The organism is Micromonospora sp. NPDC049171, from assembly GCF_040648275.1.
In the GTDB taxonomy this organism is placed as follows: domain Bacteria; phylum Actinomycetota; class Actinomycetes; order Mycobacteriales; family Micromonosporaceae; genus Micromonospora.
The window spans coordinates 171,402-228,458 of the sequence record NZ_JBEZDJ010000012.1 but is presented as its reverse complement, the minus strand read 5'-3'; the positions used below and the strand labels follow the sequence as shown (position 1 = coordinate 228,458).

The window sequence follows — 57,057 nt, the reverse complement described above, 5'->3', positions numbered from 1 at the left end:
CCCGGCTCTGCCGGGACCGCTGCCACTACTGCACGTTCGCCACGGTGCCGCACCGGCTGCCGGCGCCGTTCCTGGATCGCGACGAGGTGCTCGCCATCGCGCGGGCCGGCGCCGCCCAGGGGTGCAAGGAGGCCCTCTTCACGCTCGGTGACCGGCCGGAGGAGCGCTGGCCGGCGGCCCGGAGCTGGTTGGACGAGCGCGGCTACGACTCCACACTGGACTACCTGCGGGCCTGTGCGGTCGCGGTGTTGGAGGAGACCGGGCTGCTGCCGCACCTCAACCCCGGTGTGCTGTCCTGGTCGGAGTTGCAACGGCTCAAGCCGGTCGCGCCGAGCATGGGCATGATGTTGGAGACGACCGCGACGCGGCTCTGGTCGGAGCCGGGCGGCCCGCACTACGGCTCACCGGACAAGGAGCCGGCGGTGCGGCTGCGGGTCCTGGAGGACGCGGGCCGGGTGGGGGTGCCGTTCACCACCGGCATCCTGATCGGCATCGGCGAGACGCCGGCCGAGCGGGTGGACGCGCTCTTCGCGATCCGTCGCGCCCACCGGGAGTACGGGCACCTCCAGGAGGTGATCGTGCAGAACTTCCGCGCCAAGCCGGACACGGCGATGCGTGGCATGCCCGACGCGGAGCTGCACGACCTGGCCGCCACGGTGGCGGTGGCCCGGCTGCTGCTCGGCCCGAAGGCCCGCATCCAGGCCCCGCCGAACCTCATCGCCGGCGAGTACGACCTGCTGCTGCGCGCCGGCATCGACGACTGGGGTGGCGTCTCGCCGCTCACCCCGGACCACGTCAACCCGGAACGCCCGTGGCCGCAGATCGAGGAGCTGGCCCGGCACACCAAGTTGGCCGGGTTCACGCTGCGGGAGCGGCTGACGATCTACCCCGAGTACGTGCGCGCCGGCGACCCGTGGCTCGACCCACGGCTGTTGCCGCACGTGACCGCGTTGGCCGACCCGGCGACGGGCATGGCTGTCGAGTCGGCGCTGCCGCAGGGGCGACCCTGGCAGGAGCCGGAGGAGGTGTTCGGCGGGCGGGTCGACCTGCACGCCACCATCGACACCACCGGCCGCACCGAGGACCGGCGGGGCGACTTCGACAGCGTCTACGGCGACTGGTCCGAGGTTGCCGGCAAGGTCACCCCGGAGGCGACGGCGCGTCGGGCGGGCGTACCCCCGGTGGCGGCCGGCAGTGGCGCGGACCGTGACCTGGCGGCCGGGCTGCGGTTGGCCGCCGACGACCCGGCGGCGCTGCTCGACCCCCGGCACGGTGACGCCGCGCTGGCGCTGTTCGGCGCGGACGGGCCAGCCCTCGACGAGCTGTGCCGGCTCGCCGACGACGTGCGCCGGGACGCGGTCGGCGACGACGTGACCTACGTGGTCAACCGCAACATCAACTTCAGCAACGTCTGTTACGTGGGCTGCCGGTTCTGTGCGTTCGCGCAGCGTGAGCGGGACGCCGACGCGTACCGGCTCTCCGTCGACCAGGTCGCCGACCGGGCCGAGCAGGCGTGGGCGGCCGGTGCCAGCGAGGTGTGCCTGCAGGGCGGCATCGACCCGAAGATGCCGGTCACCGGGTACGCCGACATCGTGCGCGCGATCAAGGCCCGGGTGCCCGACATGCACGTGCACGCGTTCTCGCCCATGGAGATCGTCACCGCCGCCGCGAAGGCCGGGGTGCCGGTGCGTGACTGGTTGCTCCAGCTGCGCGAGGCCGGGCTGGACACCATCCCGGGCACCGCCGCCGAGATCCTCGACGACGACGTGCGCTGGGTGCTGACCAAGGGCAAACTCCCGGCCGCCGCCTGGGTCGACGTGGTCAGCACGGCCCATGAGCTGGGCATCCGGTCCAGCTCCACGATGATGTACGGCCACGTCGACCACCCCGGGCAGTGGCTGGCGCACTACCGGGTGCTGGCCGGTGTGCAGGACCGCACCGGTGGGTTCACCGAGTTCGTGGCGCTGCCGTTCGTGCACACCAATGCTCCGATCTATCTGGCTGGCATCGCCCGGCCCGGGCCGACCTGGCGGGAGAACCGGGTGGTGCACGCCATGTCCCGGCTGCTGCTGCACGGTCGGATCGACAACATCCAGTGCTCCTGGGTGAAGCTCGGCGACGAGGGCACGGTGGCGATGCTCCAGGGTGGATGCAACGACCTGGGCGGCACGCTGATGGAGGAGACCATCTCCCGGATGGCCGGCTCCGACAACGGTTCCGCGCGTACCGAGGAGCAGTTGCGGGCCATCGCGAAGGCTGCTGGTCGTCCGGCGCGCAAGCGGTCGACTGCGTACGGTCACGTTCGACCCTGACGTCGAACCTTTCCCCGCCGCCGGCCGTACCACGCGGTGCCGGCGGCGGTCGCGGCGAGGATCGCCGCCGGTGTCCCCTTCAGGGGCCCGGTGGCGTCGTTGGACGGTGCCGGACCCGTCCGTCCCCCGCGGGCGCGTGCGCGCCGCAGCCGGAAAGGTTGCCCATGACCAGTGATCAGCGGAAGCGGCAGTGGCCGCGACTGACCCGCCGGCAGACGTTGACCGCAGCGGCGAGCGCCACTCTCGGTGCCGCCGCGCTCACCGTGCCGGGCCTGTCAGCCGCGCAGAACGCCCCCGGCGCGGCCGGCCGAGCCGACGAACCGATCGTCGTGCACCTGCGTGACGCCGAATCCGGAACGATGGACGTCTTCGTCGGTGAGGCGCGGATCGAGGTACGTGACCGCGGCCTGGCGGACCGGCTGCGGCGCGCCGCCCGGCGCTGACCCGACATCCCGCACTGCCATCCTGTCCCCGCCCAGTGAGGTTGGTCCGCCATGTCTTCCCACCGTGAGGCCCCGGAGATAGCCAAGGATCCGGTCGCCGACAGCTCCGACCTGTACGCGTTCGTCAGCCCCGACAAGCCCGACACGGTGACGTTGATCGCCAACTACGTGCCGTTGCAGTTGCCCTCCGGGGGCCCGAACTTCTTCGAGTTCGGTGACGACGTCCGTTACGAGATCCATATCGACAACGACGGCGACGGTCGTCCGGATGTCACCTACCGGTTCGAATTCACCACCGAGATCACCAATCCGAACAGCTTTCTCTACAACACCGGCACGATCGAGTCGCTGGACAGCAAGAACTGGAACCGGCGGCAGTTCTACAGCCTGACCCGGGTGGCCGACGGCCGGGAGCACCGGTTGGCACACAAGCTGCCCTGCCCGCCGTGCAACGTCGGCCCGCTGTCCACTCCGAAGTACGCGGACCTCGTCCGGCAGGCGACCTACTCGCTCTCCACCGGGGAACGGGTCTTCGCCGGGCAGCGCGCCGACGGCTTCTTCGTCGACCTGGGGGCGATCTTCGACCTCGGCACGTTGCGGCCGTTCCAGCAGCTGCACGTCGCCGGAAAGAAGATCTTCAAGGCCGAGGGGGAGCCGGTCAACGCCACCGACCGGATGAACGTGCACAGCATCGCCGTGCAGGTGCCACTGAAGCAGGTGCGCCGACGCGCCAGCCGGTACGGCGCCGGCGACCGGGCGTCGGTGCTCGGGGTGTGGACGTCGGCGTCGCGCCGGCAGGTGCGGGTGCTCGGCGACCGGGGTGGTGCGGACACCGCGACCGGCCCGTTCACGCAGGTCTCCCGGCTGGGTAATCCGCTGTTCAACGAGGTCATCGTGCCGATGTCCAAGAAGGACCTGTGGAATTCGCTGCCGCCGTCGGAGGACAAGCGGTTCGCGCGGTTCGTGGAGCAACCGGAGCTGGCCGCGTTGCTGCCGGCGCTCTACCCGGACGTCTTTCCCAACCTGGACAAGCTCACCAAGGCCAAGAAGGCCCGCGCGGATCTGGTGGCGATCCTGCTCACCGGCATACCGGCCGGTTTGATCGACGGCTTCACCAACACCACCGGCGACGTGCAGGCCGACATGCTGCGACTGAACACGGCGATCCCGCCGACGGCCAAGCCGGACCGGTTCGGGGTGCTCGGTGGCGACCTGGCCGGGTTCCCGAACGGGCGGCGGGTCGGCGACGACGTGGTCAGCATCGCGCTGCGGGCGATCGCCGGGGTGACCGTGCCGCTCGTGGACAAGACGTTCCGCCCCGACGCGGCGGCCGCCGCTGTCACTCCCGGCCTGAGCGCCGCCGACGTGACCGCGCCGTTCCTCGGGAACTTCCCCTACCTGGGTACGCCGTACGACGGGTTCAACAACCCGCCGGCGGCCTGAGTGGGGGCGCAGCGGATGCACGAGCACGCGTACGGGCCGTCGGAGACCGGGACCGTCGTCCTCGATCTCGGCGGCGACACCGGCGCCCTGATCGTCTACACCGGCCGGGATCTGCATGGCCGGGAGATCGAGATCAGCCGGGACGATGATCGGCGAGTGCACTCCGCGGTGCGGGAGCGCCGGGTGCGGGACGGCTCGTTCCACAGTGCGGTCTACCCGGATCTGCCCGGCGGAATTTATACCGTCTGGTGGGACGCGAACACGCCCGTCGGCAGAGTTTCTGTCCACGGTGGAGGGATAGCCGAGTTCGTGTGGCCCAGCAGCGGTTTCGGGGTCGCCGGCTGACCCTTCCACACCGCTTTTCACGTCGCGCCCCGTCCACATTGTGGACGGGGCGCACGCGCTGTGCCCAGCTTGACGGGCAGTCTGCGCCGCGCCGCGTTAACCTGTCCCCCACCAAGATCAGCTTGGGGGGGTGCGGGTGTCTGGGGCGGCCCTGGCGACGACCTGCCGGGGGAGCGCCACAGCAGAAAAGTCGGGCAACTCGCCGGAGAGGGCGTTACTCGGCCGGGGTCTGAATCGATAGGGCAGGTTGCGAGGCTGGACGGCCCCAGTGGCCGTCCGGGGGTGTCGGGAGGGCGACTCCATTATCAAGTTTGGCTTGACGGCGCACGCATTACACGCGTGTAATTTGAATGGGGTTGTTCGCACGGAACGCAACAAAACGGGACCGGACGGACAAGCACGCCTTTCGCGTGGGGGGTTGCAGCGGCGATGACGCCGGTGCGCGACAAGGAGGCATTTGATGGACGGCCAGCTTGAGGTGGCCGACCTGCTCGGAAACGCGCCGGAGTGGCAGGAGCGAGCGCTGTGCTCGCAGACCGACCCCGAAGCGTTCTTCCCCGAGAAGGGCGGCTCAACCCGCGAGGCGAAGCGGATCTGCTCGCGGTGTGAGGTCAAGACCGAATGCCTCGAATACGCTCTCGGTCACGACGAGCGATTCGGCATCTGGGGTGGGCTCTCCGAGCGGGAGCGGCGCAAGTTGAAGCGGCGGGCCGCCTGAGCGGTGCGAGGTCGGGGCGGTGGGGGCCGTCCGACTCGCCCGGCACAGGCTGCCCGACCGGGGGTTCGTTCGGCCCGGCTCGTCGAGGGCTGCGGTTCGAGCTGAACTGGTGGTGCGGTGTGGCTGTCGGTTCGGTTTGAGCTGTCGGGGACTGCTCAGGCCAGCTCGTCGGGGTCGACGCCGAGCAGGTTCGCCACCTGTTCGATGATCACGTCATGCACGAGATCGGCGAGGTCCTCACGGTCCATCGCCCGGAACTCCAGAGGCCGTCGGTACAACACGATCCGCGGCGGCACCTCCTGGCGGCCCGGACGACCGGGCAGCAGTCGGGCCAACGGGACCTCGCCGTCCTCCAACACGTCGGAGTCGTAGACGTTCAGGTCCGGTGGCACGTCCTCGACCGCGAACTCGACCCCGGCCAACTCCTTGGCGAACCGACGCTCCAGCGTCTCCACGGTGTCCAGCACCAGGTCGTCGAAGACCTCGGCCTTGGTCCGCGCCAGCGGCACGGTGGCCGGCACCAGCCGCCCGCGCAGGCCGCGACCGTGCCGGTCACGGTGCACGCGCCGGCCAGGGCCGGGGCGGCGGTGTTCCGGGCTCGTCATGAGGCAAAGGGTAGCGCCCGCGCCGGGCTGGTCAGCGGCACCGCCGCTCCCGTGGCGCGGCGCGCCACGGACGGCGAACTGTGATCACCGCTACGGGCGTGTCGCAACGCGAAGCGATGCGCCGGACCCGGTAATGGAGATACCCTGCGCCCGTGAGGTCACCACGGCGCTGCTCCCGTAACGGCTGCCCCCGGCAAGCGGTCGCCACATTGACCTATGTCTACAACGAGTCGACAGCGGTGGTGGGGCCACTGGCGGCGTTCGCCGAGCCGCACACGTACGACCTGTGTGAGCCGCACGCCCGTAGCCTGACGGCACCGCGCGGCTGGGACGTGGTCCGGCACGAGGGTGAGTTCGAGCCACCGCCGCCCACCACGGACGACCTGGTCGCGCTCGCCGAGGCGGTCCGCGAGGCCGCCCGCCCGGCCCCCCGCCCCCCAGACCCCGACCAGAACCACCACGACCACCCCCACCAAACCGGCCGCCGAGGCCACCTCCGAGTAATCCCCCCCAACCACTAACCCCCCCGGCCCTCGGCCCCCCTCCCCCCGCCCCCTCCCTCATGGCCCTGTTGATCATGGGGTTATTGCCATCCCGCCCGGCGTGTCGGCGCTATAACTCCATGATCAACGCGCTGGTGCGGCCGGGTGTGGGGGGCCCGCTGGGGGAGGGGCACTTTGGGGGCGTTTTGGGGGTGCCTGGGGGACGTGTTGACACGTCTGACCGCCACACGCCGGTAGGCCGCAGACATCGCCACTCACCGTCACTAGCATGCGCCGCAGCGTGCATACCTGGCGGGCAGGAGGATCCGGTGGCGAACGAGGCGTTGCGGGTGGCGATGGCCGAGGCGGGGGAGACGGCCGAATCGCTGGCGGAGAAGGTTCGCGTCGACCCCAAGACGGCCGCGCGGTGGCTCGCCGCGGGGCGCATCCCGCACTCCCGTACCCGGGTCGCGGTGGCCCAGGTGCTGCGTCGGGACGCGGCCGACCTCTGGCCGGAGCCGTTCCGGCGCCGTGACCTGCCGTGGTTCCGGCAGTGGGCCGAGCTTGAACAGGACGCCACCGGCATTCGCTGGTATGAGCCGCTGCTCGTGCCGGGCCTGCTCCAGACCGAGGGGTACGCTCGCGCGGTGCTGGGCACCGGCGGGCTGCTCCCACCGTCCGAGGTGGACCTGATCGTCGCGGGCCGCCTCGAACGGCAGGCGGTCCTCGGCCGAGCCGCCCCGCCACAACTCGTGACGGTGATCGACGAGGTGGTGCTACGCCGGCTGGTCGGTGACCGCGCCGTGATGTCCGGGCAGTTGGCCCACCTGGCGGCGGTCGCGGAGTGGGAGCACGTGCAGGTGCGGGTCATCCCGGCGGAGAACCCGTGGCACACCGGTCTGGCCGGCCCCTTCGTGCTGGGTCGCCTGCCCGACGGGACGGAATTGGCGTATCTCGACAACCAGCTCCGCGGTCAGGTCGTGACCGATCCCGTCGATATCGCTAACCTGGGACGCAGGTGGGAGAGCGTTGCCGGTGAGGCGTTACCCCAACGTCAGTCGATCGAGCTGATCAGGGAAGTGGCCACGACATGGACATGACCGACGCCCGTTGGCGCACCGCGACCCGCAGCAGCAACAACGGCGGTGCCTGCGTGGAGGTGGCCGACAACCTGCCCGGTCGGGTGCTGGTGCGCGACAGCAAGGACCGCGACGGTGGCACCCTGACCTTCGCGCCGGCCGCCTGGTCGTCCTTCGTCGACGAGGTCCGTCGGTCCGACCGCTGACGCTGACCGCTGATCCACCGGCCGCTGATCCACTCGGGTTCCTGCAAAGCGCGGTGTCGCAGCGCCCAGGACACCCCGACTTCCGGAAACGCGAGTGGACCAAGCTGAGCGTGGTCGAATCCTGCACGGGCAGTGACGGGCCGGCCCCGATGCTCCTCTCCTGCCGCAGGTTTGTCATCGTGTCAGTCGTCCACGGCGCCGACCCTGAGGAAAACTGATGCGTGTTCCCCTCCGGCCCGTCTCCCGGCGTGGACTACTCAGCGGCACTCTCGGCTCGGCCGCCCTGCTCGCCGCCGGGGGCGGCGCCCTGGGCGGCGGCCTTGCCGGCTGCGGCACCGAGGGCGCGCAGCAGACCGAGGCCGGCTGCGTCAGCGAGGACCGCTCCGGCACCGAGAAGAAGCTGGCGTTCTCCAACTGGCCGCAGTACCTGGACGTGGACGACGCGGACGAGTCCAAGCGACCCAGCCTGGACGAGTTCGGGCGGAAGACCGGCATCCAGGTCACCTACACCGAGGACATCAACGAAAACAACGAGTTCTTCGGCAAGGTGCAGCACCAGCTCGCCGCCTGCCAGAGCACCGACCGGGACATCATCGTGCTGACCGACTGGATGGCGGCCCGGATGAGCCGGCTCGGCTGGATCCAGCAGCTCGACCCCGCGAAGATGCCGAACGTGCGGGCCAACCTGCTGCCGTCGCTGGTCAACCACTCCTTCGACACCGACAGCCGGCTCTCCGTCCCGTGGCAGGCCGGCCTCGCCGGGTTGGCGTACAACGGTGACGTCACCGGGGAACTGCGTACCGTCGACGAGCTGCTGACCCGCCCCGACCTGAAGGGCCGGGTGTCGGCGCTCAGCGAGATGCGCGACACGATGGGCCTGTTGATGCAGTCCAACGGGCACGACCCGGCCAACTTCACCACGGCCCAGTTCGACGACGCGCTCACCAAGCTCAAGAGGGCCGTCGACTCCGGGCAGATCCGCAGGTTCACCGGCAACGACTACGCACCCGACCTGGCCAAGGGCGACATCGCCGCGTGCATCGGCTGGTCCGGGGATGTCATCCAACTCTCCGGCGCGAACGAGAAGGTGCGGTTCGTCGCGCCCGACTCCGGCGTGGTGCTCTACAGCGACAACATGATGGTGCCGATCCGGGCCACCCACAAGGCGAACGCCGAGCAGCTCATCAACTACTACTACGAGCCGGCCGTCGCCGCGAGGCTCGCCGCCTACGTCAACTACATCTGCCCGGTCAAGGGCGCGCAGGCCGAGATGGAGAAGATCGACAGCGAGTTGGCCGTCAACCCGCTGATCTTCCCCGACGACGCGCTGCTGTCGAAGGCCACGACGTTCATGGTCCTGGACACCAAGCAGGAGCAGGAGTACGAGAGTAAGTTCCAGCAGGTCATCGGGGCGTGACGGGGATGGCGCGCGAGGCACCCGGCGGCGATCTGCGCCTGGCCAACCTCACCAAGCGGTTCGGCAGTGTCACCGCCGTCGACGGCGTCAACCTGACCGTCGGGCAGGGCTCGTTCTTCGCGCTGCTCGGCCCGTCCGGCTGCGGCAAGACCACCACGCTGCGGATGATCGCCGGCCTGGAGGAGCCGACAAGCGGCCAGGTGCTGCTCGGAGACGGCGACGTCACCCGGCTGCGACCGTACCGGCGACCGGTCAACACCGTGTTCCAGAGCTACGCCCTCTTTCCGCACCTCACCGTCTTCGAGAACGTGGCCTTCGGGCTGCGTCGACGCGGCCTCCGCTCGGTGGACGGCGAGGTGCACCGGATGCTGTCGCTGGTGCAGCTCGATGGCTACGGCAAGCGCCGACCGGCCCAGCTCTCCGGCGGCCAGCAGCAACGGGTCGCGCTGGCCCGCGCCCTGGTCAACCGGCCGCAGGTGCTGCTGCTCGACGAGCCCCTCGGCGCTCTCGACCTGAAGCTGCGCCGGCAGATGCAGATCGAGCTGAAGCGCATCCAGGCCGAGGTCGGCATCACCTTCGTACACGTCACCCACGACCAGGAGGAGGCCCTGACCATGGCCGACACCGTCGCGGTGCTGAACGCGGGTCGGATCGAGCAGCAGGGCGCGCCGGCCGACCTCTACGAGTTCCCCGCCACCGCGTTCGTGGCGAGCTTCCTCGGCCAGTCCAACCTGCTCGCCGGCGAGGCCACCGGCGCCAGCGGCGGCGACGTCGCGGTGACGGCGCACGGCACGCGCTTCTCGGTGCCCGCCGGCCGGGCACGGTCCGACCGCGGTCCGGTCCACCTGGGGGTACGCCCCGAGAAGCTGACTCTGGTCGGCTCCGCCGACCAGGTGCCCGTGGGGCATCAACACGTCACCGGGGTGGTCAGCGACGCCTCCTACGTGGGGGTCAGCACGCAGTATCTGCTGCGTACCGACTGGGGCGGCGAGCTGACGGTGTTCGTGGCGAACAGCGCGACGTCGACGCCTGTCGCCCTCGGCGGTGCGGCCGTTGCGTACTGGCACCCGCGGCACGCGTTCCTGCTGCCCCGGGGCGCCGCAGACGCCGACCGGCCGTGGCCGGTGCTCGCCGAGCCGGTGAGCGCGTCGCCGTGACCCGCCCGGCTCCCAGCGGCTCGGGGCAGGCAGCGCCGGCGGCTGCGGCACCGGCAGCCCGGTCCGGGAGGCGCCCGCTTCTGCCGTACCTCCTGGCTTTTCCTGCTGTGGCCTGGCTGTTCGTCTTTTTCGGGGTGCCGCTGGCGCAGCTCGCGGCGGCCAGCCTGTACGACCCCGACGGCTCGCTGTCCACCGGCTACGCGATGAGCTGGGCGGTCGGCAACTACCCGGACGTGCTGCGGGCGTACTGGCCGCAGTTTCTGCGCTCGTTCGGCTACGCCGGGCTGGCCCTGGTGCTGGCGCTGCTGCTGGGCTACCCGCTGGCGTACGCGATCGCGCGGAAAGCCGGGCGGTGGAAGAACCTGCTGCTGGTCTGCGTGGTCGCGCCGATGTTCACCAGTTTCCTGGTCCGCACGTTGGCGTGGAAGACGATCCTGTCGGACAACGGCGCGCTCGTCGGCCTGCTGCGCGACGTGCACCTGCTCGCACCGGACGGCCGGCTGCTGGCCACGCCGTTCGCGGTGGTGCTCGGCCTGACGTACAACTTCCTGCCGTTTCTGGTGCTGCCGCTGTACGCGAGCCTGGAGCGGCTCGACCACCGCTTGCTGGAGGCGGCCGGCGACCTGTACGCGAGCGGGGCGCAGACGTTCCGCCAGGTGACCCTGCCGTTGTCCCGGCCCGGCCTGGTCGCCGGCATGCTGCTGTTCTTCATCCCGGCCAGCGGCGACTACATCAACGCCGAACTGCTCGGCACGCCCAACGAGTACATGATCGGCAACGTGATCGACTCGGCGTTCCTGGTCCGGCTGGACTACCCGCAGGGCGCCGCGCTGTCGTTCCTGCTGCTGGCGGCGATCCTCGCGGTGGTCTTCGGTCACCTGCGCGGGGCCGGCACGGGGGAGGTGCCGTGAGGATCACCCGTTGGCTGGTCGACCGCTGGGTGCTGATCGTGGCGCTGCTGGTGCTCGGCTACCTGGCGCTGCCGATCCTGGTGGTGGCCGGGCTGTCCTTCAACCGGCCGTCGAGTCGACTGTCGTACGACTTCAACGAGTTCACCCTGGACAACTGGCGACAGCCCTGCGCCACCTCGGACATGTGTGACGCGGTGCTGCGCAGCGTACGGATCGGTTTCCTCGCCACGGTGATCGCCACCGTGCTGGGCACCCTGCTCGCGTTCGCGCTGGTCCGGCACCGCCCGCGCGGCCGGTCCGGCATCAACATGCTGATCTTCCTGTCGATGGCCACCCCGGAACTGGTGATGGGCACGTCGCTGCTGGCGCTCTTCGTGGCGGCGGGGGTGCCACAGGGCTTCTGGACCATCGTGATCGCACACGTGACGTTCTGCGTGTCGTTCGTGGTGGTCACCGTGAAGGCACGGCTGGCCGGAATGGACCGGCGGCTGGAGGAGGCCGCCATGGACCTCTACGCCAACGAGTGGCAGACCTTCCGGAGGATCACCCTGCCGCTGGTGCTGCCCGGCATCGTGGCCGCCGCGCTGCTGGCCTTCTCGCTGAGTTTCGACGACTTCATCGTCACGAACTTCAACGCCGGCACCACAGTCACGTTCCCGATGTACGTCTGGGGCGCCGCCCAGCGTGGCATCCCCCCACAGGTGAACGTCATCAGCACGGCGATGTTCGCGATCGCGCTGCTGCTGGCCGCCCTCACCTCGCTCCGCTCTCGCCGCCGCTAACCCGGTGCGCTGACGGCATCTCGACACAACCTTCGTCGACCTCGGCCGTCGCCTGTAGGACCCTGCAGATGAGTCCGGTACGTGGAGGTTTGCACCTCCTGATGGCAGGTGCAGCCGCACGATCGGCCCCGTCGGGCCCGACACCAAGGTCGCCGCAGTTGTCGGTTGGTCGCCGGAGGGCCGCCCACCGATCGTCCATGGACAGCGAATGGCGCGGGTGATCGTCACGACGGCGGATATTGCAGCGAGTATTTGAGACGACACTCATCGCCGTGACGATGCAACCACCGCAGAACCCTGGGCCGCACCCGCCGCCGTTCGCCCCGGCGCCCCGACCGGACTGGTTCCGCCGGGCCAGCCCGGGCCGTCGAGTGGCCGTGATCCTCGGCTCGGTAGCCCTCTCGTTCCTGCTGCTCTGCTGCACCGGGAGTGCCATCGTCGGCGCGCTGACCGACGAAACGAAGCGCACCCGTACCGGCACCTCTGCTGAGGAGCCGCAGCAACCCATCGTGGCGGCATCCGCCGAGCCGACCGAGGCGCAGGTCGCGTCGCCGATCGCCGACCCGTCTGCCACGCCTGTCCCGCCCGGTACTGCGACCCCGTCCGGAGTGGCGCGACCGTCTGGTGCGGGACCTTCGTCTGGTGCGGCGCCCTCGTCTGGTGCGGTGCCCTCGCCGGTGGTGCGGGTGAAGACTGTCACCGAGCTGAGCGTGATCAGGCACGGTGCGCAGACCATCAAGGATTCATCGCTGGCCGAGGGCAAGCGGGTGGTCCGCACCAAGGGTGTGGACGGCGTGCGAACGCTGACCTACCAGGTGACCACCACGGACGGGGTTCAGACGGGCCGGAAGTTGGTCAAGTCCACAGTTACGAAGCAGCCGGTAACCGAGGTCGTCGCTGTCGGAACCAAGAAGCCACAGTCGTCGAATTGCGACCCGAACTACAGCGGCTGCGTCCCGATCGCCAGCGACGTCGACTGCGCCGGCGGCAGCGGAAACGGCCCGGCCTACGTCAGCGGGCCCATCCGGGTGGTCGGCAACGACATCTACGACCTGGACCGCGACGGCGACGGCACCGCCTGCGACTAACCCACCCCCGCCCCCGACGCTGAGCGGCGTCGTCCGCCCCTGAGCGGCGTCGATCATGGAGTTGTGGTGGCCGGGAAGCGCAGGTTTGAGGCTTCTGTCCGGCACCACAACTCCATGATCGACCGAGGTGGCGGGCTGGTGCGCATAGCACTTTGGGAGGTACTTCGGGGGTTGTGCACAGGGCCTGTAGTTATCCACAGGTTGCTGGGTTGGGGTCGAGGGTTGGCGACCTGTTGGTGCAGATTCCTGCGGCATGGCAGAGCGTTCGTATCGATACTCGGAGTTACTTTCCGCCGGTCTTAGTCGGGAGCAAGTGCGTAGGCTGGCCGAGCGGTCCCGCCTGCACCGGATGTCTCGCGGCATCTACGCGCCGTCGGCCGATCAGGCTGGACGCCTACCAGCGATCTTCCGACGGCTACCCGCCACTGCCGTCGTCGGCTTCCACACCGGCGCACAACTGCATGGCTTCGGCGACGCTCGCACAACCGACGTGCACGTGCTCGTGCCGGCAGGGGAGAACGTCCCGCGTATCCGGGGCGTCGTCACCCACGAGGCGGTACTGCCGGTGCGCGACCCGGTGCTGCTGGCCGGGGTGCCCTGTGCGCCCGCCTCCAGGTGCGCGGTGGACCTGGCCCGGTCCCTGCACCGGATGGCAGTGATACCGCTGCTGGACCTTTGTCTCCGCGTAGGTGCCTGCCAGCCCGAGGAGCTTCGGGCCGAGGTCGATCGGCACAGGCGTTTGCGTGGAGTCTGTCAGGCGCGTGATCTCGTGCCCCGTGCCGATCCCCGGGCAGAGTGCCGGCAGGAGAGCCAACTCCGGCTGGTACTCATGGACGGCGGCCTGCCGCCGCCGGAGCCGCAGCTTTGGGTCCCAGACAGAAACGGGATACCGCTCTACCGCCTCGACCTTGGTTACCGGCAACACCGCGTCGGTGTCGAGTACGACGGTTCGTCCCACCTGGACCGCGTCCGACTCCGGCACGATCGCTCTCGAATGAACTGGCTCGCCGCCAATGGCTGGCAAATGCGCCACTTCACCGACCTGGACCTCTACCGTCGCCCCGCCCACATCATCAAAACCCTGATCCCGCTCCTAGCCCCCTAGCCAAACCCAACACGAGCGACTCACGCCCCCGTCCCCCTGTCGATCATGCAGTTGTGGTGCCTCTCAAAGGGTGCAATAGGGGGCCCAACGCCCACCACAACTCCATGATCGACGGGGCGGGGGGCGGGGGGCGGGGGGCGGGGGGCGGGGGCGGGACGGGGCGGGGTGTGGGTGGGGGTGTGGTGGAGGTCACGTTGGTTTTGGCGGGGTGGTTTTGGGGGCGGATTGGGTGGAGGGCTTGTGGTGGGGACGAAACCGGCAGGGTCTGGCTTGCGCTGGTTTGCCCGTTGGACATGCGCGTGGAGGATGGCTGCGACGGGTGCTTACAGAACCCTTAACCCCGGCCTGCCACGGTATGCCGGGTAGAGGGGAACTCGGGGGAGCGGACGACGTGCGGGTGCTGGTGGCGGACGACGAGCGGTTGTTGGCGGATACGGTGGCCGAAGGGCTGCGCCGCCTGTCGATGGCCGTCGACGTCTGCTACGACGGCGACGGTGCGCTGGAGCGGATCGGGGTGAACCGGTACGACGTCGCCGTGCTGGACCGGGACATGCCCGGGCACACCGGCGACGAGGTGTGCCGCAGCATCGCCGACTCGCAGGTCGGCACCCGGGTGCTGCTGCTCACCGCGGCGGCCGGCATTCGGGACCGGGTGGAGGGTCTCGGTCTCGGTGCGGACGACTACCTGACCAAGCCGTTCGCCTTCGCCGAGTTGGTGGCCCGGGTGCAGGCGCTGGGTCGACGGTCCACCCCGGCGTTGCCGCCGGTGCTCGCCCGGGACGGCCTGACGCTGGACGTGGGCCGGCACGTGGCGACGCGGGACGGCCGTCCGCTCGCCCTGAGCCCGAAGGAGTTCGCCGTGCTGCACGTGCTGCTGCGGGCCGACGGGAAGGTGGTCAGCGCCGAGGAGTTGCTGGAGCAGGCCTGGGACGAGTTCGCCGACCCGTTCACCAACGCGGTACGGGTCACCGTGATGACCCTGCGCAAGAAGCTCGGCGATCCCGCGGTCATCCACACGGTTCCGAAGGCCGGCTACCGGATCGGCGGTACGCCGTGACCTGGACGCCCCGACGTCGGGTGCTGCTGGTGGGCCTGCTGGCCCTGCTGGCCGGGCCACTGCTGCCGACGCTGGGCAAATGGCTGGCCGGGGTGACCTGGACCTGGGGGCAGCAGTTCTGCGCCGTGCCCGTGCCAGGGCTCAGCGGCGCGTGCGCCGAGGCGCGTTCCGGGGCGTTCGTGTTGCCCCTGGTGGCCGTGCTGGTCGTGAGCGTGGCGGTCCTGGTGGCGCTCTGGTTCGGCGCGGTGTGGTGCCTGCGCCCGGTCCGTGACCTGGCGGGGCCGATCGGGCACCTCGGCCCGCAGAATCTGGGTCACCGGATCCGACCTCGGGGGCGCGACGAGTTGGCCCAGTTGTCCCGGTCGATCGACGAGATGATGGAACGCGTCTCCGCCGGGTACGAGGGGCAGCGACGGTTCGCCGCGAACGCCTCGCACGAGCTGCGTACCCCGCTGGCGGTGCAGCGGACGCTCATCGAGGTCGGCATGGCTCGGGCGTTGTCCGGTGAGCAGTTGGAGCTGTTGACCAGCCAACTGTTGGAGACCAACGAGCGCAACGAGCGGCTGATCGAGGGCCTGCTCGCCCTCAGCGAGAGCGACCAGGGCCTGCGCTCGCGGATACCGCAGCGGCTCGACTCGCTCGTCGCGTCGGTGCTGGCCGGGTACCAGGACCGCGCCCGGGAGGCCGCGGTCACCATCGACACCCATCTCGTACCCCGGGTCGTGGTGGGGGAGCGGGTGCTGTTGGAGCGCCTGGTCAGCAACCTGGTGGAGAACGGGATCAAGTACAACCGGCGGGGTGGCTCGCTGACCGTCGCGGTGAGCGGGGTGCCCGCGCTGTCCGTGGTCAACACCGGTCAGCCCGTGCCGGCCGAGGCGGTGGCCGGTCTCTTCGAGCCGTTCCGCCGGCTCGCCCGGGATCGCACCTCGCACGGCGGCGGCGCGGGCCTCGGTCTGGCCATCGCCCGCTCGATCACCCAGGCGCACGACGGGATCATCGCGGCCCGGCCCGCCGAGCACGGGGGCCTACGCGTCGACGTCCAACTACCCAATGTGACCTAGCACCGCACCGTCGTCTACCGGGTCCGCGTACCGCTGGACCCGGCCCGTGGTGTGCCCGAAAGGAAGAACCGATGTCACACACCGTTGCCCAGACCCGGGCCGATGTGCGGGAGGCCGCCCGCTGGCTCGCCGGCCGCGTGGTCCGGACACCCGTGCTGCGGTCCCCGGTGATCGACGAACTGGCCGGGGCGCGAGTCCTGTTCAAGGCGGAGAACCTCCAGGACGGCGGCTCGTACAAGATGCGTGGCGCGCTGCGGGCGGTCGGTCGGCTCGTCGCGGCCGGTCACACCGGGGTGATCGCGCAGAGCACCGGCAACCACGCGGTGGCGGTGGCGTTGGCGGCCCGGCGGCACGGGATCGCGGCGACGGTGGTGCTGCCGGTCGACGCGGCACCGACGAAGGTCGACCGGGCCCGCGCGGCGGGGGCGCGGGTGGTGTTCGCCGGCACCAGCGTGCCGGAGCGGGTGGCGGTGGCCAACGGGCTCAGCGACGAGAGCGGTCACCCCGTGGTCGACGCGTACGACCACCCGGACGTCATCGCCGGGCAGGGCACCGCCAGCCTCGAACTGATCGAGGAGGCCGAGCGCGCCGGCACACCGCTGGACACGCTCGTCGTACCGGTGGGTGGGGGTGGTGGGGTCGCGGGCGGCTGCCTGGCCGCCGCCGGCACGAACATCGAGGTGTACGGCGTGGAACCGGTTGGTTGTGACTCGCTCGCCCGCAGCCTGGCGGCCGGTGAGCGTGTCCCGGTCGCGCCGGTGCCGACGATCGCGGACGGGCTGCGGCCGTCCTGCGTGGGTGAGTTGCCGTTCGCGATCGTGCGTAACGTGCTGCGTGGGGTCGTTCGGGTCGACGACGACGAGATCGGGGCGGCGTTCCGGCTGATCCTGACGGAGCTGAAGGTGCTCGCCGAGCCGTCCGGTGCGGCCGGCCTGGCCGGTGCGCTCCGGCTCGCCCGCGAAGCCGGCCGGCAGCGAACGGTCGGGGTGGTGCTGACCGGCGGGAACGTGGAGGCGGCGCTGGTGGCCCGGCTGCTGACGCAACCGGCCGCCGAGGTGGCGGCTGTGGATCAGGTGGCGGCGTGAGCGCGCCGACGCGGATCGGAATCCTGTTCGGTGGGCCGTCGGCGGAGCACGACGTGTCCTGTGCGTCCGCGCTCGGGGTGGCTCGGGCGCTCGGCGGCGGCGGTTACCGCACACTCGCCATCGGCGTCACCCGCAGCGGCGGACTGCGGCTGATGCCCGACGCGTTACTGGCCGAGTTGCGCGACCGGCCGGCCGCCGAGCGGGCCATCGACGACCGCCTGCTGGTGACCGGCCCGGCCGTCGAGCTGCGGGCCGGTCCGCGTCCCGGCGTCGTGCAGGTGTACGCGGGTAACGCGCCCGGCGCGGTGCACGCCGAGCTGGACGTGGTCTTCCCGGTGCTGCACGGCCCGTTCGGCGAGGACGGCGTGGTGCAGGGGCTGCTGGAGTCCCTGAACGTGCCGTACGTCGGGTGCGGCATCCTCGCCTCGGCGGTGGGCATGAACAAGGTGGCGATGAAGCGGGCGCTGCGCGCCGAGGGCATCCCCGTCACCCCGTACGTGGCGTTCGACGCGCACACCTACCGGGCGGCCGACGACCCGGAGAAGCTGGTCCTCGGGCTGCGCCGGCCGCTCTTCGTGAAGCCGGCCAGCATGGGTTCCTCGATCGGCATCTCCCGGGTCGGCGAGGGCGACGACCTGGCCGCCGCCGTGGAGGAGGCGCTTCGCCACGATCAGCTCGTCATGGTCGAGCAGGGGGTCACCGGCCGCGAGCTGGAGTGCGCGGTGCTCGGTGGCTGGCGCCCGGAGGCGTCGGCGGTGGGCGAGGTGCGGGTCGACGGCGGTTGGTTCGACTACCAGCAGAAGTACTTCGGTGCCGCGGATCCGATGATCGTCCCCGCCGTGTTGCCGGACGAGGTCACCGCGCGGGTCCGCGAGCTGTCGCTGCGCGCGTTCGCCGCGATCGGCGGTTGGGGCCTGGCCCGGGTCGACTTCTTCTACGACGAGACGACAGGTGAGCTGTACGTCAACGAGTTGAACACCATGCCCGGTTTCACCGCGCACTCGATGTATCCGAAGGTGTGGGCGGCCGTCGGTGTCGGCTACCGCGAGGTGGTGGATCGTCTCGTCGAGTTGGCCCGTACCCGGCATGCGGAACGCACCGCGATCACCACCGGGACCGTCCGATGATCCTGCTCTCCGATCCCCGGGTGGCGGCGGTGCCCAGCGCCGACGACGGCGACCCCCTGCTGGACCTGCGTGAGCTGCCGGAGCTGCGGCTCGACGGCCGCGCGGCCGACCCCGCCGGGGCGTACGCCCGGCTGCGCGCCGCGGTCGTGGACCGCCTGCTGGCCGCGCAGCGTGCCCTGCCGGCCGGGATGCGCCTGCTGGTGGTCGAGGGTTACCGGCCGTACCAGGCCCAGTTGGCCATCTTCACCGGCTACCGGGACGAGCTGCGCCGACGGCACCCGGACTGGTCCCCGCAGCGGCTGCACCGGGAGACCACCAAGTTCGTCTCGCCGGTCGAGGTGGCCCCGCACAGCACCGGCGGGGCGGTCGACCTGACGCTGTGCACCGACGACGGTGTGGAGTTGGACCTCGGCACGGCCATCGACGCGACCCCGGAGGACAGCGCCGACGCCTGTTTCACCAACGCACCCACGATCGGCGCCACCGCCCGACGGCACCGGCAGATCATGGTGGACGCTCTCGGCGGCGCCGGGATGGTGAACTACCCGACCGAGTGGTGGCACTGGTCGTACGGCGACCGCTACTGGGCGCTGATGACCGGGGCGCCGCACACCCGGTACGGGCCGATGGACCTGGCCGCCGCACGATCGGTGCCCGTACCGGCTGAACGGTAGGCGGTTCCCGTCCGTACCAGGGGGTGCAGGACACCACCGAGGACGGGAGTGACGGCGATGAGGGTGCAGCGCAGGCACGTGCTGGCGGCGAGCGTGGCGGTGCTCGCCGCGGCGGGTGTGGCGGTGGGGACCAACCTCGGTTTCGCCGACACCGCCCCGACCCGGTCGTCGGTCTGCTCCGGCTCGGTCACCTTCTCGGCGGAGGGTGGTGCGCCCGCGGCGACCAGCGACCGCTTCCCGGTGGGTACGCGGCTGCGAGTGACCAACCTGGACAACAACCGGGCTGCCACGGTGACGGTGACCGGCCCGTCGGGCAGTTGTGTGCTGCTCAACGCGGCGGCCATGGAGTTGGTGCGGGAGCCGGGCAAGAACGTGATCCGCCGCAACGTGGTGGAACGGGTGGACGGGGGCGCGCCGCCGGCCGGGCAGCAGACCGCCGGCACGATCCGCCCCGGCGCGGCGTCCCCCGGAGCGTCGGGCCCGGCCCCCCGCTCGGCCTGCTCCGGCTCGATCACCTTCTTCGCCGAGGGTGGCGCGCCGGCGGCCACCAGCGGCCAGTTCCCGGTGGGTACGCGGCTGCGGGTGACCAACCTGGACAACAACCGGGCGACCACGGTGACGGTGACCGGCCCGTCGGGCAGTTGCGTGCTGCTCAACTCGGCGGCGATGGACCAGATCCGTGAGCCCGGCAAGAACCTGGTCCGCCGCAACACGGTCGAGGTGCTGCGCTGACGCTCCCGCCTCAGTCGGACTGCCAGGTGCCGTCCTCGCGGACCCGGGCGGGGGCGCGGCCGAGCAGCAGCGTGGTCAGCGCCGCGTCGATGGTGTCGCCGAGGAACCACTCGCCGGCCTGGTCGAGGGCGAAGACCCGGCCGCGTTCGTCCACCGCCAGGATGCTGTCCTGTTGTTCGGTGCCGATCGGGAAGAGCCGGACGCCGAGCACTGCCCCGAAGTCCGCGAGTGTGTCGGCGGTGTGCGCGATCAGGTGCGGGCGGATGTCGAAACGGGAGATCCACACCTGCTCGCCCCGGCCGCGTCGGGCACCGACCAGGCTGGGAAACGCGGTAAGCGCCTCGACGGCGGCGGGAAAGACCGGGTGCTGGTGGGTCGCCCCCCGCACCGCGGTGACGTCCCGCACGGCCGCGGCGGCCATGATCTGATCGCCGATGTGCGGTCGCCAACCGGCCGCGACCAGCGCGTTGGCGACCTCCGCCGGGAAACGACCCGGATCCGGGTCGGGCTCCGCCGGCGCACGCCAGGTCTCGGTGTACGCCCGGGCGGACTCCGGTAGGACGTTGGCGCGCACCAGGAAGGTGATGCACGAGTCGCAGGGCAACTCCGCGGGGCCGCCCGCGGGATCACCCGGCTCACGGATGCGGAAGATCTCGAACCGGACGCCCTCCAGGAGTGCCGCCGCCTCCGCCCGACCCATCGGCGCGATGCCCTCGGCGGCCCGGCGGTGGTCGTACTCGTGCAGCACGTCGGAGACCACGATCAGCTCGGCGTGGGCTTCGCCCCCGCGGACCAGGTCGCCCGGAGGCAACTGGTCGAGGTAGCTGCGGACCAGCGGATGATGGTTGAGCGGCACATCCGCCTTCGTGCCCTGAGCCGTCCAGATCCGACCTTCGAGGGTCAGGTGTGCGGCGGTGTTCGGTGTGGCGATCCGATTGATCTCCCGGACCAGCAGACTCGACGGGTCGACGGTGCGCGGAGCGGTCGGCCCGGCGGGTCGACTGCGTCGGTACAGGTCCGCGACCACATCGCTCGGCACCCGCGGCCAGGTGGTGACCTTGCCGGTCTGCTTGTCGATGACGGTCGTCGGCAGGTCACCGGGGACCGTGCGCGCCTCGGTGGGCACCACCGACGTGATGACGTAGCCCAGGTCGAACTCGTCGACCATCGCCGTGCACTCGTGGCCGAGGCGCTGCGAGTCGCGGCGGGCCCAGGTGGCCGCGAGTTGCTCTGCCTGTCGTCGGTCGATCACACAACGAAACTACCGGACCACGCGGATCGATGGCGGCCGGTATGGTTTCGCTCTACCGACGGTGACGGGAGGAGCAGCGGTGAGCGATCACGTGGACCGGGGCGCCAATCGCGAGCTACGGGCCCGCTTCGACGACGTGTACGGGCAGTACCAGCAGCTCAGGTCCGGATTGGACAGCCTGCAGACGCGGCTCGCCGAGCTGCGGGTGACCCGACGCTCGGCCGACGGCCAGGTGACGGCCACCGTGGGCGCCCAGGGCCAGCTCATCGACGTCGAGTTGACGCCGGCCGTCTACCGCGAGCGGGACGCCGGGGCGCTCGGCCGGAAGATCACCGAAACGGTCCGCGCCGCCGCGACCGCCGCCGCCGACGCCACCCGCGACCTCGTCGCCGAGACCATGCCGGCCGGCTCCGGGTCGGCGGACTTCCTGCGCACCGGAGACTACGCCGCGCTGCTCGGCCGGGCCGATGCCGTGTTCGGCAGGGGCGCGGGGCAGCCATGACCGACGGGCAGCTCTGGCTCGATCCGTCCCGGGCCCGCCGCGGCGGTGCCGACCTGGCGCTCGCTGGTGAGGCGGTGACGGCCCGTCGAGCCACGGAAGGCGGTGCGATCGAGGCCGCCAGCGGTGCCCGGCCGTGGGGTCGCGACGACATCGGCGCCGCGTTCGAGCGCAACTACCGCGGGTTCGAGCAGACCGTGCTGCGGGCCTGGGCGGGTGTCGGGCACCGGCTCACCGAGCTGGGCGGTGACGTGGTCCACGCCGTCGACGCGAGCGTGCAGACCGACGGGGCGAGCGCGGCCCGGTTCGGTCGGGCCGCCGACAAGCGCTGACGGCCGACGACTGCGATGAGCGTGCTGCCGAGCCCGATTCCGCACCCACTGGACCACGCACCCTGGGACGTGCCGGGCTGGATCTACGAGGCCCTCGACTGGGTCGTCGGTGTGCAGTGGCCGGAGGGTAACGAGCGGGCCGTCTGGGACGTCGCCGACCAGTGGTACGCGGTTGCCGGCGCGCTGTCCGGCCCGTACACCGATGCCGCCGCGGCCGCCGCCGAGGTGCACAGCGGGTACGGCGGTGTCGGCGCGGTCGACGAGGCATTCGAGGCGGCCTGGCGGGGCCTCGCCGAGGGTGTCGACGCCCCGCTGCCCGTGCTGCTCGCGGTCAGCGCCGACCTGGGCCGGCTGGTCGAGGAGTGCGGCTGCGACATCGAGGGCGCCAAACTGGAAGTCTGGATCGAGCTGGGCATCCTGGTCGTCGAGCTGCTCTCGGTGGCGGTGGCGGCGGTGCTCACCGCCGGTGCGGCAACCCCGGCCGCCGGCGCGGCGATCACCGCGACCCGGCTGCTGGTCCAACAGATCTTCAAGCGGCTGATGGGCCAACTGGCCAGCAAGTCCCTCAAACACGGCCTCAAGGAGGCCGGCGAGCGGGCGGCCAAAGATGTCGCGCGCGGTGGTGTGCGCGGGTTCACCAAGCGGGCCGCCCGAGAAGGGCTGGAGGAGGCCGCCGAGGAGGCCGGGGTCACCCTGGCCACCCAGGCGTACCAAAACTCCACCGGGCGGGCACACGGCCTGGACCTGACCGATCTCGGCGCGTCGGCGGTCGGCGGCCTGGCCGGCGGGGCGGTGGCACCGCTGGCCGGCCTGGGCCGGCACGCGACCGGGCGGGTGGCGCGAGTCGGGGAGCACCTTGGACGGGAGATGACCGGCGAGGTGTTCGCCGAGAGCGCGGCCAGCCTGGCCACCGGTCAGGGCCTGACCTCGGTGGAGGATGTGGCACGCGCGGCCGCCTCCGGGGCCACCGGTTCGGCGACCGGTCAGACCGACCACGCGTTACGCGCCCGGCTCGACGCGCAGGCCAACGCCCTCGCCGGTCCTTTGCCCCATCCCTTGGCTGCCGATCCTTCGCTCCCTCCCTTGGCGTCGGTTCCCGGCGATCCGCCGGCCTCGGGGGCGTTGGCGTCGGTCGAGGCTTCGGCGGGTACGGCCTATTCGGCAGGGGGTGTGGCCGGAGCAGGTTCGACCGCGCCGACCGCGAGTGCGGCGGGTCCGAGTGGCGTGGTCTCGGCCGCGGGTGTTGCGGCGCAGGCGACGCCTTTCGTCGCCACGTCGCCGCCGGACCACGTGGTGCCGCAAGATGCCGATCTGCCGGGCGTCTCCGCGGCGCAGGCGACGGCACTGCCATCCGCCACCGCCTCCGACGGGCACGTGCCGTCACCACCGCCGACCGGCGCAGTGTCCGACGTGGACGCCGTCGAGCGGTCGTCGCAGCCGATACCGTCGACGGACGGACCCCTCCTGAGAGAGGCCGGCGCCACACCAGCGATCGCGGCCGATCCGACGCTGCCACCAGCGGTCGCCGATCCGAGGCCGTCGCCGGTGGGGGCTGGCGGGGGTTCGTCGGCGGTCGCTCCGGGACTCTCGCCGGTGGTCGCGCCCGGAGTTTCGTCGGCGGTCGCGCCGGGCTCTTCGTCCGTGGTTGCTCCCGGGGTCTCGTCGGCGGTCGCGCCGGGGTTTTCGTCCGTGGCCACTTCGGGGCTCTCGACCGTGGCCGTCCCTTCGGCCGGGACCTTCGGGCCAGCCACCGGCGTTGCGCCGGGTCATCTCGGCAACTCACCGCACGCCGCCACCTCCGGCCCGGCCGCCTGGTCTCCGTCGACCGGCACGGCGACGCCGGTGACCAGTCTCGGCACGGCAATGCCGGCGACCGTTCCCGGCACGGCGACGTCGGCGACCAGCCCCGGCCCGTCAGTGCCGGTCACCTCCACCACCCGGGAGGTGGGGCGACCGCACGGCCCGGTGCGGCAGGTGCGCCCACCCGACCATCCGGCCCGGGGCAGGGCGTCGATCCCCGTCGACGTCGTGGCGTTCGGCGATCCGGTGGCAACCACGACCGACACCATCGACTGGTACGCCGCGCAGTGGGCCGCCGAGGCGGAAGCCGCCGAGCGGCGCCGCTACCAGGGGCACTACGAATCGCAACGGACCGGCTTCGAGCGCAACCGCCGGCAGGCCGAGGCCGCCCGACTGCGCGCCCGGGCCGCCGAGCACGATCGGCGGGCCATCGAGTACGCCACCTACGCCCGACAACTGCACCAGGCCGGGCGCCGGCAGTGGGCCGACGGTTGGCAGCAGGCGGCGAACGACGAGACACGCGCGTACGCCCAGTGGCGTGACCTGGCCGACGCGGTGCTGGCCGGCACCACGGCGCCGGCGGTCGTGGACATCGGCGACACCACATTCGAGTACGCCAACCGGGACGTCGGCGCGCTGGCGCTCGGCGCGGTGGAGACCTCCGGTCCGTCCCGGCTCACCGGCGACGACGTACCCCCGCCGATCGACGACTCCCGGCCGTACGGGCGGCCAGGAGGACTGCGGCCACCGCTCGCCCTGCACCAGGTCGACGTCGAACGGCAGATGCCCCGCGAGCCGGACGGCACCGTCATCCGCACCGCCGATCCCCGCCGGGGCGGCTGGTTCCGGCTGCTGAACGACGGAGGTCCCGCGGCCGACGCCACCCGAGGCATCAACTGCCTGGACTGCACGCTGTCGATGTTCGAAACCTGGGTACACGGGCGGCCACGGGTGTCGGCGCCGCGTACCTTCGACGGCTACCTGGACGGGGACATCCGCCGCCCGATCCGAGGCGAGGCCGGCGGCCCGGGCCGGGTGGAGGACGTGACCGGAGGACGCTTCCAGCAACTCCTCGCCCCGCCGTCCGGTCAACGCCCGTACGCCGAGCAGGAGCGGGAGGCCGCCGACCGGGGCTACCGCAACCTGCACGACCAACTGCTGCTGGGCGGCCACGGCAGTTACGCGTTCCTCGTCACCGAGTGGCCACACGGCGGTTCGCACGCGTGGGTGGCGCTCAACCAAAACGGCACGGTGCTCTACGTGGACCCGCAGAACGGCGTGGTCCGGGACCGGCCGTTGTACCCCGACGTGGTCGGCATCGACGCGCTGGTGCTGAGCGGAGACGGCCGACCAATGCCGCTCGGCGGGCTGCCCCGCGGCCGGTTCAGCGAACGGCCCGACCTGCCGGACCACCCTTCGGTGGACGACGACGGCGGCCACGGTGACCCCTACATCAACCGGATGTACCTGCTGCTGGACGGCCCGGGCTCGGCGAGCGCGGGCGACGGCGCGGCGAATTCTGGCAATTCTAGTCAACCAACTTCCAATCTCGCCCAGCTCACGACCTCGGAGTTGGTGGCGCTGACAGACCTTCGCGAACGCGCCCTGGGTGCCGCTGACCGGGTCGAGGATGCTTTGACTCAAATCGGGCAACGCGTGACCGACACGCTTGGCCTGAGTCATCCGATTCGACTGCGGGACCGCGATTTTCGGGTAAAAGGGCTTGAATCGTTGGCACGGAAGTACCTTGACGAGGGGCGCGTCGCCCAGGTTGACGTCTCTGAGTTCGTACTGAGCGTCAATGACGTATTGAGATTCTGCTTTGAGATACCGTCTGCCGAGCACTACACCCAGGCCGTGGATGTGGTTCTGGCAGACCTGGTTGGAGTCGGGTTCTCAGTGCCGACCTCAACTTGTAAGAACTTTTGGCGCGAGGGTAATAGATTTTACGGCTTGAACTGTACCCTTCGTTTGCCCGACGGGATGCTGGTCGAGTTGCAGCTGCACACCCCGGCATCGCGGGAGGCCTGGCCGGCTACTCACGAAGAGTATGAGGTGGTGCGGCGGCCGTCGAACCGCGCCGAACGACGATTCGAGGCGTTGCTGCGGATGCTTGCCGCGAACCGCGAACGTGGCCTCCCCGATGCCCTGCCAGGCGGGCTTGATATTCGTTTCCCTGCCAAGGATGCCACTTTTGCCAAATGGATTAGTCAGAATATTGACGTTTGGCGCAAGTATGATGCGTGGCTGACCCAGCGCGGGACGAGCCTCCCGCAGGTTGTGCATGACTTTGGGTTAGGGTCTCGGGACTTCCCCGTAGCGCCGGATGTTGCAGAAGAGTTGGAGCGGGAGATTGTTGAGTTATTACGTAATCTACCGGACTGATGAGGAGGAAAGGCCGGTTGGCATCTTCGTCATGGATGCGGGGCCCGGTCACGCCGTTCTTTGGGATCATCGCGCTCGGGCCTGGGTCTATGACCCGGAACTCGTTGTGCGCTTTCTCGATGACTACCGTAATGCGGACCGCTATAAGAACGTCAGCCGCGCCGCGGTTGAGTTAGTGGCCGAGGCTGTCACCGGGGACGGGAAGTTGCCTGACGAGAGTTCATTTCGTGCGATGTTCAGGGATGGGCAGCAACAGTGACCCCTGAGAATGGCTGCGCATCCAGGAGGTCCGGCAGACACTGCCGCACGCCCCGCGGCATCTCGGGAGCAGTCTGGCGGCCCTGGCCGCAGACGACGGTGATCGGGGAGCTGCCCGCGCCTTGCTCGACGAGGCCGGCTGAGCTCGCGACCGGCATCGGCGCGCACGGGGTCACCCGGTGGATCGAGGAGGCCCGCGACGGGTTGGGCCTGCTTTGACGGTGGATCGCCGCCGGGCGCTGGGTTCCCGGCCTGACGGTGGGTCATCGCTGTGGCGCGAAGCTGGGGAGTCGGCCGGGCCGAATAGCATCGACGGATGGCGAGTTCCGACACGAGAAGCGGCAAGTTCAATGTCTGGGCATGGCTGGTTGGCATCCTGTTTGGCCTGGCGATCGGCATCCCCTCGTTCGGCTCGACGGGCGGCGTCGCCTTCGGTGTGGCTCTCGGCATCGTCTCCGCGATCGTCTTCGGCGCGGCCCGAGGGCGAACCGCCGGCGACCCTGTCCAGGGTGCACCGGACGGCAGTGCCAGCGGGGACGGCGCTGATGGCCCCGGCCCAGCGTGATCGACTCGGGTTTGGTGAAGTCGGGGCATCCGGGGCCATGGGATAGCCCGACTTTCATGAAATCGAGTGGATCATGGTGCGCGGCGACCTCGGGGCCGGGCGAGGTGGCAGGGCCGGGCGAGGTGGCAGGGCCGGGCGGCGTGGCGGGGCTTGGCGGGGTGGCGGGGCCGGGCGGCGTGGCGGGGCTTGGCGGGGTGGCGGAGGCGGCCATGGGGCCGGGCGAGGTGGTGGGGCCGGGCAGTGTGGCGGAGGCGGTGGCCGTACAGGAGGAGTTGCGGCCGTTGGTCGACCTGGTCGGGCCGGGGCCGAGCGCGCCGGAGACGGTGGCCGGCCTGGACGTCGCGTACTCCTTGGGTGGTGACCTTCTGGCGGCGGCCGTGACGGTGTTGGATGCCCGGACGTTGGCCGTGGTGGACTCGGCGGTCAGTGTGGGGCGGCCGGCGTTCGGCTATGTGCCGGGGTTGTTCGCCTTCCGTGAGTTACCCGCGTTGCTCGCCGCCCTGGACCGCCTGGCCACGGTCCCCGACCTGCTGGTGTGCGACGGGCACGGGCTGGCGCATCCGCGTCGGTTCGGGCTGGCCTGCCACCTCGGTGTGGTCACCGGGTTGCCCGCGATCGGGGTGGGGAAGACCGCGCTGGTCGGGACGTGGGAGCCGCCGGCCACCGGGCGGGGTGCCTGGTCGCCGCTGCGCGACGGCGGTGATGTCGTCGGCCGGGTGCTACGGACCCAGGACGGGGTGAAGCCGGTCTTCGTCAGCGTCGGGCATCGGATGAGTCTGGAGAACGCGACCGCGCAGGTGCTTGCGCTGGCCCCGCGATTCCGGCTGCCGGAGAGCACCCGCACCGCCGACCGACTCTGCCGCGATGCCCTCTCCCGAGCAGAACACCCGGACTGACGGCCGGCGTGCGCCCGGACTGCCGCGCCGCTGGCGCCCGGACTGCTGCCGCGAGCGCCCGGACTGCCGCGCCGGGGATGATCGACTCGGGTTTGGTGATGTCGGGGCATCCGAGGCCGCCGGATAGCGCGACTTCAATGAAACCGAGTGGATCTCGGCGGGTGAGGAGGTGCTGACGTCGGCTTGCACACCTGTCGAGAACCGCGCCAGGAGCAGGTCGGCGGGTCGGGTCGCAAACCGTAACGCGGCACACATCCGGGCCGCTCTATGACCGGCGGGGTGGGTGGGCCGGTAGTAGCCTGACCCGCGGACCCCACCCGGGGAGAACGGCGAGGTGATCATGACGGTGCGTCGACGCGCGGCACGGCTCGCGGCGGTCTGCGGTCTGGTGGGCGGCCTGGTGATGCTCGGCGCGTCGCCGGCGCTGGCCGACGAGGACTCGGTCCGGGTGGGTGCGGCCAGCAGCTTCGCCGCTGGCGGTTCCGCGCAGGCGGTGAACGTGGCGGTGCGCAAGCGCACCGATGGTTGCGTCCTGCTGCGTACCGTGCTGTTTCTCAACCTTGAGGAGCTCCAGCCGCACCAGTTGAAGGTCGAGGTCAACGCGGGCGGGAGTTGGACCCCGGTGGCCGTCACCGGCGGCGGCGGTGCCGTGGGCACCGCGCAGACGTCACCGTCGAAGCCGACCCTGTGCAAGGGCAAGGGCATCACGGTGCGGTACCGGGTGACGTTCGGTGCCGGTGCCCCGGGTGGCCGGCTCGCCGTTACCGGCGTGGGTGTCAACGCGGCCGGTCAGGAGATCGGCCGGGGCAGCGACGCGGCGAGGGTGACCGGCGCGCGGGTCACCCCGTCGCCGACGCCGTCGAAGAAGGCGACGCCCACCCCGAGCCCGACCGACGTCGCGACAGTCGACGACGCGGCGACTCCGGCGGCGCTGGGGGCCGCGTCCACCGCGCCGGACACCTCGGCTGCCGCGGCGTCATCCGGCATGTCGCCGGTAATGATCTTCGGCATCGTCATGGTGGCGATCGGGTTGCTGCTCATCGTGCTGCTGTTCCGTCGCTCGCGCCAGGACCGCAAACCGTCCGACGAGGCGCCCGGCACGCTGCCGGGCAACCCCGGCGGCACCACCTACCGGGCCGCCGGTGGGCCGCCGGCCGCGCCCGGTCGCCCCGGCCAGGTGTACGGCCAGCAGCCGCCCGCCACCGGTTGGGGTGCCGTGCCGTCCCCGCGCCCCGCCGCCGGCGGGGTCTACGGGGCCCGGCCAGCGGCTGCCGGCGCGCCCCCGGAGGCGACGCAGCCGATGCCGGGAGCACCCGAAACCCGGCAGTTGCCCGGGAATCCGCCTCCCGACGATGGCGGTCACACCGTGATCATGCCCCGGCTCCCCGGCTGAGCGGGGCTCGACCCGGACCCTCCGTTACGCTCAGGCTCGGTGTCTACCTGCGGCCAAGGAGTGGAACACGTGTCTGATCTGTCCCAGATTGTGAAGGCGTACGACGTCCGAGGGACGGTGCCGGACCAGTGGGACGAACGGGCCGCCGAGGCGCTGGGCGCCGCGTTCACCCAACTCCTCAACTCCACCGAGGAGCCGGGCGACGCGGTCGTCGTCGGCTACGACATGCGAGCCACCTCGCCCGGACTGGCCGCCGCGTTCGCCGCCGGCGTGCGGGCCGAGGGGCGCTCGGTGATCGAGATCGGGCTCGCCTCCACCGACCTGCTCTACTTCGCCTCCGGCTCGCTCGACCTGCCGGGGGCGATGTTCACCGCCAGCCACAACCCCGCCCAATACAACGGCATCAAGATGTGCCGTTCCGGTGCCCGGCCGATCGGCCAGGAGAGCGGTCTGGCGGAGATCCGGGAGCGGGCCCAGGCTCTGCTGGACTCGGGCGACGCCCGCCCGGCCGGTGCGCCGGCCCGGCCGGCCGAGCGGCGTGACCTGCTCCCCGACTATGCCGGCTACCTGCGTAAGCTCGTCGACCTCTCGGGCATCCGGCCGTTGAAGGTCGTCGTCGACGCCGGCAACGGGATGGGCGGCTTCACCGTGCCCACCGTGCTGGGCGACGCCGCCCTGTCGCCGCTGCCGCTGGAGATCGTGCCGCTCTACTTCGAGTTGGACGGCACCTTCCCCAATCACGAGGCCAACCCACTGGACCCGGCTAACCTGGTCGACCTCCAGCGCGCGGTGGTGGAGCACGGGGCCGACATCGGGTTGGCCTTCGACGGCGATGCCGACCGGTGCTTCGTGGTGGACGAGCGTGGCGAGCCGGTCTCGCCGTCGGCGATCACCGCCCTCGTCGCCGCACGGGAGCTGGCCAAGCACCCCGGTTCCACAGTGATCCACGGTCTGATCACCTCCAGCGCGGTCGCGGAGATCATCCGTGAGCACGGTGGGAAGCCGGTCGTCGCCCGGGTCGGGCACTCCTTCATCAAGGCGGAGATGGCCCGGACCAACGCCGTCTTCGGCGGTGAGCACTCCGCGCACTACTACTTCCGGGACTTCTGGTTCGCCGACACCGGCATGCTCGCGGCGATGCACACCCTGGCGGCGCTGGGCGAGCAGTCGCTGCCACTGTCCGTGCTGGCCGGCGAGTACGAGCGCTACATCGCCTCCGGCGAGATCAACTCGACGGTGGCCGACCAGGCGGCGGCGGTGGCCGAGGTGCGGGCCGCGTACCCCGACGCGGTGGCCGACGAGATGGACGGGCTCACCCTGCGATTCCCCGACGGCGCCTGGTTCAACCTGCGCGCCTCCAACACGGAGCCGCTGCTGCGGCTCAACGTCGAGGCGCCTACCCAGGATCGGATGGTCTCGCTCCGGGACGACGTGCTCGGCCGCGTTCGCCGATAAGATCGCCTGCGCCGGTCGGCACCGCCGCCGGTCCAGCCGCACACCCGGTCGGCACCGCCGCCGGTCAAGCCGCACACGTGGAAGGAGCCGTGCCATGGCCCTGGATCCGCAGTTGCTCGAGATTCTCGCCTGTCCGGACACGCACCACGCCCCGCTCACCTACGACGCCGAGGCGCAGACGCTTACCTGCACGGAGTGTGGACGGATCTTCGAGGTCCGCGACGACGTGCCGGTGCTGCTGCTGGACGAGGCGCGCGGCGGCCCGGGGCAGTCGTCATGATCGACGGTACGGCCGGGGTCAGCGGTCGTCGCGACGCCGACGAGGCTCTGCTCGACAACCCGGAGGCGCTGGCCGAGCGCGACCCGGGCGGCATGCTCCGGCACACGGCGTCGGCCGGTGCGCAGGTTCGCGAGAGCGCGGCTCTGGCTGCCGAGGCGAACCTGGCGGTGCTCGCCGACGACGGGCGCCCCCGAGCCGTCGTGATCGCCGGCATCGGCACCGCGGGGCGTACCGGGGATGTACTGGCCACGGTCGCCGGGCCGCGCTGCCCGGTCCCGATCATCGGGCACCGCAGCGCCGGGGTGCCCGGTTGGGTGGGCGCGGCGGACGTGGTGATCGCGGTGAGCGCGTCCGGTCGTAGCCCGGAGGCGCTCGGTGCCGCCGAGGCGGCGCACCGGCGCGGTGCCCGGCTGGTCGCCGTGGGTGCCCCCGACTCGCAGTTGCAGTCGATCGCCGAGCAGGCCCGGGCGCCGTTCATCCCGGTGCCCCGCCGTGCCCCGGCCCGCGCCAGCCTCTGGGCGCTCACCGTGCCGGTCCTGCTCGCGGCCCGTTCCCTCGGGCTCGTGAAGGTCAACGAGGCGGACCTGGCGGAGACCGCGGCCCGGCTCGACGCGGACGCGGACCGCTGCCGTTCCGCTGCGGAGTCGTTCGTCAATCCGGCGAAGTCACTGGCCCTGGGCCTGGCCGGCTCGATCCCGATCGTCTGGGGCTCGTCCCCGCTGGCCACCGTGGCCGCCCGCCGGTTCGGTGACACCCTGTCGGCCAACGCCCGCTACCCGGTGGTCACCGGTGCGCTCGGGGAGGCCGGTCGGGGCCGGGTCGGGCTGCTCGACGGCGTCTTCGGCGGCCTGGCCGAGGGCGAGCGGGACATCTTCGCCGATCCGGCGGAGGAGGACGGCGAGGGCACCCGGCTGCGGCTCGTGCTGCTGCGCGACGGCGGGCTCAACGCCGAGGACGACACCGACGAGCCGCTCGCCGTCGAGGAGCGCCGCGCGGATGCGGTGCAGACCCTCGCCGAGCGTCGTGGTGTGCGGTGCGACGTGGTGACCGCCGAGGGTGGCTCCGCGTTGGAGCGGTTGGCCTCGCTGATCGCGGTCCCGGATTTCGCCTCGATCTACCTTGCCCTGGCCCATGGGCTGGACCCGATGGCCGTTCCGGCCATCACCGAGATGAAGGAGCTGTCGAACCAGTGAACGACCGTAGGGGGCGGCGCGGCATGCGCGGACCGGTCAGCTTCGTGACGCGAAGCGGAGCGGCGGCGTGAACGAGCGCAGCGAGCGAACCAGGTGGCTCAGCAGCGGGTTGTCTCAGGTCAGCGCGAAGCGAAGCGGAGCGGTGGCATGAGCGCGAACGGTGGGACGAAGGCGATTGTCGCCGCCCTGCTGGCCAACGTCGGCATCGCCGTCACCAAGTTCATCGCGTTCCTGCTCTCCGGGTCGTCGTCGATGCTGGCCGAGGCGGTCCACTCGGTCGCCGACTCCGGCAACCAGGGCCTGCTGCTGCTCGGCGGCAAGCGGGCGAAGCGGGCGGCCACCCCGGAACACCCGTTCGGGTATGGCCGGGAGCGCTACATCTACGCGTTCATCGTGTCCATCGTGCTGTTCAGCATCGGTGGCCTGTTCGCGCTGTACGAGGCGTACCACAAGTGGCACGACGGGGGCGCCATCGAGTCCTGGCACTGGCTGCCGGTGGTCGTGCTGGTGTCGGCGATCATCATGGAGTCGTTCTCCTTTCGGACCGCCATCAAGGAGTCCAACCACATCCGGGGCAACCAGTCCTGGGTGCGGTTCATCCGCCGCGCCAAGGCGCCGGAGCTGCCGGTCGTGCTCCTGGAGGACTTCGGCGCGCTCGTCGGTCTGGTGTTCGCCCTGTTCGGCGTCAGCATGACGCTGATCACCGGCAACGGTGTGTGGGACGCCGCCGGCACCGCGATGATCGGCATCCTGCTGGTCGTCATCGCCGTGGTGCTGGCCATCGAGACGAAGAGCCTGCTGCTCGGTGAGGGCGCCGAGGCGTCCGAGCTGGCCGCCATCGAGCGAGCCGTCACCGATGGCCCCGAGGTGGAGCGGATCATCCACATGAAGACGCTCTACCTGGGGCCGGAAGAGCTGATGGTGGCCGCGAAGATCGCCGTTCCGCGGTGCGAGAGCGCTCACGACCTGGCCCGCGGCATCAACGCCGTGGAGGCGCGGATCCGCGCCGCGGTGCCGATCGCCCGGGTGATCTACCTGGAGCCGGACGTCTACAGCGCCGCCGCGGCCGAGGCCGGCACCGGTGCGGCCGCCGACACCGCCGTGCCGCAGGACGCGTCGGGCGAGGCGGCCGGGCGGCCCGGGGGCTGACGGGTGGAGCCACTGTACGGACCGATCCGCGACTACGCCTGGGGCTCCCGCTCGGCCATCGCCCTCCTTCAGGGCCGGGTGGTGCCCAGCGCCGGCCCGGAGGCGGAGCTGTGGTTGGGCGCCCACCCGGGTGCCCCGGCCAGTGTGGACCGCGCCGGCCTGCGGGTGAGCCTCTGCGACCTGGTGCGGGACGAGCCGGGGCAGTGGCTCGGCCAGCGGGTGTCGGAGCGGTTCGGCAGCCGACTGCCGTTCCTGCTCAAGGTGCTCGCCGCCGACGCCCCGTTGAGCCTGCAGGCACACCCCAACGCCGAGCAGGCGCGGGCCGGCTACGCGGCGGAGGCGGGGCTTCCCGAGGGGCGGCGCAGCTACTCCGACCCGCACCACAAGCCGGAGTTGCTTGTCGCGCTGACCCCGTTCGAGGCACTGTGCGGTTTCCGGGAGCCGGCGGAGTCGGCCGAGGCGCTCGCCGCGTTCGGCGTACCGGAGTTGGCGCCGGTGGTCGCCGCGTTGCGCGCCGGGCCGGTGGGGCTGCGGACGGCGGTGCGGACGCTGCTCGACTGGCCGGTCTCGGAACGCGACGGGTTGCTGGGTTCGGTGGTGGCCGCGTCCGCCGACGGTCCGGACGCGGAGTTGGCCCGCCGGCTGACCAAGGCGTACCCGGCGGACCCGGGCGTGCTGGTGGCGTTGCTGCTGCACCACGTGCGGCTGGTGCCGGGGGAGGCGATCTGGATGCCCGCCGGCAACCTGCACGCCTACCTGAGCGGCTGTGGTGTGGAGATCATGGCGGCCAGCGACAACGTGCTGCGTGGTGGGCTGACCCCGAAGCGGGTGGACGTCGACGAGCTGATGCGGGTGCTGCGCTTCGAGGTGCTGCACGATCCGGTGCGGGCCGCGCGGCCGGTCGGCCCGGGTGTGGACTGGTGGCCCGTGCCGGTGGACGATTTCGCGTTGCACCGGGTGCGGGTCGGCGCGGCGGTGCCCTCGGCCACGCTGCCGTTGCCCGGCCCTCGGGTGGTGCTCTGTGCCGGTGGGTCGATCACCGTGGACGACGGTGCCGGCGCGTTGACGTTGGCGTCCGGCGAGGCGGCGATCGGCACGGCGGCCGGTGAGCCGCTGCGGATCAGTGGCGCCGGCGAGGCGTACGTGGCGACGTCCGGACTGCGGTGATCCCGCACGGACCGTGGACGACACAAGTCCGACTTTTCCCGGAATAGCTTGACGGAGCGGTGTCCGAGTGTGACTCTATGAGTACGCAGCGTTATCGCGACGACGGTCCGAGAACGTGCGGGGAACCAAACCGGGGGGATGCACGGGGCGGGCGGGGCATGGGCGGGAAAGTCCGTTCAGCACCGACCGCCCCGTGCGCTGTCTGCGGACCGTCCCCCTATGGCGGTCGACGGCGCGCGTAAGGTGGAAGGTCGGCGCAGACATCGTTCGACAGGAGCTTTCATGACCAGCACCCTCCCGGCGTCCCCCAGCGGCACGCCGTCCGAGGCCCGGCCGAGCACCCTCGCCGAAGGCGACTTCAAGGTGGCGGATCTGTCGCTCGCCGAGTTCGGGCGTAAGGAGATCCAGCTCGCCGAGCACGAGATGCCCGGCCTGATGGCGATTCGCCGAGAGTTCGCCGAGGCGCAGCCGCTGGCCGGCGCGCGGATCACCGGCTCGCTGCACATGACCATTCAGACCGCCGTCCTGATCGAGACGCTGGTCGCCCTCGGCGCACAGGTGCGCTGGGCGTCCTGCAACATCTTCTCCACCCAGGACCACGCCGCCGCGGCGATCGTCGTCGGCCCGAACGGCACCCCCGAGGCCCCGGCCGGCGTCCCGGTGTACGCGTGGAAGGGCGAGACCCTCCCGGAATACTGGTGGTGCACCGAGCAGGTGCTCGCCTGGCCGGACGGGCAGGGCCCGAACATGATCCTCGACGACGGTGGCGACGCCACCCTGCTCGTGCACAAGGGCGCCGAGTTCGAGAAGGCCGGTGCGGTCCCGCCGGTCGAGTCCGCCGACTCCGAGGAGTACGCGGTCATCCTCGAGGTGCTGCACCGCTCGCTCGGCGAGGACAGCCAGCGCTGGACCCGGATCGCCGCCGGCATCAAGGGCGTGACCGAGGAGACCACCACCGGCGTGCACCGCCTCTACGAGATGCACCGGGCGGGCACCCTGCTCTTCCCGGCCATCAACGTCAACGACTCGGTGACCAAGAGCAAGTTCGACAACAAGTACGGCTGCCGGCACTCGCTCATCGACGGCATCAACCGGGCCACCGACGTGCTGATCGGCGGCAAGATGGCCGTCGTGATGGGCTACGGCGACGTGGGCAAGGGCTGCGCCGAGTCGCTGCGCGGCCAGGGCGCCCGGGTCGTGGTGACCGAGGTGGACCCGATCTGCGCGTTGCAGGCCGCGATGGACGGCTACCAGGTCGCCACCCTGGACGACGTGGTCGAGCAGGCGGACATCTTCATCACCGCCACCGGCTGCTTCGACGTCATCACGAACGAGCACATGGCCCGGATGAAGCACCAGGCCATCGTCGGCAACATCGGCCACTTCGACAACGAGATCGACATGGCCGGTCTGGCCAAGCGTTCCGACGTCGAGCGGGTCAACATCAAGCCGCAGGTCGACCTGTGGCGCTTCGCCGACGGGCACGCCATCATCGTGCTGTCCGAGGGTCGCCTGCTCAACCTGGGCAACGCGACCGGGCACCCGAGCTTCGTGATGTCGAACTCGTTCGCCAACCAGACGATCGCCCAGATCGAGCTGTTCACCAAGACCGAGGAATACCCGATCGGCGTCTACGTGCTGCCCAAGCACCTGGACGAGAAGGTGGCCCGGCTGCACCTGGGCGCGCTCGGCGCCAAGCTGAGCACGCTGACCAAGGAGCAGGCCGCGTACCTGGGCGTCTCCACCGAGGGCCCGTTCAAGCCGGATCACTACCGCTACTGATCGACGCTCCGCACCGGACCGGGTCGGCTGTTCGCAGCCGGCCCGGTTCGTCGTTTCCGCCCGGCTCGGCGGGCTGCGCCCCGGCTCGGCGGGCTCAGCCTGACCGTCGGTCGCGGCGGGTGGGGCGGAACCACGTCCAGACGCACCAGGCCAGCCAGCCGAGCGACACGATGGTGGCCAGCGCCCGCATGCGCAGCGCGCTGAGCAGCAGAACCACGGCCAGCACCGCCAGCCACGGCAGGAATCCCCTCACGGCGGGGATCCTTCCACACCCGAGGGGTGGCGTCGGTGCTGCCGGCCGGCCGGGCCTGCGGCGCAGGGGTCGAGTGAGCTTGTCGTGTACGACTTGACGAGCCTCCTGGCCAGGGAGCAAGGTATGCCTGCCCTAAGTTGGTTGAGGCGTACCTGATGAACTCGGAGCCCGGATGTTCGCCACCTATCTGATCGGCCTGCGGGAAGGCCTGGAAGCCACCCTGGTGGTCAGCATCCTGGTCGCCTTCCTGGTGAAGTCGCAGCGCCGGGATCGGCTGCCCCAGGTCTGGGCGGGTGTCGGCCTGGCCGTGGTGCTCTCGGTGCTCTTCGGCTGGCTGATCGAGTACACGTCGACCTCGCTGCTGTCCCGCTCCGAGGACCGGGAGTTGTTCGAGGCGATCACCTCCGTCGCCGCCGTGGTCTTCGTCACCTGGATGATCTTCTGGATGCGCCGGGCGGCCCGGACCATCGCCGGTGAGCTGCGCGGCAAGCTGACCGAGGCGCTGGCCGTCGGCTCGTTCGCGGTCGCCGGGATGGCCTTCCTCGCGGTCGTCCGGGAGGGCCTGGAAACCGCGCTGATCTTCTACTCGGCTGCCCAGGGCGCGGCCGGCGACAGTGGTCCGCTGCTCGCGTTGGTCGGCGGCGTCGTCACCGCCGTGGTGCTCGGCGTGCTGCTCTACGCCAGCGCCCTGCGGATCAACCTCGGCAAGTTCTTCACCTGGACCGGCGCGCTGCTGATCCTGGTCGCCGCCGGCATCCTCAAGTACGGCGTCCACGACTTCCAGGAGGCCGGTGTCCTGCCCGGCCTGAACGACCTGGCCTACGACATCACCGGCACGCTCGACCCGACCACCTGGTACGCGGCCCTGCTCGCCGGCATGTTCAACGTGACGCCCGCACCCACCGTACTGGAGACGATCGCCTGGATCGGGTACGCCGTGCCGGTCCTCCTGCTCTTCCTACGGCCGGCCCGGCGCAAGCCGGCACCTGCCCCGACCACCACCGTCACCGAGCGCGGGGCCGACACCGGCACCGAGGCCGAGGCCGAGGCGGCAACCGCGCCGCAGCGTGCCTGACCCCACGAGGAGAGACAGCTCAGATGCGTACCACCCGATTTTTCGCGCTGGCCGCCGTCGGCGTGCTGGCGACGGCCGGGGTGACCGCCTGCTCCGGCGGCGACAAGGACGACCCGGCCGTGGCCGGCGGCCCGATCGCGGTCAAGGCGACGGACACCGCCTGTGAGGTCGGCACCACCGACCTGGGCGCCGGCACCGCCACCTTCAAGATCACCAACTCCGGTGCGAAGGTGACCGAGTTCTACGTCTACGCCGACGGCGACCGGGTGCTGGGCGAGGTGGAGAACATCGCCCCGGGCCTCAGCCGTGAGCTGCACGTCGAGTTGCCGGCCGGCACGTACCAGACGGCCTGCAAGCCCGGGATGAGCGGCAAGGGCATCCGGGGTGCGCTCAAGGTCAGCGGCTCGGCGCAGCCGCTCACCGCCGACGCCGCGTTGGCCGGCGCGGCCGAGAACTACCAGCGTTACGTCAAGAGTCAGACCGAGGCGCTGCTGGACAAGACCGAGGAGTTCGTGACCGCGGTCAAGGCCGGCGACGTGGCGAAGTCCAAGACGCTCTACCCGGTCGCCCGCACCTACTGGGAGCGGATCGAGCCGGTGGCCGAGATCTTCGGCGACCTCGACCCCAAGATCGATGGCCGCGAGGAGGTCATCGAGGAGGGGATGGAGTTCACCGGCTTCCACCGGATCGAGAAGGACCTCTGGCAGTCCGGCGACATCAGCAAGGACGGCCCCATCGCCGACCGCCTGCTTGTCGACGTCAAGGAGATCGTGACCAAGGCCAACGCCGAGAAGCTCTCCCCGCTCCAGCTCGCCAACGGTGCCAAGGAACTGCTCGACGAGGTGGCCAGCGGCAAGATCACTGGCGAGGAGGACCGCTACTCGCACACCGACCTGTGGGACTTCGCCGCCAACCTCGAAGGTTCCAAGGCCGCCGTGTCCGCCCTGCGCCCGGCCCTGGAGCAGCGCAACCCGGAGCTGGTCAAGCAGTTGGACACCGAGTTCGCCAACGTCGAGACGCTGCTCGGCAAGCACCGCGACGGCGACGGGTGGAAGCTGCACACCGCGCTGAGCAAGGACGAGCTCAAGGAGCTCTCCGACGGGATCAATGCGCTCGCCGAGCCGATCAGCAAGGTCGCCGCGGCCGTCGCCAAGTGACCAGGTAGCAGAAAGAGTTGGTGGGATGAGCGGGAGCAGGTTGACCCGGCGGCGGGCGATCACGCTCGCCGGCGCCGGCGTGGCCGGGATCGCCGGGGTGTCGGCAGGTGCGACGGCGTTGGTCAACGGCTCCCGTGGCCCGGCCGGGGCGAGCGACCACCCGGCCGGGGCGGTGCCGTTCCACGGCGAGCACCAGGCCGGCATTGTCACCCCGGCGCAGGACCGGCTGCATTTCGTCGCCTTCGACGTGATCACCAAGGATCGGGCCCGGCTCGTCGAGTTGCTCGAGGAGTGGACCGCCGCCGCCGCCCGGATGACCGCCGGGCGGGACGCCGGAGTGCTCGGCGCGGTGGGCGGGATGCCGGAGGCCCCACCGGACGACACCGGCGAGGCGCTCGGCCTGCCCCCGTCGCAGCTCACCCTGACGATCGGCTTCGGGCCGACGCTGTTCCGCGACGCCGACGGCCGGGACCGCTTCGGCATCGCCGACCGGCGGCCCGCCGCCCTCGCCGAGCTGCCGAAGTTCCCCGGCGACGCCCTCCAGCCGCAGCTCTCCGGCGGTGACCTCTGCGTGCAGGCGTGTGCCAACGATCCGCAGGTCGCGGTGCACGCGATCCGCAACCTGGCCCGGCTCGGCATGGGTGTGGTGAGCGTCCGCTGGTCGCAGCTCGGCTTCGGGCGTACCTCGTCGACCTCCCGTGACCAGGCCACCGCACGCAACCTGTTCGGGTTCAAGGACGGTACGGCCAACCTCAAGGCCGAGGACACCGAGCTGCTGCGCGACCAGCTGTGGGTGCAGCCGGGCGACGGGCCGGACTGGATGACTGGGGGCTCGTACCTGGTCACCCGCAAGATCCGGATGCTGGTGGAGACCTGGGACCGGACCTCCCTGGCCGAGCAGGAGGAGATCGTCGGCCGGACCAAGGGCAGCGGTGCCCCCCTCGGCCGGACCGACGAGTTCGACGAACCGGACTTCGCCGCGCGCGGCGCGGACGGCAAGCCGGTGATCGCCGAGCACGCGCACGTGACGCTGGCCCACCCGAGCCGGAACAGCGGCGCCCAGTTGCTGCGCCGGGGCTACAACTTCGTCGACGGCTCGGACGGCCTCGGCCGGCTCGACGCGGGCCTCTTCTTCATCGCCTACCAGCGTGACCCGCGTCGCCAGTTCGTCCCGATCCAGACCCAGTTGGCGCGGCACGACGTGATGAACGAGTACCTGCGGCACGTCTCCAGTGGGGTGTTCGCCTGCCCACCCGGGGTACGCGACGGCGGGGACCACTGGGGGCGCGCCCTCTTCGGCTGACCTGGGCCTGGTTCCCAGACTGCGGTGGCGCCGGCTGGCGTCGAAGGGGGATCATGGTGGCAGCCTGGCCCGGGACGTCATCCGTGCACCAGGCACCGCAGCACGTGGCGCCGCCGCCGCGGGTCGCGGTGACAGGTTCTTCGGCGGCGACACGCGTTACCGGCGGACGCCGGTCCCACCGAACTGACTGAGGATGCAATATTAATCCCATGAGAGCCCGCGTACTGGTGGTCGACGACGACCCCGCGCTCGCCGAGATGCTCGGCATCGTCCTGCGCAGCGAAGGCTTCCAGCCCTCGTTCGTGGCGGACGGCGAGCGAGCGTTGGCCGCCTTTCGTGACAGCCGTCCCGACATCGTGCTGCTCGACCTGATGCTGCCTGGTATGAGCGGTATCGACGTCGCTCGGTCGATTCGGGCGGAGTCCGGCGTGCCGATAGTCATGCTGACCGCCAAGAGCGACACCGTGGACGTCGTGCTCGGCCTGGAGTCCGGTGCCGACGACTACGTGGTCAAGCCGTTCAAGCCCAAGGAGCTGGTCGCCCGGATGCGGGCCCGCCTGCGCCGAGGCGAGGACGTCGCTCCCGAGATGCTGACCATCGGGCCACCGGACAACCAGATCACCATCGACGTGCCGGCGCACACCGTGAGCCGCAACGACGAGGAGGTGAAGCTGACTCCGCTGGAGTTCGACCTGCTGGTCGCGCTCGCCCGCAAGCCCCGTCAGGTCTTCACCCGCGAGGTGCTGCTGGAGCAGGTCTGGGGCTACCGGCACGCGGCCGACACCCGCCTGGTCAACGTGCACGTCCAGCGGTTGCGCGCCAAGATCGAGCCGGACCCGGAGCGACCGGAAATCATCCTCACCGTGCGGGGCGTGGGATACAAGGCGGGGACCGGATAGCCTGGTCGCACTGTGTCGACCTCGCCGCCCCCGCACCCCCAGAGCACGGCTGCCCGCCGGCCCAGCGCCGGCGGGGAGCTCTGGCGCGCGGTGAGTGGCCGGGTCGCCCGGGTGGTGGCCCGGGTGCACCAGACCTGGCGCCGTTCACTTCAGGTCCGGGTCGTGACCATCACGCTCGTCGCGTCCAGTCTGCTGGTCGGCGGGTTCGCTTTCCTGATCGCTGACAAGATCAGCACCATCCTGCTCGACAACGCCCGCAGCGACGTCCGGCAGCGGGTGACCAGCGGTGCGAGCTACGCGGCCAAGCAGGTCTCCCTCTACGGTCAGCCGCAGGAGGCGCAGCTCCAGGAGACCATCGACGGCACGGTCAACTACCTGGCCGGCGGTGACCCTCAGCAGACCAGCGGCGTGGTGGTGGCGATCACCGCCGACGGCTACCACAACGACATCCAGACCCGCACCGCGCCATCGGCGAACGTCCAGTCGCTGATCAGCCCGGAGCTGCGGGCCGCGATCGCCGACGGCAAGGTGGCCAGCCAGATCCGCACCGGGCGGCTCACCGGCGAGCCCACCAAATACCTGGTGTACGGCTCACCGGTGCCCACCCGCTTCGGCCAGATCGAGCTCTACTATCTGGTGCCGTTGAGCCGGCAGGACGTCACCGCCGCCGACGCACGGGCCACAGTCGTGGCCACCGGGGTCGCCCTGGTGATCCTGCTGGGGCTGCTCGCGGCGCTGGTCACCCGGTTGGTCGTCAACCCGGTCCGGGTCGCCGCACGGACCGCCCAGCGGCTCTCCGCCGGCCTGCTCGACCAGCGGATGGTGGTCAACGGTGAGGACGACCTCGCTCTGCTCGCCGCCTCCTTCAACCAGATGGCCACCAACCTGCAACGGCAGATCCTGCGTCTGGAGGAGATGTCCCGACTACAGCGCCGGTTCACCTCCGACGTCTCGCACGAGCTGCGTACCCCGCTGACCACGGTACGGATGGCCGCCGACCTGATCTTCGCCGAGCGCGACGAGTTCGACCCCGCGGTGGCCCGCAGCGCCGAGCTGCTGCAGGCCGAGTTGGACCGCTTCGAGGAGTTGCTCACCGACCTGTTGGAGATCAGCCGCTTCGACGCGGGCTTCGCCATGCTGGACTCCGAGCCGACCGACCTGGTGCCGGTGGTGCACCGGGTGGTCGACCGGCTGGCTGGCCTGGCCGAGCGGGTGGGCGTCCCGATCGAGCTCGACCTGCCGGGCACGCCGGTGATCGCCGAGGTCGACCCGCGCCGGGTCGAGCGGGTGTTGCGCAACCTGGTCGGCAACGCCGTCGAACACGGCGAGGCCCGTCCGGTGCTGATCACCCTCGGGGTGGACGACACCGCCGTGGCGATCACCGTCCGCGACCGTGGCGTGGGGCTCAAGGCAGGCGAGGAGAAGTTGGTGTTCAACCGGTTCTGGCGGGCAGACCCGTCCCGGGCTCGGCAGACCGGGGGCACCGGGCTGGGCCTGTCGATCAGCCTGGAGGACGCCCGGCTGCACGGCGGCTGGCTGGAGGCGTGGGGTGCTCCCGGGCAGGGCGCGCAGTTCCGGCTCACGCTGCCGGCCCGTGCCGGTGACCGGCTGACCACCTCGCCGCTGCGGCTGGTGCCGGCCGATGCCGCGCTGCCGTTCGGCGGTCCCCGCGACGGTGGACCGCTGGCCATCGGGCCCGGCACCGGTGGGGCGTTGGCGATCGACCCGGCGCCGACCGGGGACGGGCAGCGGGCGGAGGTGCGCTCATGAGACGACCGGCTCTGGTCGTGGCGTTCGGCGTGGTGGTGCTGCTGGGCGCCGGCTGCGGCATTCCGGCGGCCTCCGACGTGCGGGTGGACGGCAAGGGCGGGGCCGCGACCGAGGCCGGCATGGTCAACGGTCCGGGCAACGAGCCGCCGACCCGAACGGCCAGCGGCAGCGTCAACGAGGCGTTCGTCCGCAACTTCCTGTCCGCCGCCGCGGGTGAGCCGGATCGGGCGTACGAGCGGGTCAAGGCGTACATCGCCCCGGAGCACAAGTCCCGCCTCCAGGACAAGAAGGGCAGCGAGGTCGCGTTGAACGTGGTCCGGCTGCGCGAGGCGGTCTACACCCTCAACAGCGACTCGACCACCACCGTGAAGATCACCGTGCAGCAGATCGGTGTGCTGCGGGCCAACGGCACCCTCGCACCACCGGTGGCGACCGAGACGGAGTACGAGTTCGGTCTCCGCAGCGCGGCGTTCAACGGCGGCGTCAACGACGAGCGTGCCGGGTTGTACGTTCTCGACCCGCCGAACGTGCTGCTGCTCAGCGACGTCGCCCTTCGTCGCTACTACCAGGACGAGTCGATCTACTTCTGGAGTTCGGACCGCACCCGCCTCGTGCCCGACCAGCGCTACCGGCCGCTCGCGGTGCCGGACGAGCGCCGGGTCAACGAGGTGGTCAAGTGGCTGGTCGGCGGCCCCTCCGAATGGCTGCGCCCGGGTGTCGTCGGGCTGCCCGACCGCACCGAGCTGATCAACAACGCCACCGGCGGCAACGGCCGGTGGGAGGTCAACCTGGACATGTCCGGCGACGACCAGAACGGCATCGACCAGTTGATCACGCAGATCGCCTGGTCGTTGGGGGACCTGCCGGGTCAGCTGGAGGTGCGGATCCGCAACAACTCGCTACCCGTCCAGGACCTGAGCGAGCGACGGGACTCCGTCGAGCTCTACCCGAACGCCGAGAGCCCGCAGCGGTTCGGCCTGTACGAGGGCGCCATCCATCCGCTCGACTTCGGCAGCGAACTCAGCGGCGCCGTGCCGCTGGCACCCGAGGCCAACCGCAACATCGTCTCCGCCGACCTGGCGGTGGCCAAGGGGGAGCGGGTCCTCGCCGCGATGGTGGTCAAGGGCAGCAGCGAGGGTCGGCACCGGCTCGCGGTGGGCGCGAGCGCCGCGCCGATCTCCGCCATCAACCGCAGCACGTCCGAATACTCCTCGATGAGCCGTCCGGTCTGGTTGCGTGCCGTCGATGCGCGCCCCGGCCGTGGTCTGGTCGTCGCCGACGGGCAGCTCTACCGGTTCGACGAGTCGGCGCGGATGTATCAGGTGCCGCTCAACCTGCCCGCCGACGTCACCGCGGTGGCCGCCGCCCTGGACGGCCAACGGGTCGCGCTGATCGCCGGTGGCCGGCTCTACGTCGCCGCCGTCAACCCGGATGGCGGGGGCGTCTCCGTCGGCCCGCCCCGGCAGCTGGCCACCTCGCTGACCTCCCTCACCGCTGTCGACTGGGGCAGCGAGGACCAACTGGTGGTGGCGGGGTCCGTCGGTCAGCCGGCGATCTACGAGATCAGCGTCGACGGTGCCCTGGAGACGCCGCTACGTACCGACCTCGGTGCCAAGGTCACCCACCTGACGGCGTACCCGACCAACCGCACCATCCGGGTGCCCAGTGGCGCCTACATGTACGAGGCGAACGGGGTGGCCTACCGCAGCAGCCCCTTCGAACGGATCGAGCCGGACAGCGTGCGGGACATCGCCCCGGTCCCGACCGGCGTGCGCCCGAGCAACCCGTCGGCACCGTTCTTCCTCTACTGAAGCGATGACCGGGCACTGACGCGATGACCGGCTACTGACGCGATGACCGGGCTCTGGGCCGACCTGGCCGACCTGGTGTTGCCCGCCACCTGCGCGGGTTGTCGGGAGCGCCGGCCCGGCCTGCGGCACGGGGTCTGCCCGGCCTGCGTCGCGGCGCTGGGCGCCCTGCGCCCACTGTCGGTCCGCCCGACACCCGCCCCGCCGGGCCTGCCGGCCTGCGTCGCCCTCGGCCCGTACGCCGGTCCGCTGCGCGAGGCTCTGCTGGCGTACAAGGAGCACGGCCGGCACGGCCTGGCCCGCCCGCTCGGCGCGCTGCTCGCCGAGGTTGTCGCCACCGCGGTCGGTGCGGCGCGGCCCGTGGCGCTGGTGCCGGTCCCGGACACGGCGGCGGCGGCCCGGTCCCGCTACGGGGACCACCTGGACCGACTGGCCCGACACTGCGCGGCCCGACTCAACCGGGGCGGCTGGGCGGCGCGGGTGCACCGTCCACTGCGTGCCCTGCCCCGGCCCGACTCGGTCACCCTGGACAGCGCCGGCCGGGCGGCGGCGGCCGAGGCGGCCTTCCGTCCGCGTACCACGGCGGGTTGGGGTCGTGCCGCCGGTCCGGCGCCGGTCGTGGTGCTGCTGGACGACATCGTCACCACCGGCGTGACCCTGGCCGCCGCGACCCGGGTGCTGAGTGCGACCGGATGGGTGCCGAGTGTCGCCGCGGTGCTCGCGGCGACCCAAAAAAGACACCACTTGTAACAGACCGTGTTTCCGTTTCACCCATTGGTGTATGAGCTGCGAAAAATCCTGAGAGTCTTGGCGACTTGGGGTGACTGCCGGGCGAACAGGAGTTAGCGTTTCGCTGTCGGGGGTAGGAGGTCGTTCCAACGCCCTCGGCGGTGAGAGGAGGCGTAGCCGTACCAACCGGTCGACGCCAGCGGGTCCCCCCACGGCGCGCGACCGGGTTACCGGATCGAAGACCGTCCGAACAAGGGAGGTCACGTGGACATCGTGGTCAAGGGCCGAAACGTCGAAGTGCCGGACCATTACCGGGTGCACGTAGCCGAGAAACTCGCAAAGATCGAACGCTACGACCACAAACTGATTCGCGTCGATGTCGAGCTGTTTCACGAGCGCAATCCGCGCCAGGCCGAGCACTGCCAGCGGGTGGAGATCACCTGCGTTTCCCGAGGCCCGGTGATGCGGGCCGAGGCCTGCACGAACGACTTCTACAGCGCACTCGACGCGGCCATCGCGAAGCTCGACACCCGGCTGCGCCGCGCGGCCGACCGCCGCCGCGTACACCGGGGTCGGCACGCCCCGATCTCCGTCGCCGAGGCCACCGCGAATCTGCCCGTCGCGGACCTGGTGGCCACCCCGATGAGCGCGCCGCTCGACGGTGCCCGCGCCGGCACCGCCGTCGCGGAGCGGGTCGAGGAGGAGCACGACGACCAGCCCTGGCACATCGCCCGGGAGAAGGTGCACCCGGCGGAGCCGATGACGATCGACGACGCGCTGTTCGAGATGGAACTTGTCGGCCACGACTTCTACCTGTTCCAGGACAAGGAGTCCGGCCGCCCGAGCGTCGTCTACCGCCGCCACGCGTACGACTACGGCATCATCTCCCTCGCCACCGACCGCTAACCGAGCCACGTCGACCGGGAGTTGTGGCAGGCGAACGCCTGCCACAACTCCGTGGTCCGTCAGCGCGGGTCGGCCGACAGCAGCGCGAAGGTCAGGTCGTCCAGGCGGGCACCAGCCAGGCCGGGCAGCCGCCCGCGCTGCAGGGCCTCGCGCCGGAACCCGACCCGCTCCAACACGCGGTGCGACGCGGTGTTGTCCGGCACCGTGCCGGCGGTCAGCCGGGCGACACCAACCGGCCCGAACGCCCAGTCCACCAGCAGTCGGACCGCCCGGGTCGCGTACCCCCGGCCGCGCCAGTCGGGCAGCAGGGCGTAGCCGACCGACGCCTCGCCGGCGGCCACGTCGGTGTACGACAACCCGCAGCTGCCCACCGGCTCCCCGCTGGCCGCGTCCGTGATCAGGAGTCGGGCGATGTCGCCGGTCAGCCAACCGCTCTCCGCGAGACGACAGCGTCGCTCGATCGCCTCCCGCGTCGGCGGCACGGGCGGCGCCTGGTTCGCCACCACCTCGGGTCGGCTGTGCAGCCGGTACATCAGGTCGGCGTCGTCGGGCGCGAGCCGGCGCAGCGTCACCACCTCGTCGGTGAGCACCCGGCCGGGCAGGTCGGGCAGCAGTCGGATGGTCGGTCGGTGCGGGTCTTCGGCGAGGCGTACCCAGGCCAGCAGGTCGTGCCGACCCCCGTCCTGGCCCGACCCGGCCAACCGGCGCGAACCCTCGTGGCGGAAGCCGGCGGCCAGCGCGACCCGCTGGCTCGGGCCGTTCTCCGGCTCGGTGAGCAGCTCCAGCCGAGCGGTTCCGGTGGCGAACGCGTGCTCGCTCAGCGCGCGGGTGGCCGCGGCGGCCAGTCCGCGCCCACGCGCCGCCGGCCGCAGCCAGTAGCCGATCTCGGCCTGGCCACGCGCGGGCACCGGGTTGTTCAGCCCCACCGCGCCGAGCAGCCGGTCGGTGGCCGGGTCCGCGACGGCGTACGCCGCGCCGCCGCCGGTCCAGGCCGCCGGGGCGCCGACGTCGATCCACCACCTGGCGTCGGTCCGGGTGTACGGCGTGGGCAGGTTCGAGACGAACCGTTGGGTCAGCGGGTCCGCGCAACCGTCGACCACGTCTGCGGCGTCCTCGGCCCGGAAGGGACGCAGCCGCACCCCGTGCGCCTCCACGACCTGCCGGAGCGTCATACGAGGTCCTCGGCGAGCAGCGCGGCCACCCAGGCGTCGACCCGTTCGCCCCGGTGCTGCACCCCACCGCGGGCGGTCCCCTCGAACGTGAAGCCGGCCTTCTCCGCCACCCGGCGCGAGGCGGTGTTGCCCACGTTCGCCTTCCACTCGATCCGGGCCAGGCCCAGCGTGGCGAAGCCCCAGGTGCTGAGCGCGACGAGCGCGGCCGGCAGGTACCCCCGGCCACGGGCCGCCGGGGCGGTCATGAAGCCGACGTCGGCCTGCAGGGCGTCGGTGGGGGAGAGCCGTAGGTCGATCGTGGCGGCGTACCTGTCGTCCGGGTCGGCGACCACGAAGCAGGCGGCCTCACCCCGAGCCCAGGCGTCCTGGCCGTAGACCTGGTAGCCCTGCGCGTCGGATCGCTCGTACGGGTCCGGCACGGTCGTCCAGCGGATGCTCTCCGGATCCCGGCAGGTCCGCACCACGGCGTCCAGGTCGTGCTCCTCCATCGGTCGCAGGCGCAGCTCACCGGCCCCGGCGGTGGCGAACAGGGTGGGCTGCGGGCGGCCGAAGACGGCGGCGCGCCGGGCCGCGAGGGTGCCGTGACCAGCAGGTCCGGTCGCCCCGGGCGCGGGCACCTCGCCGGGTAGCAGCGAGCCGATCCAGCCGTCCGCGCCGGACTGTGTCGCCGGGTTGGCCAGGCGCAGCCGGCCGTCGATCCGGAAACCGGCCCGGAGGGCGACCAGCCGGGAGGCGTGGTTGCCCACCTCGGCCTGCCAGATCAGCCGGCGCAACCCGAGGGTGTCGAAGGACCAGCGGGCCACCGCCCGGGTGGCGCGGACCTGCACGCCCCGGCCGCGCGCCCAGGGGGCGGTCCAGTAACCGACCTCGCCGGTGCCGTCCCGGTCGATGGAGATCAGCCCGCACGAGCCGAGCAGTTCACCGGTCGCCGGGTCGCAGACCGCGAACGGCGCCCCGGTGCCCTCAGCCCAGGCCGCCCTGCTCATCTCGGTGACGAAGCCGAGGGCATGTTCGGGCAGGTACGGGCGCGGCACGGTGGTCCAGCGCTGAATGTCCGGATCCTGGCACGCCTTGTGTACGGCGTCGGCGTCGCTGTCCCGCCAGGGCCGTAACAGCACGCCGTCCTCAGTGATCTCCACGGGCTCCACCCGTGCATCCTGCCGCAGCGTTCGCCGACGGCGTAACCGGATAACGTTTGGGGTGTGCGCAGGACGCGAAGTATGTCGGGTTCGGCGGAGTCGACCACCGCCACCAGTGACCATCGGGCCGATGGAGCGCCTACGATGGTTCGAGACTGTCTAGGGGAGCGTTGATCCGTGTCGATTCTGGAAAAGGTCCTTAACGCGGGCGAGGGCCGCATGGTGCGCCGGCTCAAGGCCATCGCCGCCGCCGTCACCTCGATCGAGGACGACTACGTCAACCTCACCGACGAGGAGCTGGCCGGCATGACCGAGCAGTTCCGGGAGCGGCTCGACGAGGGTGAGACCCTCGACGACCTGCTGCCGGAGGCGTTCGCGGTGGCCCGCGAGGCGGCCGCCCGGGTGCTCGGCCAGCGCCCGTACGACGTCCAGGTGATGGGCGGCGCGGCGCTGCACTTCGGCAACATCGCCGAGATGAAGACCGGTGAGGGCAAGACGCTGACCTCGGTCATGGCCGTCTACCTCAACGCGCTGTCCGGCAAGGGCGTGCACGTGATCACGGTCAACGACTACCTCGCCCAGCGTGACGCGGCGTGGATGGGTCGGGTGCACGAGTTCCTCGGGCTGACCGTCGGCGTGGTGCTGCCCAACCGGCCGGCCACCGAGCACAAGGCCGCCTACGAGTGCGACATCACCTACGGCACCAACAACGAGTTCGGCTTCGACTACCTGCGCGACAACATGGCCTGGTCGAAGGACGAGCTGGTGCAGCGCGGCCACAACTTCGCCGTGGTCGACGAGGTCGACTCCATCCTGATCGACGAGGCCCGCACCCCGCTGATCATCTCCGGCCCGGCCGAGCACTCCGCCCGCTGGTACGGCGAGTTCGCCGGCGTGGTGGCCCGGCTGCAGCCCGGCACCGACGGCGAGGGCGACTACGAGGTCGACCACTCCAAGCGCACCATCGCGGTGACCGAGCGGGGTGTCGCCAAGGTCGAGGACCGGCTCGGCATCGACAACCTGTACGAGTCGGTCAACACTCCGCTGGTCGGCTACCTCAACAACGCCATCAAGGCCAAGGAGCTCTACAAGCGCGACAAGGACTACATCGTCAGCGACGGTGAGGTCCTGATCGTCGACGAGTTCACCGGTCGCATCCTGCACGGCCGTCGTTACAACGAGGGCATGCACCAGGCGATCGAGGCCAAGGAGGGGGTGGAGATCAAGCAGGAGAACCAGACTCTTGCCACCATCACCCTGCAGAACTACTTCCGCCTCTACGAGAAGCTGTCCGGGATGACCGGCACGGCGCAGACCGAGGCGAGCGAGTTCAACAAGGTCTACAAGGTTGGCGTCGTGACGATTCCGACGCACCGCCCGATGGTCCGCGAGGACCGGCCGGACGTCATCTACAAGACGGAGAAGGCCAAGTTCAACGCCGTCATCGAGGACATCGCCGAGCGGCACCAGCTCGGTCAGCCCGTCCTGGTCGGCACCGTCTCGGTGGAAAACTCCGAGATCCTCTCCCAGTTGCTGCGCCGACGGGGCATTCCGCACAACGTGCTGAACGCCAAGTTCCACGCCCGGGAGGCCGAGATCGTCGCCCAGGCCGGGCGTAAGGGCGCGGTCACCGTGGCCACCAACATGGCCGGCCGCGGTACCGACATCCTGCTCGGCGGCAACCCCGAGTTCCTCGCCGCGAACGAGCTGCGCCAGCGCGGTCTCGACCCGCTGGAAAACGAGGAGGAGTACGCCAAGGCGATGGAGGAGGTCCTGCCCACCTGGAAGCAGGCCTGCGACGCCGAGGCGGACGAGGTCTCGGCCGCCGGTGGCCTCTACGTGCTGGGCACCGAGCGGCACGAGTCCCGGCGGATCGACAACCAGCTGCGCGGTCGTGCCGGCCGGCAGGGTGACCCGGGCGAGTCCCGTTTCTACCTGTCCCTGCAGGACGAGCTGATGCGGCGGTTCCGCGCCGGTGCGGTCGAGGCGGTGATGGAGCGCTTCAACATCCCGGAGGACGTGCCCATCGAGTCGAAGATGGTCACCCGGCAGATCAAGAGCGCGCAGGCCCAGATCGAGGGCCAGAACGCCGAGATCCGTAAGAACGTGCTGAAGTACGACGAGGTGCTCAACAAGCAGCGCCAGGTCGTCTACGCCGAGCGGCTCCGGGTGCTCAACGGTGAGGACCTCTCCGACCAGGTCCGCAACATGATCGACGACACCGTCGAGGCGTACGTGCGGGGCGCCACCTCCGAGGGCTACGGCGAAGACTGGGATCTTGAGCAGCTCTGGTCCAGCCTCAAGCAGCTCTACCCGGTCGGCGTGACGATCGAGGAGTTGGAGGAGGAGGCCGGCGGCTCGCGGGCCGGCATGGACGCCGACTTCCTCGTCGCCCGCCTCAAGGACGACGCCAACGCCGCGTACGACCGGCGTGAGGAGCAGATCGGCACCGAGGGCGTGCGTCAGCTGGAGCGGATGGTGCTGCTCCAGGTCATCGACCGCAAGTGGCGCGAGCACCTCTACGAGATGGACTACCTCCAGGAGGGCATCAACCTTCGGGCGTACGCCCAGCGCGACCCGGTGGTGGAATACCAGCGCGAGGGCTTCGACATGTTCGCCACCATGATGGAGGGCATCAAGGAGGAGACTGTCGGCTTCCTCTACAACGTCGACGTCCAGGTGGCCGAGCCGGAGCCGGAGGCGGGCTCGGAAGAGGTCGCGCTGCTCGACAAGCCGGTGGAGATCCGGGCCAAGGGTCTCAACCAGGCACCGCGGCGGCAGGGCCTGCAATACTCCGCGCCCACCATCGACGGCGAGGCCAGCCCCGGCGCCCCCGTCATCGAGCAGGCCGAGCAGCAGGCTCCGGCGCTCGGTGTGGGTCGCCCCGCCCCCGGCGCCCCGGCGGCACCGGGCCGGACCGCCCCGTCCGCCCCGCAGCGTCCGGCCGCCGGTCTCCGCGGCCCGGCGGTGCCGTCGGCCGCCTCCCGCCGGCCGGCAGCCAACCAGGCGGAGGCGAGCAACGGCCCGTCCCGCAACGCGCCGTGCCCGTGTGGCTCGGGCCGCAAGTACAAGCGCTGCCACGGTGCCCCCAACGGCGGCAACTGACCGACTCGACAGCACCTGACCAACGGGTCCCGGCCGTCCAGGCCGGGACCCGTTGGGCGTCTCCCCCGTGACCTCCCGCTATGCGCCGGGTCTGGGCGTGTCTGGAGGTTGCGCCAGGGACCTCGTCCCTTGAGGGCGGGCGGCGCCCCTGGGCGCGTTGGATGTGGTCAGAGGACGTGCAGGGCGGTGCAGAGCCAGCGGCCCCGGCGATGCTCCAGGCGCAGTGCCATTGCCCAGCTCCGACCGCCCGCGCCGGTGAGGACGGCCGCCGCCTCCACTGCGGCCTCCCGTGGCTCGCAGACGCGCAGGCGTAGCAGCCGGACCAGCGGTCGGCCGGTACGGCGGCGGGATGTCCCGGCCCGGCCGGATGCGCGGGCGAGTTCGGTCAGCAGGTCTCCCGCTCGGGCCGGGTCGAGCAGCGCCCGCACCTGGGTCGGCGGACGGTAGCCGTTGACCACCTCCAGGCAGGTGCCGACGAAGCGATGCGCGGCTCGGGTGGTTTCCGGAGCGGTCGACGGCGGCAACGACACGACCGGGTGGGTGGTGGTGGACCTGTTCGGCACCGGGCGCAGGGCTGCTCGCCGCTCCGGCGGCCGAACCGGGCTGGGTCGGGTGGAGGCGAACAGGTCGAGGGCGAGCTGACCGTCGGTCTGCGCCGGCCAGTACGACCCGTCGGTCTCGTCGACGTACGGCGGGTCGAAGGGCGGGACGGGGCGCAGCCGCACGGTTGGTCGGGAAGGACCGGATCGCGCTCCACTCATCATGGCTCCCAGAGACTGCGTTTGCCTTCGTTTGCCTCCGACAACCTCGATTCTGAGCGACAGAACGGCTTCGGTCAATGGCCCGGTGGTAGCCTCCACCCGACGAGGCGCGTGATCCACTCGGGTTTCTTGAAGTCGGGGTATCGGGGGCGCTGGGACCCCGCGTTATCAAGAAACCCGAGTGGATCATGCCCCGGCGAGGGATGGACGAGCGGGCCAGGTCGGGCTTCGCTACTCCGGATCGCGGTCGACAAGCGGGTTGCTCTGCACCCACTCGGCGGTCTCGGAATACTTGCGCGCTATGTACTCCTCCAGGCGCGCGCGCTCGACGCGCCACTGGCCGCGTCCACCGATCTTGATCGCCGGCAGTTCGCCACTGCGCACCATGTGGTAGACCTGCGAGTCCGACACGTTCAGCTCGGTGGCGACGTCGGAGAGCAGCAGGAACCGTGGCTCCACAGGGACTCCCGGGGTTGATGTCGTTTGGCTCAGTTTGCCACCGACAGCCCCGACCGCCCAGCGCCCGGCCCGCCCGACGGCGGGTCGACCGTACGGGACACACCGGGCGGGAACTTCCACCGGCCGGTGTCGGGGTGTATGACGATCACGGCGTGCGGCATGATCTGCGCCCGTGCCGGCGGATGCCGGTGGAGGACGACGCGGGGAGACGACCGGTGACCAACGAGCTTGTCCGGGTGTACGTGCCGGCGACCGTACCCATGGTGGCCCGCCTGCGGGCGGAAGGACTGACCGCCGACCAGGCGCACGCGGTGACCCCGGCGTTGCGCGAGTGGTACGCCGAGGGCGACGAGGAGGAGTTGGAGTACGTCGCGTTCACCCGGGCCGCCCAGGACTCGCTGCACCTGCTCCGGGCCGATCCGACCGCTCCCCGCCGCCGCGTCGTCGTCTCGGTCGACCTCCCGGCGAGCGCGCTCGGGCGGGGCGACGGTGAGTTGGGTTCCAGCACTGTGACGTTGGCCGACGCCGTGCCGGTGGGTGCCGTCGCCGCGCTCCACGTGGACGGCGCGGACGCGGCCGAGGAGGTCGCCGCGGCGGTCCAGGTGGTGGCCGAGGCGGCCGCTGGCGACCCCGACGCGCAGTTCACCGTTGACGGCGCCGAGGACCACGAGCTGGAGTGGTACGACGTGACAGAGCTGGACCTGCTGCTGAACGCGGCCAGCTGAGCCGGCCGCCCGAACGCCGGCCGCCCGAACGCCGGCCGCCCGAACGCCGGCCGGCAGGAGTCAGCCCGGCGTCAGCGGGCCGGATCGGCCTTGGCCGGGTCCGTGTCGAACGCCTCGGCGGGGTCCGGCTCGTCGTCCTGCGGGTCGACCCGTTCCGCGACGGCGGTGTCCGGGCTGCCGGCCGGTGTGTCGTCGTCGGTGTGGGCCGGGCCGAGCGTGCGGCCGAACGCGATCAGGGCGGTAAGCGCCCCCACGAAGAGCACCCAGATGCCGTTGTCCACCCGCGAGGTGCCCAGCGAGGTCTGCGCCACCGCGTCCGCCTCGCTGAGGGCGCTGGCCAGGTCGAGCAGCGACCGGCCACCGATCCGGATGATCACCTCGGCGAGCAGCAGGAGCAGGCCCGGCCCGGCACCGGCGAGCAGGTACGCCGGCCAGCGCAGCGTCGGGGCTGCCGGATCGCGGCGCACCACACGGCGCCGCGCCCAGGTCAGGTAACCGAAGGCGAGTAGCCCGGCGACCAGCCCGGCGACCAGCGACTCGGTGCGGGACACCCACTTGGCCGCGTCGACGAGCGACTGTTGGCTGTCGCCGGCCCCGAAGAGGTCGAACAATGGGTCCCGGGCCTGGCTGAACGCGACCACGAAGACCAGCGTGCCCAGGGCGGCGGTCACCACCGCACCGATGGCCGGTGCGGTCCGCGCGGCGGCCACGGCACCACCGATGATCGCCGCGGCGGCGGTGGTGCCGGCGATCACGTTGGTGGTCGAGGTGTCGAAGTAGGTGAGGTTGATGGCCACCGCGGCGGCCAGCCCGACCAGCATCCCGCCGCCGATGGCCCCGGCGTAGCGCAGGGTGGCCCAGTCGCCGTACCGGCGGGCCAGCAGGTTGCCGCCGGCCAGCGCGACGGCCGCCCCGCACACCAGCGCGGCCGAGATCACACCGGGCAGGGCGAACGCGGAGAGGCTGATCGCGGTCACCCCGGCCGCCGCCGAGGTGATGGCCTCCCGGGTGGACCAGAGCATGGCGGTCAACCACCCCAGGGCCAGCAGCGCGAGCACCGCCGCGCCGGGCGCGGGCAGCGGCCGGCCGCTGGGGGTTGCCGCGTCGGCCGCCGGGTCGTGCGACTCCGCGGCCGGGACGCGGCCGGGCTGCTTGGTCATCGTCTCCCCTTCGAGGCGGCAGGTCACCGACCATTGAGGGTACGCGGCTCGGCTGAGCGCTCCACCGCCGCGGACGGCCGCGACACCTCGTCGCGCTGGCCTGCGCGCAGTACGACGGGCGGCCGGCGCACCGGCCCTGCCGATCGACCTCGGTCGGTAAGGGGAGGAGGGGTGGGCCGGTCCTTGGTGCGGGGCGATGGCGGAGGCAGGCTGTGCTGCCCTTCGTGGGAGAATCGCGGGAGGTCCCGCCGCTGCTCGGCCCCTCCGCGCGGCGTCCGGTGTCCGGCCGCCCGGTCGGTGCCCGCGGGTCCGGTTTCGCCACTGCTGTCGAGATCGCCAGGAGCCTTGATGGATGCCGTGTTCTCCGTTCCCGAGCCGCGCAACGAGCCGGTTCGCAACTACGAGCCGGGCAGCCCCGACCGGGACCGGCTCCAGCGGCGGCTGACCGAGCTCGCCGCCGAGCGCATCGACCTGCCGATGACCATCGGCGGTGACCAGCGGATGGCCGCCGGTGACCCGATCGACGTGGTGCAGCCGCACCGGCACGCGCACGTGCTGGGCGTGACCGCGCACGCCACCCACGACGACGCGCACGCCGCGATCAAGGCGGCCAAGGACGCCGCGCCGATGTGGCGGGCGCTGCCTTTCGAGGAGCGGGCGGCGATCTTCCTGCGTGCCGCCGAGCTGCTCGCCGGCCCGTGGCGCGACACCCTCAACGCCGCCACCATGCTGGGCCAGTCGAAGACCGCGATCCAGGCGGAGATCGACTCGGCGTGCGAGTTCATCGACTTCCTCCGGTTCAACGTGCAGTTCGCCAGGCGTCTGCTGGAGGAGCAGCCGGCGTCCTCGCCCGGCGTCTGGAACCGCTTCGACCACCGCCCGTTGGAGGGCTTCGTCTACGCGGTCACCCCGTTCAACTTCACCGCCATCGCGGGCAACCTGCCGTCGGCGCCGGCCCTGCTGGGCAACACGGTGATCTGGAAGCCGGGCCCGACCCAGCAGTTCGCCGCGCACTTCACCATGCGGCTGTTCGAGGCCGCCGGCCTCCCGCCCGGTGTGATCAACATGGTCACCGGCCGGGGCGAGGAGGTCTCCGACGTGGTGCTCGCCGACCCGGACCTGGCCGGCATCCACTTCACCGGCTCGACGAAGGTCTTCCAGCAGCTGTGGCGGACCGTGGGCGACAACATCGCCCGCTACCGGGGCTACCCGCGGCTGGTCGGCGAGACCGGCGGCAAGGACTTCGTCGTGGCGCACACCAGCGCCGACGTGGACGCGCTGCACACCGCGCTGATCCGTGGCGCGTTCGAATACCAGGGCCAGAAGTGCTCGGCGGCCTCGCGGGCGTACGTGCCGCGTTCGATCTGGGAGGGTGGGCTGCGGGACCGGCTGGCCGCCACCACCGACTCGCTGACCTACGGCGACGTGGCCGACTTCGGCAACTTCGGCGGCGCGGTGATCGACGACAAGGCGTTCGCCCGGCACACCGCCGCGCTGGAGCTGATCGGCGGCGACGACTCCTGTCGGGTGCTGGCCGGTGGCACCGCGGACGACTCGGTCGGCTACTTCGTCCGGCCGACGCTCTTCGAGTGCTCCGACGCGGCCCACGAGACCTTCACCACCGAGTACTTCGGGCCGATCCTGGGCGTGCACGTGTTCGACGACGCCCGGTTCGACGACGTGGTCACGCAGGCCGAGGCGATCGCCCCGTACGCGCTGACCGGCTCGGTGTTCGCCACCGACCGCCGGGTGGTCGACGCGGTGGCCGAGCGCATGCGGTACGCGGCGGGCAACTTCTACATCAACGACAAGCCGACCGGGGCGGTCGTCGGGCAGCAGCCGTTCGGCGGCGCACGGGCCAGCGGCACCAACGACAAGGCGGGCTCCTGGCTCAACCTGGTCCGCTGGGTGTCGCCGCGGACGATCAAGGAGACCTTCGTGCCGCCGACCGACCACACGTACCCCCACATGGGCTGACCTGCGGCGACGACCCGCCGGCGGCGCGCGGTGCCGCCGGCGGGTCGGCCCGGGGCCGTGATCCATCGATAGTCCTCAACGGACAGTCTGTCGCCGACAGTGCACTTAGGAAGTCCTGTTGGGTGGCAAACCGGCAAATCCTGGACGCCGGGTGCGCAAAGTGGCAGCGTAGGGGGCATGGCGGATTCCGGAGTCAACCCTACGGCGGCGGCCCTTCTCGGCCTCCTCCACGAGGGCCCGATGACAGGCGGTCAGTTGATGGCCGCTGCTGAGCGCCGTCTGGCGCCGTACTGGTCCATGACGCGCAGTCAGGTCTACCGCGAGTTGCCGGTGCTGGCCGAGCGGGGTTTCGTGAAGCTCGGGAAGCCCGGGCCGCGGATGAGCCAGCCGTATGCGCTCACCGCAAGTGGGAAACGGACATTTT

General features: G+C 71.3%; 53 protein-coding genes (2 of these 53 running past the window's edge). 45 read left to right on the top strand and 8 right to left on the bottom strand.

The window, feature by feature from the left end; all coding sequences use genetic code 11:
* The 5 genes from AB0B14_RS17665 to AB0B14_RS17645 form a co-directional block, all read left to right on the top strand.
* Positions 1 to 2,312, top strand: partial view of a bifunctional FO biosynthesis protein CofGH gene (locus tag AB0B14_RS17665; RefSeq protein ID WP_357071646.1) — the 3' portion only. It extends 232 nt beyond the left edge of the window; 2,312 of the gene's 2,544 nt are visible here — the last part of the coding sequence; its start codon lies beyond the left edge, outside the window; it ends in the stop codon at positions 2,310 to 2,312.
* A gap of 164 nt (positions 2,313 to 2,476) precedes the next feature.
* Complete coding sequence (locus AB0B14_RS17660) at positions 2,477 to 2,755, top strand: hypothetical protein (RefSeq protein ID WP_357071649.1); 279 nt, start codon at positions 2,477 to 2,479, stop codon at positions 2,753 to 2,755.
* Positions 2,756 to 2,806: 51 nt separating this feature from the next.
* A complete protein-coding gene (locus AB0B14_RS17655) occupies positions 2,807 to 4,198 on the top strand; it encodes a DUF4331 domain-containing protein (protein ID WP_357071652.1) in 1,392 nt (463 codons plus the stop codon).
* A gap of 15 nt (positions 4,199 to 4,213) precedes the next feature.
* Complete coding sequence (locus AB0B14_RS17650; RefSeq protein WP_357071655.1) at positions 4,214 to 4,543, top strand: phospholipase; 330 nt, start codon at positions 4,214 to 4,216, stop codon at positions 4,541 to 4,543.
* A 460-nt stretch (positions 4,544 to 5,003) separates the two neighbouring features.
* Positions 5,004 to 5,261 carry a WhiB family transcriptional regulator gene (locus tag AB0B14_RS17645; RefSeq protein ID WP_007455784.1) on the top strand — a complete coding sequence of 86 codons (258 nt, stop codon included), beginning with the start codon at positions 5,004 to 5,006 and terminating at the stop codon, positions 5,259 to 5,261.
* Between the two features lie 155 nt (positions 5,262 to 5,416).
* On the opposite strand, the gene AB0B14_RS17640 is transcribed toward AB0B14_RS17645, so the two are convergent.
* The gene (locus tag AB0B14_RS17640; RefSeq protein ID WP_110562108.1) at positions 5,417 to 5,866 is read right to left on the bottom strand and encodes a metallopeptidase family protein; all 450 of its coding nucleotides are present in this window, start codon (positions 5,864 to 5,866) and stop codon (positions 5,417 to 5,419) included.
* 152 nt (positions 5,867 to 6,018) lie between these two features.
* On the opposite strand from AB0B14_RS17640, the gene AB0B14_RS17635 reads away from it, so the two are divergent.
* The 15 genes from AB0B14_RS17635 (at position 6,019) to AB0B14_RS17565 (ending at position 19,829) form a co-directional block, all read left to right on the top strand.
* A complete protein-coding gene (locus AB0B14_RS17635) occupies positions 6,019 to 6,387 on the top strand; it encodes a DUF3499 domain-containing protein (RefSeq protein WP_357071658.1) in 369 nt (122 codons plus the stop codon).
* 317 nt (positions 6,388 to 6,704) lie between these two features.
* Positions 6,705 to 7,448, top strand: coding sequence for a Scr1 family TA system antitoxin-like transcriptional regulator (locus AB0B14_RS17630; protein WP_357523014.1), 744 nt, complete (start codon positions 6,705 to 6,707; stop codon positions 7,446 to 7,448).
* Complete coding sequence (locus AB0B14_RS17625; RefSeq protein ID WP_357071667.1) at positions 7,439 to 7,633, top strand: DUF397 domain-containing protein; 195 nt, start codon at positions 7,439 to 7,441, stop codon at positions 7,631 to 7,633. Before AB0B14_RS17630 ends, AB0B14_RS17625 begins: the two co-directional genes overlap by 10 nt.
* 217 nt (positions 7,634 to 7,850) lie before the next feature.
* Complete coding sequence (locus AB0B14_RS17620) at positions 7,851 to 9,050, top strand: spermidine/putrescine ABC transporter substrate-binding protein (RefSeq protein WP_357071670.1); 1,200 nt, start codon at positions 7,851 to 7,853, stop codon at positions 9,048 to 9,050.
* 5 nt (positions 9,051 to 9,055) lie between these two features.
* Positions 9,056 to 10,207 carry an ABC transporter ATP-binding protein gene (locus AB0B14_RS17615; RefSeq protein WP_357523013.1) on the top strand — a complete coding sequence of 384 codons (1,152 nt, stop codon included), beginning with the start codon at positions 9,056 to 9,058 and terminating at the stop codon, positions 10,205 to 10,207.
* A gap of 107 nt (positions 10,208 to 10,314) precedes the next feature.
* Positions 10,315 to 11,118 carry an ABC transporter permease gene (locus AB0B14_RS17610; RefSeq protein WP_357523005.1) on the top strand — a complete coding sequence of 268 codons (804 nt, stop codon included), beginning with the start codon at positions 10,315 to 10,317 and terminating at the stop codon, positions 11,116 to 11,118.
* The gene (locus AB0B14_RS17605) at positions 11,115 to 11,900 is read left to right on the top strand and encodes an ABC transporter permease (RefSeq protein ID WP_357523004.1); all 786 of its coding nucleotides are present in this window, start codon (positions 11,115 to 11,117) and stop codon (positions 11,898 to 11,900) included. Before AB0B14_RS17610 ends, AB0B14_RS17605 begins: the two co-directional genes overlap by 4 nt.
* A 278-nt stretch (positions 11,901 to 12,178) precedes the next feature.
* The gene (locus AB0B14_RS17600) at positions 12,179 to 12,988 is read left to right on the top strand and encodes a G5 domain-containing protein (protein ID WP_357523012.1); all 810 of its coding nucleotides are present in this window, start codon (positions 12,179 to 12,181) and stop codon (positions 12,986 to 12,988) included.
* A gap of 349 nt (positions 12,989 to 13,337) precedes the next feature.
* Entirely contained in the window at positions 13,338 to 14,093 is a 756-nt protein-coding gene (locus AB0B14_RS17595) for a DUF559 domain-containing protein (protein WP_357523003.1), read from the top strand.
* A gap of 391 nt (positions 14,094 to 14,484) precedes the next feature.
* A complete protein-coding gene (locus AB0B14_RS17590) occupies positions 14,485 to 15,150 on the top strand; it encodes a response regulator transcription factor (protein WP_357523002.1) in 666 nt (221 codons plus the stop codon).
* Positions 15,147 to 16,211, top strand: coding sequence for a HAMP domain-containing sensor histidine kinase (locus tag AB0B14_RS17585; protein ID WP_357523001.1), 1,065 nt, complete (start codon positions 15,147 to 15,149; stop codon positions 16,209 to 16,211). Before AB0B14_RS17590 ends, AB0B14_RS17585 begins: the two co-directional genes overlap by 4 nt.
* 71 nt (positions 16,212 to 16,282) lie before the next feature.
* On the top strand, positions 16,283 to 17,296 hold the full coding sequence (locus tag AB0B14_RS17580) for a pyridoxal-phosphate dependent enzyme (protein WP_357523000.1): 1,014 nt from the start codon (positions 16,283 to 16,285) through the stop codon (positions 17,294 to 17,296).
* Positions 17,293 to 18,423 carry a D-alanine--D-alanine ligase family protein gene (locus AB0B14_RS17575; RefSeq protein WP_357071691.1) on the top strand — a complete coding sequence of 377 codons (1,131 nt, stop codon included), beginning with the start codon at positions 17,293 to 17,295 and terminating at the stop codon, positions 18,421 to 18,423. The genes AB0B14_RS17580 and AB0B14_RS17575 overlap by 4 nt, the downstream gene beginning before the upstream one ends.
* Positions 18,420 to 19,097, top strand: a complete 678-nt coding sequence (locus AB0B14_RS17570; protein ID WP_357522999.1) for a M15 family metallopeptidase — start codon at positions 18,420 to 18,422, stop codon at positions 19,095 to 19,097. Before AB0B14_RS17575 ends, AB0B14_RS17570 begins: the two co-directional genes overlap by 4 nt.
* Before the next feature lie 57 nt (positions 19,098 to 19,154).
* Positions 19,155 to 19,829: a hypothetical protein gene (locus tag AB0B14_RS17565; protein ID WP_357522998.1), complete on the top strand. Its 675-nt coding sequence runs from the start codon at positions 19,155 to 19,157 to the stop codon at positions 19,827 to 19,829.
* A gap of 10 nt (positions 19,830 to 19,839) precedes the next feature.
* Here the strand turns inward: AB0B14_RS17565 and AB0B14_RS17560 are convergent, their stop codons facing one another.
* Entirely contained in the window at positions 19,840 to 21,081 is a 1,242-nt protein-coding gene (locus AB0B14_RS17560) for an SUKH-3 domain-containing protein (protein WP_357522997.1), read from the bottom strand.
* 79 nt (positions 21,082 to 21,160) lie between these two features.
* Between AB0B14_RS17560 and AB0B14_RS17555 the strand changes: the two genes are divergently transcribed.
* The 13 genes from AB0B14_RS17555 (at position 21,161) to ahcY (ending at position 36,235) form a co-directional block, all read left to right on the top strand.
* The gene (locus tag AB0B14_RS17555; protein ID WP_357071703.1) at positions 21,161 to 21,583 is read left to right on the top strand and encodes a YbaB/EbfC family nucleoid-associated protein; all 423 of its coding nucleotides are present in this window, start codon (positions 21,161 to 21,163) and stop codon (positions 21,581 to 21,583) included.
* Entirely contained in the window at positions 21,580 to 21,912 is a 333-nt protein-coding gene (locus AB0B14_RS17550) for a hypothetical protein (protein WP_357071706.1), read from the top strand. Before AB0B14_RS17555 ends, AB0B14_RS17550 begins: the two co-directional genes overlap by 4 nt.
* Positions 21,913 to 21,927: 15 nt before the next feature.
* Positions 21,928 to 26,097, top strand: a complete 4,170-nt coding sequence (locus tag AB0B14_RS17545; protein ID WP_357522996.1) for a toxin glutamine deamidase domain-containing protein — start codon at positions 21,928 to 21,930, stop codon at positions 26,095 to 26,097.
* Positions 26,069 to 26,356, top strand: a complete 288-nt coding sequence (locus AB0B14_RS17540; RefSeq protein ID WP_357071712.1) for a hypothetical protein — start codon at positions 26,069 to 26,071, stop codon at positions 26,354 to 26,356. Before AB0B14_RS17545 ends, AB0B14_RS17540 begins: the two co-directional genes overlap by 29 nt.
* A gap of 315 nt (positions 26,357 to 26,671) precedes the next feature.
* Positions 26,672 to 26,920: a hypothetical protein gene (locus tag AB0B14_RS17535; protein WP_357071715.1), complete on the top strand. Its 249-nt coding sequence runs from the start codon at positions 26,672 to 26,674 to the stop codon at positions 26,918 to 26,920.
* Between the two features lie 209 nt (positions 26,921 to 27,129).
* Positions 27,130 to 27,816, top strand: coding sequence for an endonuclease V (locus tag AB0B14_RS17530; RefSeq protein WP_357072217.1), 687 nt, complete (start codon positions 27,130 to 27,132; stop codon positions 27,814 to 27,816).
* 340 nt (positions 27,817 to 28,156) lie between these two features.
* On the top strand, positions 28,157 to 29,209 hold the full coding sequence (locus AB0B14_RS17525) for a hypothetical protein (RefSeq protein ID WP_357071718.1): 1,053 nt from the start codon (positions 28,157 to 28,159) through the stop codon (positions 29,207 to 29,209).
* 69 nt (positions 29,210 to 29,278) lie between these two features.
* Positions 29,279 to 30,664: a phosphomannomutase/phosphoglucomutase gene (locus AB0B14_RS17520; protein WP_357071721.1), complete on the top strand. Its 1,386-nt coding sequence runs from the start codon at positions 29,279 to 29,281 to the stop codon at positions 30,662 to 30,664.
* A 94-nt stretch (positions 30,665 to 30,758) separates the two neighbouring features.
* On the top strand, positions 30,759 to 30,944 hold the full coding sequence (locus AB0B14_RS17515; RefSeq protein ID WP_091394023.1) for a Trm112 family protein: 186 nt from the start codon (positions 30,759 to 30,761) through the stop codon (positions 30,942 to 30,944).
* On the top strand, positions 30,941 to 32,137 hold the full coding sequence (locus tag AB0B14_RS17510) for an SIS domain-containing protein (RefSeq protein WP_357071724.1): 1,197 nt from the start codon (positions 30,941 to 30,943) through the stop codon (positions 32,135 to 32,137). The genes AB0B14_RS17515 and AB0B14_RS17510 overlap by 4 nt, the downstream gene beginning before the upstream one ends.
* A 147-nt stretch (positions 32,138 to 32,284) precedes the next feature.
* Positions 32,285 to 33,286: a cation diffusion facilitator family transporter gene (locus AB0B14_RS17505; RefSeq protein ID WP_357071727.1), complete on the top strand. Its 1,002-nt coding sequence runs from the start codon at positions 32,285 to 32,287 to the stop codon at positions 33,284 to 33,286.
* A gap of 3 nt (positions 33,287 to 33,289) precedes the next feature.
* Positions 33,290 to 34,453, top strand: a complete 1,164-nt coding sequence (manA, locus tag AB0B14_RS17500) for a mannose-6-phosphate isomerase, class I (RefSeq protein WP_357522995.1) — start codon at positions 33,290 to 33,292, stop codon at positions 34,451 to 34,453.
* Positions 34,454 to 34,735: 282 nt separating this feature from the next.
* A complete protein-coding gene (gene ahcY / locus AB0B14_RS17495) occupies positions 34,736 to 36,235 on the top strand; it encodes an adenosylhomocysteinase (RefSeq protein ID WP_357522994.1) in 1,500 nt (499 codons plus the stop codon).
* A gap of 94 nt (positions 36,236 to 36,329) precedes the next feature.
* Here ahcY and AB0B14_RS17490 read toward each other — a convergent pair whose 3' ends face one another.
* Positions 36,330 to 36,488, bottom strand: a complete 159-nt coding sequence (locus AB0B14_RS17490; RefSeq protein ID WP_357522993.1) for a hypothetical protein — start codon at positions 36,486 to 36,488, stop codon at positions 36,330 to 36,332.
* Positions 36,489 to 36,660: 172 nt separating this feature from the next.
* Here AB0B14_RS17490 and efeU point away from each other — a divergent pair, with 172 nt between their 5' ends.
* From efeU to raiA, 8 genes are all read left to right on the top strand, one after another.
* Complete coding sequence (gene efeU / locus AB0B14_RS17485) at positions 36,661 to 37,563, top strand: iron uptake transporter permease EfeU (protein WP_357071739.1); 903 nt, start codon at positions 36,661 to 36,663, stop codon at positions 37,561 to 37,563.
* A 23-nt stretch (positions 37,564 to 37,586) separates the two neighbouring features.
* Complete coding sequence (gene efeO / locus AB0B14_RS17480) at positions 37,587 to 38,720, top strand: iron uptake system protein EfeO (protein ID WP_357071742.1); 1,134 nt, start codon at positions 37,587 to 37,589, stop codon at positions 38,718 to 38,720.
* 25 nt (positions 38,721 to 38,745) lie between these two features.
* Positions 38,746 to 40,023 (top strand): iron uptake transporter deferrochelatase/peroxidase subunit, encoded by a 1,278-nt coding sequence (efeB, locus tag AB0B14_RS17475; RefSeq protein ID WP_357071745.1) that lies wholly within the window; start codon positions 38,746 to 38,748, stop codon positions 40,021 to 40,023.
* 209 nt (positions 40,024 to 40,232) lie between these two features.
* Complete coding sequence (mtrA, locus tag AB0B14_RS17470) at positions 40,233 to 40,922, top strand: MtrAB system response regulator MtrA (RefSeq protein ID WP_110564421.1); 690 nt, start codon at positions 40,233 to 40,235, stop codon at positions 40,920 to 40,922.
* 12 nt (positions 40,923 to 40,934) lie between these two features.
* The gene (mtrB, locus tag AB0B14_RS17465) at positions 40,935 to 42,692 is read left to right on the top strand and encodes an MtrAB system histidine kinase MtrB (RefSeq protein WP_357522992.1); all 1,758 of its coding nucleotides are present in this window, start codon (positions 40,935 to 40,937) and stop codon (positions 42,690 to 42,692) included.
* Positions 42,689 to 44,503, top strand: coding sequence for an LpqB family beta-propeller domain-containing protein (locus tag AB0B14_RS17460; protein ID WP_357522991.1), 1,815 nt, complete (start codon positions 42,689 to 42,691; stop codon positions 44,501 to 44,503). The genes mtrB and AB0B14_RS17460 overlap by 4 nt, the downstream gene beginning before the upstream one ends.
* A gap of 42 nt (positions 44,504 to 44,545) precedes the next feature.
* Entirely contained in the window at positions 44,546 to 45,250 is a 705-nt protein-coding gene (locus AB0B14_RS17455) for a ComF family protein (RefSeq protein ID WP_357522990.1), read from the top strand.
* Positions 45,251 to 45,493: 243 nt separating this feature from the next.
* Positions 45,494 to 46,135, top strand: coding sequence for a ribosome-associated translation inhibitor RaiA (raiA, locus tag AB0B14_RS17450; RefSeq protein WP_357522989.1), 642 nt, complete (start codon positions 45,494 to 45,496; stop codon positions 46,133 to 46,135).
* 59 nt (positions 46,136 to 46,194) lie between these two features.
* On the opposite strand, the gene AB0B14_RS17445 is transcribed toward raiA, so the two are convergent.
* Positions 46,195 to 47,307: a GNAT family N-acetyltransferase gene (locus AB0B14_RS17445; RefSeq protein WP_357522988.1), complete on the bottom strand. Its 1,113-nt coding sequence runs from the start codon at positions 47,305 to 47,307 to the stop codon at positions 46,195 to 46,197.
* On the bottom strand, positions 47,304 to 48,446 hold the full coding sequence (locus AB0B14_RS17440; protein ID WP_357522987.1) for a GNAT family N-acetyltransferase: 1,143 nt from the start codon (positions 48,444 to 48,446) through the stop codon (positions 47,304 to 47,306). Before AB0B14_RS17440 ends, AB0B14_RS17445 begins: the two co-directional genes overlap by 4 nt.
* Before the next feature lie 177 nt (positions 48,447 to 48,623).
* Between AB0B14_RS17440 and secA the strand changes: the two genes are divergently transcribed.
* Entirely contained in the window at positions 48,624 to 51,551 is a 2,928-nt protein-coding gene (secA, locus tag AB0B14_RS17435) for a preprotein translocase subunit SecA (protein ID WP_357522986.1), read from the top strand.
* A 167-nt stretch (positions 51,552 to 51,718) separates the two neighbouring features.
* Here the strand turns inward: secA and AB0B14_RS17430 are convergent, their stop codons facing one another.
* Complete coding sequence (locus AB0B14_RS17430) at positions 51,719 to 52,315, bottom strand: Rv3235 family protein (RefSeq protein WP_357522985.1); 597 nt, start codon at positions 52,313 to 52,315, stop codon at positions 51,719 to 51,721.
* A gap of 228 nt (positions 52,316 to 52,543) precedes the next feature.
* Positions 52,544 to 52,771, bottom strand: a complete 228-nt coding sequence (locus AB0B14_RS17425; protein ID WP_357071774.1) for a helix-turn-helix domain-containing protein — start codon at positions 52,769 to 52,771, stop codon at positions 52,544 to 52,546.
* 215 nt (positions 52,772 to 52,986) lie between these two features.
* On the opposite strand from AB0B14_RS17425, the gene AB0B14_RS17420 reads away from it, so the two are divergent.
* Positions 52,987 to 53,496, top strand: coding sequence for a hypothetical protein (locus AB0B14_RS17420; RefSeq protein ID WP_357522984.1), 510 nt, complete (start codon positions 52,987 to 52,989; stop codon positions 53,494 to 53,496).
* Positions 53,497 to 53,567: 71 nt separating this feature from the next.
* Here the strand turns inward: AB0B14_RS17420 and AB0B14_RS17415 are convergent, their stop codons facing one another.
* Complete coding sequence (locus tag AB0B14_RS17415; RefSeq protein ID WP_357522983.1) at positions 53,568 to 54,656, bottom strand: hypothetical protein; 1,089 nt, start codon at positions 54,654 to 54,656, stop codon at positions 53,568 to 53,570.
* A gap of 348 nt (positions 54,657 to 55,004) precedes the next feature.
* On the opposite strand from AB0B14_RS17415, the gene pruA reads away from it, so the two are divergent.
* A complete protein-coding gene (gene pruA, locus AB0B14_RS17410) occupies positions 55,005 to 56,633 on the top strand; it encodes an L-glutamate gamma-semialdehyde dehydrogenase (RefSeq protein WP_357522982.1) in 1,629 nt (542 codons plus the stop codon).
* 177 nt (positions 56,634 to 56,810) lie between these two features.
* On the top strand, positions 56,811 to 57,057 hold the beginning of the coding sequence (locus AB0B14_RS17405; protein ID WP_357071786.1) for a PadR family transcriptional regulator. Its footprint extends 269 nt past the window's final position; only the first 247 of its 516 coding nucleotides appear in the window; its start codon is at positions 56,811 to 56,813; its stop codon lies beyond the right edge, outside the window.

Excerpts from the sequence above, each read along its gene's own strand:
- AB0B14_RS17570 (WP_357522999.1), top strand. The coding sequence starts at position 18,420 with ATGATCCTGCTCTCCGATCCCCGGGTGGCGGCGGTGCCCAGCGCCGAC.
- AB0B14_RS17545 (WP_357522996.1), top strand. The coding sequence starts at position 21,928 with ATGAGCGTGCTGCCGAGCCCGATTCCGCACCCACTGGACCACGCACCC.
- pruA (WP_357522982.1), top strand. The coding sequence starts at position 55,005 with ATGGATGCCGTGTTCTCCGTTCCCGAGCCGCGCAACGAGCCGGTTCGC.
- AB0B14_RS17655 (WP_357071652.1), top strand. The coding sequence starts at position 2,807 with ATGTCTTCCCACCGTGAGGCCCCGGAGATAGCCAAGGATCCGGTCGCC.
- AB0B14_RS17455 (WP_357522990.1), top strand. The coding sequence starts at position 44,546 with ATGACCGGGCTCTGGGCCGACCTGGCCGACCTGGTGTTGCCCGCCACC.
- AB0B14_RS17445 (WP_357522988.1), bottom strand. The coding sequence starts at position 47,307 with ATGACGCTCCGGCAGGTCGTGGAGGCGCACGGGGTGCGGCTGCGTCCC.
- mtrA (WP_110564421.1), top strand. The coding sequence starts at position 40,233 with ATGAGAGCCCGCGTACTGGTGGTCGACGACGACCCCGCGCTCGCCGAG.
- AB0B14_RS17625 (WP_357071667.1), top strand. The coding sequence starts at position 7,439 with ATGGACATGACCGACGCCCGTTGGCGCACCGCGACCCGCAGCAGCAAC.
- AB0B14_RS17620 (WP_357071670.1), top strand. The coding sequence starts at position 7,851 with ATGCGTGTTCCCCTCCGGCCCGTCTCCCGGCGTGGACTACTCAGCGGC.
- AB0B14_RS17580 (WP_357523000.1), top strand. The coding sequence starts at position 16,283 with ATGTCACACACCGTTGCCCAGACCCGGGCCGATGTGCGGGAGGCCGCC.
- AB0B14_RS17415 (WP_357522983.1), bottom strand. The coding sequence starts at position 54,656 with ATGACCAAGCAGCCCGGCCGCGTCCCGGCCGCGGAGTCGCACGACCCG.
- AB0B14_RS17615 (WP_357523013.1), top strand. The coding sequence starts at position 9,056 with ATGGCGCGCGAGGCACCCGGCGGCGATCTGCGCCTGGCCAACCTCACC.
- AB0B14_RS17460 (WP_357522991.1), top strand. The coding sequence starts at position 42,689 with ATGAGACGACCGGCTCTGGTCGTGGCGTTCGGCGTGGTGGTGCTGCTG.
- AB0B14_RS17630 (WP_357523014.1), top strand. The coding sequence starts at position 6,705 with ATGGCCGAGGCGGGGGAGACGGCCGAATCGCTGGCGGAGAAGGTTCGC.
- AB0B14_RS17650 (WP_357071655.1), top strand. The coding sequence starts at position 4,214 with ATGCACGAGCACGCGTACGGGCCGTCGGAGACCGGGACCGTCGTCCTC.
- AB0B14_RS17645 (WP_007455784.1), top strand. The coding sequence starts at position 5,004 with ATGGACGGCCAGCTTGAGGTGGCCGACCTGCTCGGAAACGCGCCGGAG.
- efeO (WP_357071742.1), top strand. The coding sequence starts at position 37,587 with ATGCGTACCACCCGATTTTTCGCGCTGGCCGCCGTCGGCGTGCTGGCG.
- AB0B14_RS17640 (WP_110562108.1), bottom strand. The coding sequence starts at position 5,866 with ATGACGAGCCCGGAACACCGCCGCCCCGGCCCTGGCCGGCGCGTGCAC.
- ahcY (WP_357522994.1), top strand. The coding sequence starts at position 34,736 with ATGACCAGCACCCTCCCGGCGTCCCCCAGCGGCACGCCGTCCGAGGCC.
- AB0B14_RS17550 (WP_357071706.1), top strand. The coding sequence starts at position 21,580 with ATGACCGACGGGCAGCTCTGGCTCGATCCGTCCCGGGCCCGCCGCGGC.
- AB0B14_RS17660 (WP_357071649.1), top strand. The coding sequence starts at position 2,477 with ATGACCAGTGATCAGCGGAAGCGGCAGTGGCCGCGACTGACCCGCCGG.
- AB0B14_RS17525 (WP_357071718.1), top strand. The coding sequence starts at position 28,157 with ATGACGGTGCGTCGACGCGCGGCACGGCTCGCGGCGGTCTGCGGTCTG.
- efeB (WP_357071745.1), top strand. The coding sequence starts at position 38,746 with ATGAGCGGGAGCAGGTTGACCCGGCGGCGGGCGATCACGCTCGCCGGC.
- AB0B14_RS17505 (WP_357071727.1), top strand. The coding sequence starts at position 32,285 with ATGAGCGCGAACGGTGGGACGAAGGCGATTGTCGCCGCCCTGCTGGCC.
- AB0B14_RS17530 (WP_357072217.1), top strand. The coding sequence starts at position 27,130 with ATGGGGCCGGGCGAGGTGGTGGGGCCGGGCAGTGTGGCGGAGGCGGTG.
- AB0B14_RS17535 (WP_357071715.1), top strand. The coding sequence starts at position 26,672 with ATGGCGAGTTCCGACACGAGAAGCGGCAAGTTCAATGTCTGGGCATGG.
- AB0B14_RS17510 (WP_357071724.1), top strand. The coding sequence starts at position 30,941 with ATGATCGACGGTACGGCCGGGGTCAGCGGTCGTCGCGACGCCGACGAG.
- AB0B14_RS17600 (WP_357523012.1), top strand. The coding sequence starts at position 12,179 with ATGCAACCACCGCAGAACCCTGGGCCGCACCCGCCGCCGTTCGCCCCG.
- AB0B14_RS17595 (WP_357523003.1), top strand. The coding sequence starts at position 13,338 with ATGTCTCGCGGCATCTACGCGCCGTCGGCCGATCAGGCTGGACGCCTA.
- AB0B14_RS17515 (WP_091394023.1), top strand. The coding sequence starts at position 30,759 with ATGGCCCTGGATCCGCAGTTGCTCGAGATTCTCGCCTGTCCGGACACG.
- efeU (WP_357071739.1), top strand. The coding sequence starts at position 36,661 with ATGTTCGCCACCTATCTGATCGGCCTGCGGGAAGGCCTGGAAGCCACC.
- AB0B14_RS17430 (WP_357522985.1), bottom strand. The coding sequence starts at position 52,315 with ATGATGAGTGGAGCGCGATCCGGTCCTTCCCGACCAACCGTGCGGCTG.
- AB0B14_RS17565 (WP_357522998.1), top strand. The coding sequence starts at position 19,155 with ATGAGGGTGCAGCGCAGGCACGTGCTGGCGGCGAGCGTGGCGGTGCTC.